The following is a 55,770-nucleotide window of genomic DNA, read 5'->3' as shown; positions in this document are numbered from 1 at the left end:
GTCGCTGCGCCGTACGCCCGTGCTGATCAGCGCCGCCGCCTGGGGCGGCGGCGACTCCTTCCTCGCGCCCGGCGAGCCGACCGTCTCGGCCGCCGCCCTGCTGGCCCCCCGCCTGTACGGCATGGCCGGGCTCGGGCCGGGCGAGGTGGACGTGGCGATGCTCTACGACTGCTTCACCTTCTCGGTGCTGGTGCAACTGGAGGACTACGGGTTCTGCGCCAAGGGGGAGGGCGGGCCGTACGCGGCCTCGGGGGAGGGGCCGCCGGTCAACACGCACGGCGGCTTCCTGTCGGAGGGCTACGTGCACGGGATCAACCACGTCGCCGAGGCGGTCACCCAGCTCAGGGGCGAGGCGGGCCCGCGACAGGTGGAAGGGGCAGAGGTGGCGCTGTCCACCGCCCAGCCCGGCTACATCCTGCCCGCCACCTCGGCGCTGATCCTGCGGAGGGGCTGATGGACCGCGACTCGCGCGAGTGGTGGGAGCGGCTGGGCCGGCACGAGCTCCTCGTGCAGCGCTGCCTGACCTGCGGGCGGACGCGTTTCCCCGCCCGGGCCTTCTGCGCGGGCTGCCGCGGCGAGCGGTGGGAGTGGACATCGGCCGGGAGCGAAGGGGTCGTGGAGAGCTGGATCGTGGAGCGGCGGCGCGAGCCCGGCGTCACCGTCGTGCGGGTCCGGCTGGCCGGGTGCGTCTTCCACGGGCGCTGGACCGGGGAGAGCGCGCCCGAGGCGGGCGGCCCGGCGCGGCCGGTCTTCACCGGCTCGGCGGAGGGGACCCGGCTCGACTGGGGGCCGTGACCTCAGGGGCTCTCGCCCGTTCCGCCGGCGGGCGGAAAACGCGTCCTGGCGGGCGTGGGGGACCCGCCAGGACGCGCCTCCTTCTCCGTGCACGTACGGTGCCAGGACTCCGGCGAGGGTTGGAGTCCTAGCCCGTGTGCTCGTGCACAGAGCCGGTGGGGGAGTGATCCTCCGCTGGGCGATGGTTCGGGTGCCGGTGACGGTCCGCGATGCGCTGCGCGGCGCCGACGGGGTCGTCGATGGGGTGGGTGACGGTCGAGCCGTCGTCGCTCCACACGAACGATCCGTCCTTGCACCACACAGTCAACTCGGTGAGCACGGATAACACGGACATGCCGCTCCCATTGCTCTGGTAGGTGTGGGTGAACCCCTGGCGATGCAACGCGTAACGCAGTAGACGTGTTGCCTCGCGGGGGTCGTGCCAGGGCAGGTACGGCGTAACCGGCAGCACCGGCTCTCACCCCCTTACCGGCCTTTCGATGGATTTGTACCAACGATTGGATGATGCGGCTGTCAAGGCCGTTCGGTCAAGGGGTTCTGGCCTGCTAGAACCAGATCGTCTAAATTGTTGGAACAAAAGGGGTGAAAGTGGCAGCGTCCCCGCTTTACCGACAGGTGGCTGCGATCCTGCGGCAAGCCATCTACTCCGGCGTCTACCGCCCAGGGGACGTGCTGCCCACGGAAGAGAAGCTCCAGGAGCAGTACGGCGTCAGCCGCAACACCGCGCGCAACGCGCTCACCATGCTCCTCAACGAGGGCCTCATCACCCGCACGCCCCGCATCGGCTCCGTCGTCAGGGAACGCCGGGCGCTGCTCATCCACCCGCAACGCGAACTCGAACCCCAGCCGGAAGGAGAGATCAGGGAGGCGTTCGCGACCGCCGTCCAGGCCGAGGGCCGCGGGTTCAGCCAGGACATCACCATCCAGATCCTGCGCCCGGAGGACGAGATCGCCAGCCGGCTCGAACTCGGCGACGAGGAGTTCGCCGTGGTGCGCCGGCGGCTGCGGTTCGTGGACGGCCAGCCGTACAACACCAACGACTCCTACTTCCCCGAGCGGATCGTGGCCGGGTCGGAGATCGCCCGGCCCGGCGACATCCGCCGGGGCGCCAACCGGGTCCTGGAGGAGCTGGGCCACAAGCAGGTCCGGGTGGTGGACGACATCCAGGGCAGGATGCCCACGCACCTGGAGTCCGAACAGCTCAAGCTCGACGTGGGCACGCCGGTGCTGGTGTACACGCGCGTCGGGTTCGACGCCGGCGACACGCCGGTCCGCGTAGCCGTGTCGGTCTTTCCCGCCGACAAGCACTTGATCAGATACGAGCTCGGCCTCTCCTGACCAGCTTGAAGGCAGGGCTCGCTTGGGGGTGATCGCGCCGCCCGGTGCCTCGCGAGCCATTTCGGACTTGCCGCACCGGCGTCGGGAGTAGGGCATACTCCCGAAACTTCGATTTATCCATATATATCCGGTTATGTGCCGTGCGCGATGAATCGAGCACACTCCGTGTTCACGCGCACACCCATCGCAACGAAGGGTTGAATCATGCACTCGCACACCCATGCCCCCTCGTCCACCCTCCGGCCTCCGCTGACCCTGCGGCGAGCCGAACCCGGCGACCTGTCAGGCGTGCTCACCCTCCTCGCCGACACCGCGGAATGGCTGCACTCCCAGGGCGTACGGCAGTGGCCGCGCGGCGGCTTCGGCCCCGAGCGCATCGAACCGCTCATCGGCGAACGGGTCCTGCACGTGCTCGACGCCGATCTCGGCGGCCTGACCGCGGGCCCGGTCGCCTGCATCGCCCTCGACGGGCACGCCGACCCCGAGTTCTGGACGCCAGCCGACCGGCCCGCCGACGCGCGCTACGTGCACAAGCTGGCCGTCTCCCGCGCGTGGTCCGGCATGGGGCTCGGCGACGCCCTGCTCGACTGGGCCGGCGCGACCGTGGGGGACGCCGGGCTGGGCTGGCTCCGCCTCGACTGCGCCAAGGACAACGCCGGGCTCCAGCGTTACTACCGGCGGCGCGGATTCACCCACCTGCGCACCGTGGACCTGCCCCACCGGGCCTCCGGCGCGCTCTTCCAGCGGCGGGCCGGCGGCGGTGACCTGTTCCGCCAACTCGGCGTCCGCGAGCTCGTCGACGCCTGACCTTCCGGCTCCCTGACTCTCATTGACAGGGTCCGTCAAATGCCCCCTTCCATCCCGGAAGGGGGCAGAACAGGCGATAGCCTTTGCCGCGTGAGTCGAAACAGCGGTGAGGGGTCATGACGGGATCGTTGCTGGAGGTCATCGCCCTGGACGTGCGCGACGCCATCGCCGCCGAGCGGGGTGGCGCCGACCGTCTCGAGGTCGTCGCCGACATGGCCGCCGACGGGCTCACCCCCGCGCCCGAGACCGTCGCCGCCATCGCCCACGCCTGCGCGCTGCCGCAGATGGTCATGATCCGCGCGCACGCCGGCTTCACCCTCGGCGAGGGCGAACTCGACGAGCTCCGCCACACGGTCAAGGAACTCGCCTCCGCCGGGGCCGCCGGGTTCGTCTTCGGCTTCCACGACGCCGCCGGGGCCGTCGACCTGGCCGCCACCGAGGCGCTCATCCACGCCGCCTCGCCGCTGCCCTGGACCTTCCACCGGGCCGTCGACCACGCCGCCGACGTCCACGCCGCCTGGCGGGCCGTCCGGCTGCTGCCCAACCTCGCCACCGTCCTCACCTCCGGCGCGCCCAGCGGGGTCTCCGACGGGCTGCCCATCCTCAAGGCCCGGGCCGAGGCCGGCGACGCCTCCCTCATCCTCGCCGGCGGCGGCCTCCAGCGGCCCCACGTCCCCACCCTCCTGTCGTACGGCGTGCGTGCCTTCCACGTCGGCAGCGCCGTCCGGCCCTCCTGGCACGAACCCGTCGACCCGGCCCTCGTCGCCCAATGGCGCACTCTCATCGACCGCGACTAGCCGGTTCTTTTCATCTGGCGTTTCCCCCTCCCTCCGCCCAGGATCACGCCCCACCGCCCGGCTACTCGCCGCATAGAAGACCGGGGTCGGCGGAGGCGTGACCTAACCCGCCGCACCAGGGGACTGACAGCCGCGCCGGGGACTTGAACGGCCGTACCGGAGGACTGGCGGCCGGGGGCTCGAACGGCCGGCAGGGGACTGGGCGGCCAGCAGGGGACTGGGCGGCCGGCAGGGACTGAGCGGTCTGCCGGGGACTGAGTGGGCCGCGCCGGGCGCCGAACGGCCGTGGCGGGTTTCCTAAAGGGCCGTGGCGGCTTGCCTGAACGGCCGCGCGGCCCTCCCCGCCGGGCCTTCCCCCACCTAACTGATGCGGCGAGCGACCCCCGCGGTGGTGCGTGATCCTGTGCGGCGGCCCGTTCACCGATGCGGCGAGCGACCCCCGCGGTGGTGGGTGATCCTGTGCGGCGGTGCGCTGGGGTCGGCGAGGGGGTGAAGGGGAGTTGGGAAGCGGGGGAAGGAAGGTCGGGGCTCTCGGACGGCGGTTCGGCTACCGCCTTGGCCGCCCTCCGACGGCGGGGGTCGCGGTGAGCCGGGCCGCGTCGCTGGACCGGGTTCGGGGGTGGGCCGCGGAACCATGGGGGGTGCCCCTGCGGCGGTCGGCCTCGGTTCTGCAAGGCCGTACCCCGAGTTGACCTAGCATCTGCCAAGGATAAGGTGACCCCGTGACCACGTTCGGCATCAGCGAAGCAGCCGCCCTCCTAGGCGTGAGCGCCGACACCGTCCGCCGCTGGGTCGACTCCGGCCGTCTGCCGGCAAGTCGCGACGAGCACGGGCATCGCCGCGTGAGCGGCCCCGACCTGGCCGCGTTCGCCCGCGCCCAGGTGGGGCCGGACAGCGAGGCCGGCCACTCCTCGGCCCGCAACCGCTTCCGCGGGATCGTCACCGAAGTGCTCCGCGACGCGGTCATGGCCCAGGTGGAGATCGCGGCGGGGCCGTTCCGGGTGGTGTCCCTGATGAGCCGCCAGGCCGCCGACGAGCTGGGCCTGGAGCCCGGCGTGGTCGCCGTCGCGGTGATCAAGTCCACGAACGTCGTCGTCGAGATCCCCGGCCACGCGCGCGTGGCGAGCCCCTGAGGAGACGCCTTGCCGGCGAAACGCTCGATCGTCGTGATGTTGTTGGGTGCGCTGACCCTGCTGGCCGGTGGGTGCGGTTCCGGAGCCGAGGCGGGGAAGGGCACTGTGACGGTGTTCGCCGCGGCCTCGCTGACCGGGGCCTTCACCGAGCTCGGCCAGGCGTACGAGCGGGCGCGTCCCGGGACGAGGGTGCGGTTCAACTTCGGCTCCAGCGCGACGCTGGCGCAGCAGCTCGTCCAGGGGGCGCCGGCTGACGTGTTCGCCGCGGCCAGCCCGGCGACCATGAAGACGGTCACCGACGCCGGCCTGGCCGGGCCGGCCGCGGTCTTCGCGCGGAACAAGCTGCGGATCGCGGTGCCCAAGGACAACCCGGCGGGGGTGGACTCGCTGGCCGATCTGGCCGATCCCAAGGTCAAGGTGGCGCTGTGCGCGGAGCAGGTGCCATGCGGGGCCGCTGCGGTCAAGGCGCTGGCCGCGGCGGGGCTCAAGGTCAAGCCGGTCACCTTGGAGCAGGATGTGAAGGCGACGCTGGCGAAGGTCGAGCTGGGGGAGGTGGACGCCGCGCTGGTGTACCAGACCGATGTGCTGGCCTCCGGGGGCAAGGTGGCCGGGCTGTCGTTCCCTGAGGCGGATCAGGCGGTCAACGACTATCCGATCGTGGTCCTGACCAGGGCTCCCGACGCCGAGGGGGCGCGGGGGTTCGTCGAGCTGGTCCGGTCGGCGCAGGGGCAGGCCGTGCTGGCGAAGGCGGGATTCCAGACCTCATGACCGGGCGTGGTGACGGGCCGGAGGGGGAGCCCCAAGGGCCGGCGGAGGGGGAGCCTGCTCGGGCGGCGCACGTGCCCGGGGAGAGGGAACCCAACCGGGCGGTCAGGGTGAGCGGGCGGTCGGTGAAGGTCAGCGGGCGGGCGCCGTGGGTGTTGGTGGTGCCGGCGGTGGCTGGGCTGGTGTTCCTGGTGTTGCCGCTGGTCGGGCTGGTGGTGCGCGCGCCGTGGTCCACGTTGCCGAGCCGGCTGGCCGAGCCGCACGTGCTGGAGGCGCTGCGGCTGTCGCTGGTGACGGCGACCGCCGCCACGGTGATCTGCCTGCTGCTGGGGGTGCCGCTGGCGTGGTTGCTGGCGCGGGCCGAGTTCCCCGGGCGCAGGATCGCGCGGGCGCTGGTGACCGTCCCGCTCGTGCTCCCGCCTGTGGTCGGCGGGGTGGCACTGCTGCTGGTGCTCGGGCGGCGGGGGCTGGTGGGGCAGTGGCTGGAGTCCACGTTCGGGGTGTCGCTCCCGTTCACCACGGCCGGGGTGATCGTCGCCGAGGCGTTCGTGGCGATGCCCTTTCTGGTGATCAGCGTCGAGGGGGCGTTGCGGGCGGCTGACCGGCGTTACGAGGAGGCTGCCGCCACTCTCGGGGCCTCGCGGTGGACGGCCTTCCGTCGGGTGACGCTGCCGCTGGTGATGCCGGGTGTGCTGGCCGGGGCGGTGTTGTGCTGGGCGCGGGCGCTGGGGGAGTTCGGGGCCACGATCACGTTCGCCGGGAATTTTCCCGGCACCACGAGGACCATGCCGCTGGCGGTCTACCTCGCGCTGGAGACCGAGCCGGAGGCGGCCATCGTGCTCAGCCTCGTCCTGCTCGCCGTGTCGGTGCTCATCCTCGCCAGCCTGCGCGACCGCTGGACCGGGGCGGCGACGGGATGAGCCTGCATGCCCGGCTGGTCGTCGAACGGCCCGCCTTCCGCCTCGACCTGGAGCTGGACGTCGCCCCAGGCGAGATCGTCGCGCTGCTCGGCCCGAACGGCGCGGGTAAGACGACCGCGCTGCGCGCCCTGGCCGGGCTGGCCCCGCTGGCCGCGGACGGGTTCATCGAGCTCGACGGCCAGGCGGTCCACCGCCGCCCGGCCGAACAGCGGCCGGTCGGCATGGTCTTCCAGGACTACCTGCTCTTCCCGCACCTGTCGGCCCTGGACAACGTCGCCTTCGGCCCCCGCTGCCGGGGGAGCGGCAAGGCCGAGGCCCGCCGGCTCGCCGCCGAGCTGCTCGCCCGGGTCGGGCTGGCCGACCTGGCGAAGGTACGGCCCGGCGAGCTCTCCGGCGGTCAGGCGCAACGCGTCGCCCTGGCCCGGGCGCTTGCCGTACAGCCGAGGTTGCTGCTCCTGGACGAGCCCCTGGCGGCCCTGGACGCGCACACCCGCCTGGAGGTGCGGTCGGGCCTGCGGCGGCACCTGGAGGGGTTCGACGGCGCGACGGTGCTGGTCACGCACGACCCGCTGGACGCCATGGTGCTGGCCGACCGCCTGGTGGTGATCGAGCGGGGCCGCGTCGTCCAGGAGGGCCCGCCCGCCGAGGTGGCCGCCCGGCCCCGCACCGACTACGTGGCCAGGCTGGTGGGACTCAACCTCTACCGTGGCACCGCCGCGGCGGGCCGGGTGAAGGTGGGCGAGCTGCTCTTCAGCACCAGCGAGCCGCTCGACGGCCCGGCGTTCGTGGCCTTCTCCCCGGCCGCGGTCGCCCTGTACCGCAGCCGGCCCGACGGCAGCCCGCGCAACCTGTGGCAGGCGCGCATCGAGGGGGTCGAGCGGCACGGCGACAACGTCCGGGTGCACCTGACCGGCCCGGTGACCGCGTTCGCCGACGTCACCCCGGCGGCGGTGGCCGAGCTCGACCTCACCACCGGGCGGGAGGTCTGGGTCTCGGTGAAGGCCGCCGAGACGCACGCCTATCCGGCGTGACCCAGCGCGGAGTCGGCGCGGCGGAGGGCGGCGGCCAGGCTCTTGATCGTCGCCGGTTCGTCCAGGACGCCGCCGACCTGCCGCTGCTCCTCCCAGGCCCGCACCCGCGCCGCGTACTCGTCGTAGCGCGCCAGGTGGAAGGCGTAGACGGTGGCGAAGCGGCTGACCAGGTGCGAGGGGTGCATGTCCCAGCCCTGGTAGAAGCCGTTGCCCAGGGAGTGCCGGACGAGCTGCGCGTGCCGGGCCCAGAGGGCGTGCACGTCCGCCGTCGCCTCGGAGGCGGGCGCGGCGGCCAGGGAGCCGTCCGACAGCTCGACCGGCGTGGTCGCGAAGGCGGTCTGCATGAGGTGCCGCGCGTGGTCGCAGGCCGGGTGGTCGAGCCGCTGCTCGTGCGGGGGCAGGCCGAGCGCGGCGGTGTAGTCGAAGACGCCGAAATGCGCGCCGGTCAGCCGCTCGTGCAGGCCGGGACGCAGGAACGGCAGCGTGCGCGGGTCCTCGACCTGGAGCTCGAAGCCGGCACCGGCCGGGAGCCGCTCGGCGAAGCGGTGCACGGCCGGCTCCTCCAGCACCTTCGGGAAGGTGACCGTGCAGCCGGGCAGCACGCCGGTCCGCTCCAGGAACAGGGCGAGCGTGCGCAGCGAGCGCTCCTCGTCGTCGGCGAACGACTTCACCCGCAGCCCCCAGCGCCGCGGCAGCCCGCCGGTCCGGTGCAGCTCCAGCACCGCCTCGGCGGCGGCCTCGGCGTGCCCGTCCTCCTCGGCGGGACGCGTGCCGTACCCGTCCTCGAAGTCGATGCGCACGTCCTCGATCGGATCCGTGGCGAGCTTGGCCGCCACCCTGGGGTGTACGGCACGCGCCAGGCCGAGCGGGACGCCGAAGACCTCGGCGAGTTCCTCCGGCCCGGCTAGGTGCTCCTCCAGCAGCGCGCGGGCCTGTTCGCCCCACTCGCGCACGGTCCTGACGGACCAGCGGTGGGCGGGCACGTAGACCGTGTGGACGGGTTGCCAGTGGAAAGACCCTGTGAGCACGCGGCATAGCCTAATGTCCACCGCATGCGGCACTTCGGCGCGGACAACCCGCTGTTCACCCTGGCCCGTTCCGGGCGGCGCACCACCCACCCTCTGCTGGCGATCGCGATCGCCCTGGGCGCCCTGCTGTTCGGCTCGGCGGCGGGCGAGGTCCTGCTGAGCCTGATCGCGGTGCCCGCCGATCCGGCGGTGCGGCTGCTGGTTCTGCTGGTGCTCGGGTTCGCGCCGACGGCGGCGCTCGTGTGGCTGTGGGTGCGCGGCTTCGAGGGGCGCGGCTGGAGCACTCTCGGCTTCACCCGGGATCGCGCCGGCTGGAAGAGCCTGCGCGGCTTCCTCACCGGCCTGCTGGCCTTCGGCCTGGTCACCGGACTGCTGGTGGCCCTGGGGTACGCGGCGCGGGAGAACGTCCCCGAGGCGTTCGTGCCCGCGCTGGTGGTGCTGGCCGGGTGGATCGTGCAGAGCTCGACCGAGGAGGTCCTCGTGCGGGGCTTCCTCATGCCGGTGGTGGGCGCCCGCTGGGGAGCCGTCGCCGGGGTGGGCGTCTCGGCGTTGCTCTTCGCGCTGCTGCACGGGCTGAACCCGGGCGTCACCCCGCTCAGCGTCGTCAACCTCGTGCTGGTCGGGGTGCTGCTCGGCCTCTACGCCCTCTACGAGGGGGCGCTGTGGGGCGTGTGCCTGTGGCACGCCGCCTGGAACTGGGCGCAGGGCAGCGTCTTCGGTTTCGAGGTCAGCGGGCAGACCACCGGCGTGCTCTCCGTCGTCGACCTGCGCGAGCAGGGGCCCGACGTGGTGACCGGCGGCGCCTTCGGCCCGGAGGGCGGGCTCGCCTCGACGCTGGTGCTGCTGCTCGGCGTCGCCGTCGTGGTGCTGGCGGCCCGCCGGACCGGAGGGATCAGCCCCGGCCGCAGGCGGCCAGCATCGCCTCCAGACCGGTCAGCTTGACCTTGTCGCCCCGGCCCAGCGAGCGGGCCAGCTCGCCCTCGGCCGCCTCGATGCGCAGCCAGTCGTCGTAGGTGACCGGCGTGAGGCCCTTGGCGGCGAGCAGGTCGTCGAGCCCGGCCCGCTCGACGGGATCCCGATCCGAGAGGTCGGCGAGGAGGGTGCGGACCGTCTCGGCGGCGTCGGACTTGTTGGTGCCGATGACCCCGGTGGGCCCGCGCTTGAGCCACCCCGCGACGTACTCCCGATCCCGCACCCGGCCGGCGACGTTGGGCACGGTCATGGTGCCGGTGTCGAACGGCACCCCCGGCAGCGGCACGCTCTGGTAGCCGACCGAGCGCAGCACCATGCCCACCGGAAGGGTCTCGAACTCGCCGGTGCCGACGACGCGGCCCTCCTCCGACAGCCGGGTGCGCTCCAGACGCAGGCCCTCGACCCGCTCCGCACCCAGGATCTCGACCGGGCGCAGCCAGAACCGCACGTCGAGGCGGCGGGGACGGCCCTCGGGCGGCCGGGCCGCCCACGACTGCAGCACGTCGATGTTGCCGCGGACCTGCCGGGGGAAGTCGCCGCCGAGCACCACGGCCTCCTCCGGCCGCACGCAGACGTCGGCGTTGCCCACCTCGCCGAGCTCGCGCAGCTCCTTGAGGGTGAACTTGGCGTGCTCGGGGCCGCGGCGGCCGATCATGTGGATCGCCTTGACCTGGGAGGCGTCCAGGTTGCCCAGCACCTCGTGCGGGATGTCGGTGCCTTCGAGGTCGGCGGCGGTCTTGGCGAGGATGCGCACCACGTCCACCGCCACGTTGCCGACGCCGATGACGGCGATCTCCGGGCTGTCGAGGGTGAAGCGGTCGGGGGAGACGTCGGGATGCCCGCAGTACCAGTTGACGAAGTCGGTCGCGGCGACGCTGCCGGGCAGGTCCTCGCCGGGGATGCCCAGCCGCCGGTCGACCATCGCGCCGGTGCAGTAGACGACCGCGTCGTAGTGGCTCAGCAGCTCCTCGACGGTCAGGTCGGCGCCCAGGGTGAGGCCGCCGAGGAAGCGGATCTGGGGGAGTTCGAGCACGCGCCGCAGGTAGTTGGCGATCGACTTGATCGAGGTGTGGTCGGGGGCGACGCCGTACCTCACCAGGCCGTACGGCGCGGGCAGCCGCTCCAGCACGTCCACCCGCACCGGGCCGGGGGACTGCTTGACGAGTGCCTCTGCGGTGTAGATCCCGGCCGGGCCCGAGCCCACGACTGCGACCGTCAGCGTCACCGTGCCGCCTCCTCAACTCACCGGGCCGCTGGGGAGGGTGCGTCCCGCCAGACGCAGGCGGCCGGTGTGGTCGATATATCCCCGATCCCCGGTGCGGATGAACCCGTCTCGGGCGAACACCGAACGATCACGAGATCTCTCCAGGTAGCCGGTCATGACGGCCGGGGAGCGCAGCAGCACCTCGCCCTCCTCGCCCTCTTCGACCGGTCGTCCGGCGGCGTCGCGGATCGCCACGTCCACCCCGGCCCGCGGCCGGCCCACCGACTCCTCGGCGTCCTCCGGCGGGTCGTCCGGCCGGGTGCCCAGGCCGAGCCCGGCCTCGGTGCAGAGGTAGCGGTTGCAGACCGGCACGCCGTACCGCTCGCGCAGCGCCCGGATCAGGCCCGGCGGGGCTGGCGCGCCGCCGCTCAGCACCAGGGTCAGGTCGGGCAGCTCGGCTCCGGTGGCGAGCAGCTCGGCGAGCTGGCGAGGGCTGCCCTGCAGCACCCGGATCCGGTGCCGGCGCAGGACCTCCACCGCCGCGCCGGCCTCCCAGCAGGGCAGGAGGTGGCTGGTGCGGCCGGTCTGCAGGAAGATCGGCAGCCGGGTGGCGAACGACAGGTGCCCGAGCGGCTGCGTCACCAGCCGCGCGTCGCCGGTGCCCCAGCGGGTCCCCGCGCCGTGCGCGCGGATGGCGGCCAGCTGCCGGTCGCCGAAGAGCGCGCCCTTGCGCGGGCCGGTCCGGCCCGAGGTGAACGCCACCACGACCGGACGCTCCGGGTCGGGCGGGAAGGGCGGTGGCGGGCGCTCGTCGCGGGCCACCCCTCTCAGGCTGTACGGCAGGCCGCGCCGCACCGGCAGCGTGATCACCTCCACCCCCGGCGGCGCGGGCGAGGGCCCCGGCTCGGTGATGACGAGGTCCGGCCTCAGCCCGTCGGGCAGCTTCCCGGGGCCGCACCCTGCGGTGAGCGCGCCGATCTTGGCCGCGGCCAGGTAGCAGAGCACGAACTCCGGCCCGTCCGGCAGCGCCAGCGCGACCAGGTCGCCGACGCGCACCCCGCGGTGCGTCAGGCCCGCCGCCACCTGGTCGGACAGGCGGTCGAGCTCGGTGAAGGACAGGGACATGGAACCGGAGACGACCGCCGCGCGCGCCCCGAACCGGCGTGCGGCCTCCCCGGCCAGCAGGCGCAACATCGCACGGCTCCCGAGGTAGGCGCGTACCGGCCTCATACCCCGCCGGGGCCCCCACGAACGCCCTCGCACCGCCCAGGTGAACCGCCCCGGGTGGTCCCTCTCCGGTCAGGAGACGGTGGGCGAGGAGCCCCCCGTGTGTCCCCCCGGTCAGGAGGCGGTGAGCCGGCGCAGGGCCTGTTTGTCCACCTTCCCCGTGGCGTTGAGCGGCAGCTCCTCGACGACGGTCAGGTGCTTGGGGACCTTGTGCGAGGACAGGTGCCTCCGCGCCCACCCGAGCACCGCGGCGGCGTCCACCTCCTGCCCGGGCCGGGGCACCGCGAAGGCCCAGCCCGCCTCACCGCTCCGCGCGTCGGGCACCCCCACCACCGCCACCTGCGCCAGCGACCCCTCCCGCAACAGCAGCGCCTCCACCTCGGCGGGCGAGACGTTGAACCCGTTGACGATGTACAACTCCTTCAGCCGGTCCACCAGCACCACGTTCCCCGACGGGTCGAGGTACCCCACGTCCCCGGTGTGCAGCCAGCCGTCGGCGTCGATCACCTCGGCGGTGCGGACCGGGTCGTCCCAGTAGCCGCGCATCACCCCGTAACCGCGTTGCAGGATCTCGCCGCGCTCGCCCGCCGGGAGTGCGTGCCCGGCCGGGTCGACGACCTTGACCTCGATGCCCGGCACCGGCCGCCCGGCCGTGCCCGCGACCACCTCCACCGGGTCCTCCGCCCGGGTCATCGAGACGACCGTGCCCTCCATCAGGCCGTAGGCGTTGATCATGCGCTCCAGACCGGTGCGGTCGAGGAGCCGCCTGACCAGCTCGGGGGGTACGACTGCCGCGCCGCAGATGGCCACGCGCAGGGAGGAGAAGTCGTGCGGGGCGCGGTCGAGCTCGTCCAGGAGGCGGTGGAAGAGGGTGGGCGGGCCGGCCAGGACGGTGATTTTCCGGGATTCGAGGAGGTCGATGATGAGCTCGGGGCGGAACACCGGGACCGGGATCATCGCCGCCCGGCGTAACAAGCACGCCAGCAGGCCCGCGTTCAGCCCGAAACCGTGCGCGAACGGCGCTATCACCGGGTAGCGGTCTTCCGCCCGCAGGCCGACGATCTCGGCCCAGTCCCAGTAGCCGCGCAGGACCTGGGCGTGGTCGAGCATGACGCCCTTGGGGGTGCCGGTCGTGCCGGAGGTGGACATGATCTCGCACAGGTCGGTGGGCTCGACCGCTCCGGCCCGCTCCAGCACGGCAGCCCGGTGGCTCCGCCGTACGGGGCGGGGGGTGCGGAGGCGGGCGGAGCCCTCGGGGGTGCGGAGGTGGGCGGAGCCGTCGGCGGTGAGCAGGTGGGGGAAGCCGTCGGGTGGGGTGAAGCCGTCGGCGGCGAGCAGGGCCTTCGCACCGGTCCGCGCCAGCACGTCGGCCGCCTCCAGCGCCTTGAACCGGGCCGACAGCGGCACGATCACCGCCCCGGCGAGCCACACCCCGACCGCACGCACGACCCAGGCGGCGTCGTTGAGCCCCCACACCGCCACCCGGTCGCCGCGCTCGATCCCGAGCGCCAGCAGATCCCCGGCCACCGCCAGCGCCCGCTCCAGCAGCCCGGCATAGGTCACCCCGTCCAGGACCGGCACGTCCGGGTGCCGCGCGGCCTGCTCCAGCACCATCCGCGGCACGGTCCCCCAGTCCGGCACCGGTTCCATCCGTGCCTCCTCAGACGAGGGCGCGGTCGCGGCCCAGGTGCTGGCCGCGGAGGTCGGTGACCACCCCGGCGCCGCGCGGGGCGACCTCGGGGTCGATCTCCACGGCGATCCTGACCGGGGTCAGCGCCTGGAGCGCCTGCTCGACGCGCGCCTTCCACATCGGGTTCCCGACCAGCCCCGCACGGGCATACCGCACGGTCAGCACCGCGACGTCGAGGGTGCCCGGACGGCTGACCGTCAGGTCCCATGCGGCGACGCCGTCGATCCTGGCCAGGGCCTTGTCCAGCCGCGGCAGGCTCAGCCACACCCCGCGCACCAGCAGGTGCTCGCCGACCGTGTGCGCCGGCGCCGCACCCGGCTGGGCGGCCACCTGCCCGGTACGGAGCACCGCGTCCTCCCGCACGAGCACGAGCTCCCCCCGCCCCTCGGCGGCGAACTCGTCCTTGGCCAGGGCGGCGTGCCGCACCAGCCCGTCACACAGCGGGGTGAGCGGCTCGGCGGCGGCCGAGCGCCACGCCAGGGCGGCCCCGGAGAAGGGGCTGGCGTAGACCTCGGTGACCGTCGCCTCGAACTCGGCGGCCAGGTGCGCGAGGGTGTGCGGGGCGGCGATCTCCCCGGTGACCACGATCTGCCGCAGTCCCAGGTCGAGCGGGTCGAGCAGGAACTCCAGGTGCAGCCGGGCGAGCAGGTCCATGGCCCCGGTCGGGGTGGTGACCAGTGTGGTGGCCCTGAGCGTGGTGAGCAGGTGCTGGAGGCGGAGCCGGCCGCGTGGTCCCACGGCGGCGGCCGCGGCGGCGACCTCGGCGGCGGCCGACGCCCACAGCGCCCCTGCCGGTTCGGCCAGAGCCACGACCACGCGGTCGGCCGGGCCGACGCCCGCCGCGGTCAGGGCGGCGGCGGTGAGCTCGTGGTCGGCGGGGGAGAGCGTGACGACGGAGCCGGCGTCGGGCGAGGCGAGCAGCAGCCCGGTCGCCGTGCCGGCCGCGGCGGCCAGGTCGTCCCGCACCAGCCACCGCCCCCCGGACCCGCCGATGGACCCGGTCACCTCATCACCTCGGTCACGAAGACGGGCCGGGTCACGTCGTCACCCCGCTCCTGAGGACGGGCTGGAGTCACCTCATCACCTCGTTCATGAAGCGCGTCATCGAGTCGCACACCAGGTCGTGCGCCAGCCCGCCGACCTGCGCCTGCAGGATCAGGTCGGTCGCCCCGGCCTCGGCGATGCGGGCCACCGCCTTGCGGGAGCCCTCGGCGTCGTCGACCACGACCATGAGGTGCTCGCGCAGCGTGGCCATCGCCTCGGCGGGCGGCATCCCGGCGGCGAGCTGGCCGAGCACCCGGTGGGTGGCGTGCCGGGCGTCGTAGTAGCCGGGCGGGGTGACCAGGTTGACCTGCCGCCGGATGTACCAGAGCACCGCGTCGGCGGCGGTGGCGGCCGCCTCGTCCCGGGTCGGGCCGACGAACCAGGGGATCATCAGCGCCACCCGCCGGCTGTCGGGGTCGAAGCCGTGCCCGGCGAGCGCCTCCCGGTAGCGGGCGATGTCCTCGGCCACGTCGTCGATGCCCTTGAGCATGGTCATCGCGAGCAGGTTGTGGCCGTGCGCGGCGGCGGACAGGAACCCCTCCAGCGAGGTCGAGGCGACCCAGACCGGGGGGTGGGGCCGCTGGACCGGCCGGGGGTAGACCGCCACGTCGGGGATCTCGAAGAACTCGTTGGACCGGCTGATCGGCTCCCCGTCGGCCGACCAGAGGGCCAGGACCGCCTCCAGCGAGTCCTCCCAGATCTGCCGGGACTTCTCGAAGGGGCGCTGGAAGGCCTGGTACTCCAGGGGCGAGGCGCCGCGGCCGGTGCCGAACTCCACCCGGCCGCCGCTCAGCACGTCGAGCGTGGCGATCCGCTCCGCCGTACGGATGGGGGACTGGAAGGGCAGCAGCACGACGCCGAGGCCGAGGTGGATGCGCTCGGTGCGCTGGGACAGGGCGGCGAGCACCAGGTCGGGGGCGGAGGAGTGGGAGAAGCCGCGGGTGAAGTGGTGCTCGACGAACCAGGCGGTGTCGTAGCCGAGGCGGTCGCCCAGCACGACCTGCTCCATCACGTTGCGGAACGCCTGTTGTTCGACCTCTCGCGTGCGCCCCCGCACCTCCAGCTCGTATCCCAAGCTGATCCGCATCAAGTGCCTCCCCACTTAACCAAGCGCTCGCTTGGGTCGAGCGTAGCAGCCGAGGGGGTTGCCGGGAAGTGCGCGGGGGATCAGAGTGGATGATCGTGAAGCGAAAGCACGCCCTGAGGCGGCCGAAAGATGGCACGCTCCCATCCATGAGGGGATTCCGTCGCGGGCGGGTCGCGGCCGACGAGGCGGCGCTCGCGAGCGCGCGCAGGTACGAGGCCTTCGGCCGGGTGATGGCGGCCCTGGCGGCGGAGGCGGAGATCATCGAGTCGTGCCGCGACCTCACCTGGTGGCGCGGCGCCGACCACGCCTGGCACCTGGAGTGGCGGGACGGCCCGTACGCGCACGAGGTGGCCGAGGCGTTGATCGCCGGCGTGCGCGACCCGGGCTTCGACGGGTCGCTCGCCGCCCTGGCCGGGCCGGGCGGTCCCGCGAGCGCGGTGCTCGACGTGATGGGCGTCCGGGTCGAGCTGCGGGCGATCGACCCGACCGGGTCGCGGGGGCGGCAGAACTTCTGGCGGCTGGCCGAGGCCCTCGACACCTCCCGCTCCACCGCGGGCCGCCGCCCGTGGGAGGAACTCCTCGGCGGCTGACCTCGCCCGAGGCGCCTCCTGGAGAGCGGCCGTCCGTAAGGCGGGCCGTCGGGAAGGCGGGCCGTCGGGAAGGCGGGCCGTCGGGAAGGCGGGCCGTCGGGAAGGGAGGCTAGAAGAGGGTGCCGGCCAGCCGGGCACGGTGCTCGCGCGGGGAGCCGAGCAGGCACGCGTCGGCGGTCGCCCGCTTGAAGTACCGGTGCGCCTCGTGCTCCCAGGTCACCCCGATCCCGCCGTGGACCTGGATGTTCTCCCCGGCCGCCAGCAGGTAGGCCGTTCCGCACACCGACCCGGCCGCCGCCGCGGGCAGCTCGCCCCGCGCCGCCGCCTCCACCGCGGCCTGGGCCGTCTCCACGGCCATGTGCACCTCGGCCAGCTTGTGCTTGATCGCCTGAAAGGCCCCGATCGGCCGCCCGAACTGCTCGCGCACCTTGGCGTAGGCGGTCGCCGCCTCCAGGCACCGCGCCGCCCCGCCGGCCTGCTCGGCCGCCAGCGCCACGATCCCCAGGTCGCGCACCCGCTCCCAGCCGCCGCCGTCGCCCAGCACCCGCGCGGGCACGCCGTCGAAGACCAGCTCGCCCAGCGGCCGGCTCGCGTCCATGGTGCGGTACGGCTCCCGCCGCGAAGGCACGGCCTCGACCAGCGCCCCTCCGGCGTAGGCCAGCACGACCTCCCCCTCCAGCACGTGCCGGGCCACGCCGTACAGCCGCCCCCCGGACAGCCGGAGCGGGCCGGGGAAGACCACGGTGGCGCTGACCGACCCCTCGGCCAGCTCGCCCAGCCGGTGGTCCGAGCCCGCCGCCCGGAGTGCCTCGACCGCCAGCACCGCGCTCTGCAGGAACGGCAGCGGCGACAGGACCCGCCCCAGCTCGGCGGCGACGACCGCGACCTCGGCCAGGTCGGGGCGGCCCGCCCCGCCGTACTCCTCGGGGACGGTGAGGCCGCCGACCCCCAGGTCGGCGGCGAAGGCGGCCCAGCCGGCGGCCGGCCGGGCGGCGAGATAGGAGCGGACGGCGGCACGGAGTTCGGGGTCGCTCACCCGCGATATCTTAACCAAGCAATTGCTCAACTGACTTAGGGTTGACCGAAATTTACTTTTTCTGTAAGACCACATATCGTTCGGTATGGCCTTTTGCGATGAACAGGTGAAACGGCCAGAATCGATCATGAAGAGCAGCACCGTCGAATATGCCGACTACGCCGAGTACGACCGGCGCCAGCGCGGCATCCTCCGCCACCTGCTGACCGCCTTCCTTGGGGGAGTGGCCGTCGGCCTGCTCGGCCTGCTCCCGTCCGGCCAACTGGCCAGCCTCTACGACCCCTACGCCTACCTCGCGCTGATCATCGCGGTGGGCGCCACCGCCAGCGGCCTGTCCTGGGCGGCCCTCGCCGTCTTCCTGGCCGCGACCTCCAGCGTCGTGGGGACCATGGGCGCGGGCGCGCTGCAGGGCGACTTCGACCTCAACTCCGTCGGCGGCGACGCCACCGGGCTCAACGTCCTGGTGGTGCTCCTGGTCGCGCTCGGCCTGCTGGGCTACGCGAGCCGGCGGGCGGACCTCTGGGGCGACCTGGCCGCGGGCGCGATCTCCGCGCTGCTGGTCAGCGACGTGATCGACCGGGCGAGCAAGGGCTTCCTCGACTACGAGCCGGGCTTCTGGCCCTGGCCGGCCGCCGGGCTCGCCGTCCTGTCCCTGTGCCTGCCGCTGGGCCTGCGCCGCACCGTCGGCGGGCGGCTGCGCGCGCTGGGGGTCGCCCTCGCGCTCTCCGGCCTGTTCGCGCTGGCCCTGCTGGGGCCGTGGGCCGGATAAGGCGCGGCGGCGGTGCCGCGGAGTCGATAGCCTGTAGGCACTCATGAACCCGTAGGCCGTCATCTTCCGGCCCGACCGAGGAGCTCACCGTGCTGCTGCGTATGTCGTCGTTGTTTCTTCGCACCCTGCGGGACGACCCGGCGGACGCGGAAGTGCCGAGCCACAAGCTCCTCGTCCGCGCCGGTTACGTCCGCCGCGTCGCCCCCGGCATCTACTCGTGGCTGCCCCTGGGCAAGATCGTCCTGGAGAACGTCGCCCGTGTCGTGCGCGAGGAGATGAACCGCATGGGCGGCCAGGAGGTGCTCTTCCCCGCGCTGCTGCCCCGCGAGTACTACGAGGCCACCGGCCGGTGGACCGAGTACGGCGACAACATCTTCCGGCTGAGGGACCGCAAGGGCGGTGACTACCTGCTCGGTCCCACGCACGAGGAGCTGTTCACCGACATGGTGAAGAGCGAGTACTCCTCCTACAAGGACTTCCCCGTCACGCTCTACCAGATCCAGACGAAGTACCGCGACGAGGCCCGCCCCCGGGCCGGCATCCTGCGCGGGCGCGAGTTCGTGATGAAGGACTCCTACTCCTTCGACCTCGACGACGACGGCCTCAAGCGCTCCTACGAGCAGCACCGCGAGGCCTACATCAAGATCTTCGACCGGCTGGGCCTGCGCTACAAGATCGTCTTCGCGACCTCCGGCGCCATGGGCGGCTCGGCCTCCGAGGAGTTCCTGGCCCCCACGCCCACCGGCGAGGACACCTTCGTCAACTGCCACACCTGCGGCTACGCCGCCAACGCCGAAGCGGTCACCACCCCCGCCCCCGCCGCCCGCGCGATCGAAGGGCTGCCCGCCCAGCAGGTGCTCGACACCCCCGGCACGCCGACCATCGAGACGCTGGTCGACTTCCTCAACACCAACAACGGCCTGGGCATCACCGCCGCCGACACCCTCAAGAACGTCGTCTTCAAGGTGACCTACCCCGGTTCCGACAAGGCCGAGCTCCTCGTCGTCGGCGTGCCCGGCGACCGCGAGGTCGACGCCAAGCGCCTGGAGGCCGCGCTGGCCCCCGGCGAGGCCGCCATCTTCGAGGAGTTCCACAAGCAGCCCGGCCTGGTCAAGGGCTACATCGGGCCCCAGGTGCTCAAGGACCTCGGCATCCGCTACCTCGTCGACCCCCGCGTCGTCACCGGCACCGCCTGGGTGACCGGCGCCAACGAGGCCGGCAAGCACGCGGTCAACGTCGTCGCCGGCCGCGACTTCCACCCCGACGGCACCATCGAGGCCGCCGAGGTGCGCGCGGGCGACACCTGCCCCCGCTGCGGCTCCGAGCTCTCCCTCGACCGCGGCATCGAGATCGGGCACATCTTCCAGCTCGGCCGCAAGTACGCCGACGCCGCCTCGCTCGACGCGCTCGGACCCGACGGCAAGCCCGTCCGCATCACCATGGGCTCCTACGGCGTCGGCGTCTCCCGCTCGGTCGCGGTGATCGCCGAGCAGTGGCACGACGAGCTCGGCCTCGTCTGGCCGCGCGAGGTGGCCCCCGCCGACGTGCACATCGTCGGCACCGGCAAGGACAACCAGATCGAGGTCGCCCTCCAGCTCGCCACCGAGCTCGAGGCCCGCGGCCTGCGCGTCCTGGTCGACGACCGGCCCAGCGTCTCGCCCGGCGTCAAGTTCAAGGACGCCGAGCTGCTCGGCCTGCCGACCATCCTGGTCATCGGCCGCGGCCTGGCCCAGGGCGTCGCCGAGCTGCGCGACCGCGTCACCGGCGAGAAGCAGGAGATCCCGATCGCCGAGGCGGTCGAGCGCATCGCCGGCCTCGTCTGACCGGTTCGTGAACCGCCGGAGGCCGGGCGCGTCGCGCCCGGCCTCTGTACGTTCGTCCGCCGCCCGTCGCCCGCCTCTTCCAGGGTGGGGCCCCGCGGTCAGGTACGGCAGGCACCCGGTACGGCGGAGCGTCAGCGGCGGGTCGTCTTACGCCAGGAGAAGTTCCCCGGAAGGTTGACCGCCACGGTCCTGCGACCGTCCGGTCCCCGGGTCACCCGGAATAACCGGTTCCCGTAACTGTGGCCGACGCCCTTGTTCGAGAGATTGATCCGGAACGGGCCTATCTTGATCGATTTTCGATAACTCAGTCCCATGGCCCGGGAACTGCCCAGAAATCGGCCTCGTAGTAGTCGGCCCCGCCGGTTCAGTAGTAGTGCCTGCGCCGGCGCCGCCCGCCGAGCGACTTGCTGAGGTGGAAACCCCCAGGCAGCCGCAGCATCAGGTGCCTGCCGCCGTCGGGGGTGGTGGTCACGTGGAACCTGCGGCCGCCGAAGCTGTGCCCGACCCCGTGCGGGGTGAGATGGAAGCGCAGCGGCCCGACTTTGATGGTCTTCCGGTAATGCCAGCCCATGCCCTGACAACGGGCGAGCGGCTCAGCCGGTTCCCGTGCTCGGGTCGGTGCCGAGGCCCGGGCTCGTGCTCGGCGCGGGCGTGACCGGCTGCTCGGGCATGCCGGGCAGGGCCTTGATCTGGCGGCGCAGGCCGTAGGAGCGGGTGACCGCCTCCTGCATCGCCGAGGCGGCGAAGCGGCGAAGCGTCAGCTCCTCGCACGCGGCCAGCTCCAGGTAGGCCGCGGTGATGCCGTCCTCCACCCGCACGGCCAGGTTGACCGCGTCGGTGGCCGAGGCGGTCACCGGGACGTCGTAGGACGCCTCGGTCTCCACCGCCTTGCCGCCGCGCGCCAGCAGCAGCGAGCGGAGCTGGTCGCGGCGGTAGCGGTGGGCGTCGAACGCCGCGCTCACCCGGCTCCGGAGCGCTCCCGTGGTGCGGGCGCCGAGCAGCCCGTAGGCGTAGACCGCCGCGTGCTCGGCGGCCAGCGCCTTCCCCAGCCGCGCGACATCGGCCGCGCCGTCGCGCGCGAGGCGGCGGCTCACAGGGACCTCGGCAGGGCGAGCGCGTGGGCGGCCTCGCAGGCGCCGATGCTGGCGATCAACTGGGCCAGCGAGGGCGAGGCGTCGGCGAGCTGGCGCAGCCGCAGGGCCGCCGCCTTGCGCTCGACGTCGCGCAGCCGGGTCAGCGTCACCTTCGGCTCGGCCGCGGGCGTGGACGGCGTGGGCGGGGTCGCGGTGGGCGCCTCGGTGGGCAGGTCGAGCGGCCGGCGCCGGCGCAGCTCGGCCAGGTGCACCTGGTGGCGGTCGAGAAAGGGCCGCAGCGCCGAGCCGCCGGAGTCCACCATCTGGGTGTAGAGCGCGATCGTCCGCTGCTTGTCCGAGATGAGCTGCCCGAGCAGCACGTCCTCCGGGTCGGGCGCCGGGGGCGGCTCGGCCTCGGGGGTGCGTGCCGAACAGCCCGCCACCGTGGCCGTCACCGTGCCCGGGACCAGCAGCGCACCACCGGCGAGCACGGCTCGTCTGGACAGTGTGTTCATAGGTCTGACCATGATACGGCCCGGGTGCGGATAGGGTGTGAACTGCCAGGGCGAGGTCCGCCCCGCAGATCGGACGAAAAAAATAGGGGAGGTCGACATGGATAGTGCCGCATCCCGCGACCACCTGATGAAGGTGCTGGAGCCCGTCGTGGCGGCGGAGGGCCTCGATCTTGAGGACGTGACGGTGGCCAGCGCGGGCAAGCGCCGCGTGCTGCGCGTGATCGTCGACCGCGACGGCGGCGTCTCGCTGGACGACGTGGCCGAGGTGAGCAACGCCGTCTCCGCGTTCCTCGACGACGACGACTCGATGGGCAGCCAGCCGTACACGCTCGAAGTCTCCTCGCCCGGCGTCGACCGGCCGCTCACCGAGCCGCGCCACTGGCGGCGCGCGGTCAAGCGGCTGGTGAAGGCCGAGCTGCGCGACGGCGGCGTGGTGGAGGGGCGCATCATGGGCGCCGACGACGGCGGCGTCGACATCGACGGCCGCAGATACGACTTTACGGACCTGACCCGTGGACGGGTGCAGGTGGAGTTCCGCAAGTTCGAAGACGAGGACGACGCTGACGACCTCGACGACTTCGACGGCGACGAAGGCTAAGGGGGAGCCTGGTGGACATCGACATGGCTGTCCTGCGCAGCCTCGAGCGGGAGAAGGACATCTCCTTCGACCTCGTGGTCAAGGCGATCGAGGACGCGCTCCTGATCGCCTACTTCCGCACCGACGGCGCGGCCCAGAAGGCGCGGGCGGAGCTCGACCGCCAGACCGGGCACGTGACGATCTACGCCGCGGAGCTCGACGACGAGGGTGAGATCGTGCGCGAGTACGAGGACACCCCGGGCAACTTCAGCCGCATCGCGGCCACGACCGCCAAGCAGGTCATCCTGCAGCAGCTGCGCGACGCCGAGGACGAGATCAACTTCGGCGAGTTCGCCAGCCGCGAGGGCGAGCTGGTCTCCGGCGTGATCCAGCAGGGCAAGGACCCGCGCACGGTCCTGGTCGACCTCGGCAAGATCGAGGCGATCCTGCCGGCCAACGAGCAGGTGCCTGGCGAGGACTACGTGCACGGCGAGCGGGTCAAGGCCTTCGTCGTGCAGGTGAAGAAGGGCCACAAGGGCCCGTCGGTCACGCTGTCGCGCACCCACCCGGGTCTGGTGAAGAAGCTCTTCGCGCTGGAGGTGCCGGAGATCCTCGACGGGACCGTCGAGATCGCCGCCATCGCGCGCGAGGCCGGGCACCGCACGAAGATCGCAGTTCGGTCACGAAAGCCGGGCGTCAACGCCAAGGGCGCGTGCATCGGGCCGATGGGTTCGCGGGTGCGCAACGTGATGACCGAGCTGCACGGCGAGAAGATCGACATCATCGACTGGTCGGACGACCCGGCGGAGTTCGTGGGGAATGCCCTGTCCCCCGCCCGTGTTTCCCACGTCGAGGTGCTTGATCTCGCGGGCCGCGTGGCTCGCGTGACGGTGCCCGACTACCAGTTGTCGCTCGCCATCGGCAAGGAGGGCCAGAACGCCCGCCTGGCGGCGAGGCTGACCGGCTGGCGCATCGACATCCGGCCGGACACCCAGGCAGAGGATGCCGCCGGTTCCGTAGATGCGTCGACACGGTAAGCTGGAATATGGTGGCCGAGTAGTGCCACCCGCATCTCCGGTAAGAACTTGCGTGGGATGCAGGGTTCGCGCTATCAAGTCAGAGCTTCTTCGCCTGGTGCTGGACGGGGATCATGTGACCCCCGACCTGCAAGGGCGGCTTCCGGGCAGGGGCGCCTCGCTGCACCCCGCCCTGAGCTGTCTCGAGCTCGCCGAGCGTAGACGAGCGTTCCCGCGCGCCTTCCGGGTGCCGGGACCGCTGGACCTTTCGCTGGTGCGGGAGCGTCTGGAGAAGGAGCAGGAAATGTCATGTAGGACGCCGGATTAAGGGGCGGAGTCAGATTGCTATGAGCGCCTGATGAGCACGCGGCGATGAAGACGTCAACGTAACGACGGCCTGGACGGCACAGCCAGCCTCCCGGGCCGAGTAAGGGAGTGCAGTGGCGAAGGTCCGGGTATACGAGCTCGCTAAGGAGTTCGGCGTCGAGAGCAAGGTCGTCATGGCCAAGCTCCAGGAGATGGGGGAGTTCGTCCGTTCGGCGTCCTCCACGATCGAGGCGCCGGTCGTCCGCAGGCTCACCGAAGCTCTTGGAGTCTCGAAGGGCTCCTCGAAGGGCGGCTCCGGCCGGGGCGGCGCACAGCCGTCCGGTCCGCGTCCGTCCACCCCCGCGCAGGCCGAGGGCCGCGCGGGCAACGGCGTCAGTGAGACGTCATCCCCTCGCCCGGCGCCCAAGCCGGGTCCGCGGCCCGGCCCTGCGCCGAGCCCCGCGGCTCAGCGCCCGCAGGCGCCGAGCCCCCAGCAGCAGCAGCAGCCCGCCGCTCCGCGCCCCGAGGCGCCGCGGTTCGAGGCTCCGCGTGCGGAGACCCCGCGTCCCGAGACCCAGCGTCCCGAGGCGCCGCAGACCCGTTTCGAGGCTCCGCGTCCCGCGGCGCCCAAGCCCGGTCCGCGTCCGGCTCCGGCCCCGCGCCCGGACAGTGGCCCCGCCGCCGGCGGCCCCGCTGCCGGTCGTCCGGGCGCCCCGGCCGGTGGAGGTGCGCCCCGTCCCGGTGGCGGGCCGAAGCCCGGCCCGCGTCCGGGGCCGCGCCCCGGCAACAACCCGTTCTCGTCCAACGCCAGCGGCATGGGCCAGCAGTCTCGCGGCCCGCGTCCCGGCGGGCGTCCGGGTGACGACCGCGGTCCTCGCCCCGGTGGCGACCGTGGCCCGCGTCCCGGCGGTCCCCGTGAGGGCGGCGCTCCCCGCGACGGCGGCATGCCGCGTCCGCAGGGCGCCCGTCCGGGCGGTCCCGCTGGTGCGGGCGGTCCGCGTCCCGGCCCCGGCGCCGGTGGTCCTCGTCCCGGCGGTGGCGCCGGTGCGGGCGGTCCCCGTCCCGGTGGTCCGCGTCCCAACCCGATGATGATGCCCCAGGGCCGTCCCGCCGGTCCCGGCGGTGGCGGTGGCGGCGGCGGCCGTCCCGGTGGTCCCGGCGGCCGTCCGGGTGGCGGTGGCGGCGGTGGCCGTCCCGGTGGTCCCGGCGGTGGCGCAGGTCGTCCCGGTGGCGGCGGCTTCGCCGCGCGTCCCGGTGGCGGCGGTGGCCGTCCCGGTGGCGCTCCCGGCGGTGGCGGCGGTTTCGGTGGCGGCGGTGGCCGTCCCGGCCCCGGCGGCCGTGGTCGTGGCGGCGGTACGGCAGGCGCCTTCGGGCGTCCCGGCGGCCGGCCGACCCGTGGTCGCAAGTCCAAGCGCCAGCGGCGTCAAGAGTTCGACAACATGTCGGCGCCGTCGATCGGCGGCGTGCAGGTTCCGCGTGGCAACGGGCAGACCCTGCGCCTGCCGCGTGGCGCCTCCCTGTCCGACTTCGCCGACCGCATCGGCGCCAACCCCGCCTCGCTGGTGCAGATCATGTTGCACCTCGGCGAGATGGTGACCGCCACCCAGGCGGTCAACGAGGAGACGCTCCAGCTTCTGGGCGCCGAGCTCGACTACGTCATCCAGGTCGTCAGCCCGGAGGAGGAGGACCGCGAGCTGCTCGGGGCCTTCGACATCGAGTTCGGCGAGGACGAGGGCGACGAGGAGGACCTCGCCGCGCGTCCGCCGGTCGTGACCGTCATGGGTCACGTCGACCACGGTAAGACGAAGCTGCTCGACGCCATCCGCAAGACCAACGTGGTGGCGCGCGAGGCGGGTGGCATCACCCAGCACATCGGCGCCTACCAGGTGTCGGCGATGCACGAGGGCGAAGAGCGGAAGATCACCTTCATCGACACCCCGGGTCACGAGGCGTTCACCGCCATGCGTGCCCGTGGTGCCAAGGCCACCGACATCGCCATTCTGGTGGTCGCGGCCGACGACGGTGTGAAGCCGCAGACCATCGAGGCGCTCAACCACGCCCAGGCGGCGGACGTGCCGATCGTGGTCGCGGTCAACAAGATCGACAAGGAGGGTGCCGACCCGAACAAGGTCCGCGCCCAGCTCACCGAGTACGGTCTGGTGGCCGAGGAGTACGGCGGCTCGACGCTGTTCGTCGACATCTCCGCTCGCGAGGGTCTCAACATCGAGAACCTCCTGGAGGCGGTCCTGCTCACGGCTGACGCCGAGCTCGACCTGCGCGCCAACCCGACGATGGACGCTCAGGGCATCGCGATCGAAGCGCACCTCGACAAGGGCCGTGGCCCCGTGGCGACCGTCCTGGTCCAGCGCGGCACGCTCCGCGTCGGCGACTCGATCGTCTGTGGCGAGGCCTTCGGCCGCGTCCGTGCGCTGCTCGACGACAACGGCAACAACGTCGAAGAGGCTCCGCCGTCCTTCCCGGTGCTGGTCATGGGTCTGACCGCGGTCCCGGGCGCCGGTGACAACTTCATCGTCGTCACCGACGACCGCATGGCCCGGCAGATCGCCCAGCAGCGGGCCGCGCGCAAGCGCAGCGCGGACATGGCGAAGTCCTCGCGGCGTCGCACCCTCGAGGAGCTCTTCAGCGACCTCGAGAAGGGCCGCGTCGACGAGCTCAAGCTCATCATCAAGGGTGACGTGTCCGGTTCGGTCGAGGCCCTGGAAGACGCGCTGCTCAAGATCGATGTCGGCGACGAGGTCAGGCTCCGTGTCCTGCACCGCGCCGTCGGTGCGATCACCGAGTACGACGTCAACCTGGCCATGGCCGACGAGAACGCGGTCATCCTGGGCTTCAACGTCCGGCCCGAGCCGCGTGCGCGCGACCTGGCCGAGCGCGAGGGTGTCGACATCCGCTACTACTCGGTCATCTACCAGGCGATCGAGGAAATCGAAGCGGCGCTCAAGGGCATGCTCAAGCCCGAGTTCGAAGAGGTTCAGCTCGGTTCCGCGGAGATCCGTGCGGTCTTCAAGGTGCCGAAGATCGGCAACATCGCCGGTTCGATCGTCCGCTCGGGCAAGATCGTCCGCAACAGCAAGGCTCGCCTCATCCGCGAGGGTGTGGTCGTGTCCGACAACCTCACCGTCAGTTCGCTCCGCAGGGAGAAGGACGACGTCACCGAGGTCCGCGAGGGCTTCGAGTGCGGTATCGGCATCGGCTACAACGACGTGCGCGAAGGGGACACCATCGAGACCTTCGAGATGCGGGAGAAGCCGCGCGACTAGCAGGTGCCCGGACGAGTCCGGCGGGATCCACCGCCGGACCCGTTCCCGGCCGGGCCCGGCGGGTTCTCCCGCTGGGCTCGTCCGTCGGACGGGTCCCGGCGGTTCTCCTGCCGGACTCGTCTCCGGAACGGGTCTTGAGGGTTGCCTCGCCGGGCTCGTTTCCGGAACGGGTTCCGAGGGTTGCCTCGCCGGGCTCGTTTCCGGGGGTTTCGGCTGCTTTTGACCCGCCAGCAGGGCGGCTCGCCGTACGAGGTGCGGGAAGCCGGAGGCCTGGCGGGCTGTTGTTCTCTGTGGGTGTGTCCGGCCACGGGTCTTTCCACCGCGGTCCCGCCGGGCACCGACGAACCAGCACAGCGGTGGTTATCCATGTACGTAGGTGCCCTGACCCTGGACCTGCTGCTCGGCGACGTCCGGTCGCTGAAGCAGAAACGGTCCGTCGTGCGTCCCATCGTCGCAGAGCTGCTGCGGCGCTACCCCGGCGTGGCCGTGGCCGAAACTGGTCACCTCGACCTGCATCGCAGGGCGGAGCTGGGGGTAGCGGTCGTCTCGGCCTCCGCAGGCAACTGCGTGGAGGTCCTGGAGGCCTGCGAGCGCCTGGTGGCCTACCGCCCCGACATAGAGTTGCTGTCTGCCAGGCAGCGGCTCTTCACCGACGAAGACTGAAGCTTTAGGGGGACTGACCATGGTTGACGCCGCTCGCGCGCGCAAGCTCGCCGACCGCATCCAGCAGATCGTCGCTGAGATGCTGGAGCGCCGGATCAAGGACCCGCGGCTGGGCTTCGTGACCGTGACCGACACGCGGATCACCGCCGACCTGCGTGAGGCGACCGTTTTCTACACCGTCTTCGGCTCCGAGGCCGAGCGGGCCGACAGCGCCGCGGCGCTGGAGAGCGCCAAGGGCATCATCCGCTCCGAGGTGGGACGGCAGACCGGGGTCCGGCACACGCCGACGATCGCGTTCAAGCACGACCCGATCCCGGAGAACGCCCGGGCGATGGAGGAGCTGTTCGCCGCGGCCAAGGCCAGGGACGCCGAGGTGGCCCTGAAGGCGCAGAGCGCGGAGTACGCCGGCGAGGCGGACCCGTACAAGAAGCCGGAGACGGAGGACTTCGATGACGAGGACTCCGACGACGTAGCGGAACACCCTGCGAAGTGACCCGCGAAGCGCGTGACCCGGCCGGCCGCACGGCGTTCCCCACGCCCGCGGCCGGCTCGGACGTGCCTCCGCCCGGCAGCCGTCCCCCGGCTGTCCCCGGGCACCTGGACGCCACCCCCGACCATCGGGGTGACGGCCGTGCCGACGGGGTGACCGGGGCGGATCTCACCAGCGGGCTCGGCGTGCCGGGCCCGGCGATCGCCGAGTACGCCTGGGAGCGGACGCTGGAGCTGATCGCCGAGGCGGGCGAGGTGGCGCTGGCCTGCCACATCTCGCCCGACGGCGACGCGCTCGGCTCGATGCTGGCCGCCGCCAGGGCGCTGCGGCAGACGGGTAAGCAGGTCGTGTGCTCCTTCGGGGACCGCAACTTCGCGGTGCCCCGGTTGCTGCGTTTCCTGCCGGACCTGGAGTGGCTGTCGCCGCCGCAGGACTACCCGCACACCCCCGAACTGATGATCACGTTCGACTCCTCGACACTGGCCCGGCTGGGCCTGCTGGCGGAGAACGCCGAGCGGGCCACCGAACTGGTGGTGATCGACCACCACCCGTCCAACCCGGGCTTCGGCACGCACAGCCTGATCGACCCCGGCGCCGCCGCGACCGCGGTGCTGGCCGAGGAGCTGATCCGGCGGCTCGGCGTGCCGCTCGACCGGGAGATGGCGACCTGCCTGTACGTCGGCCTGGTGACCGACACCGGATCCTTCCGCTACGCCTCCACCACGCCCGCGGTGCACGAGCTGGCCGCGCGGCTGCTGGCGACCGGGCTCGACCCGGAGGAGATCGCGCGCACGCTGTGGGACCGCGCGCCGTTCGGCTACCTGCGGGTGCTGGCGGCGGCGCTGGGCCGGGTGGCGCTGGAGGACGACCTGGTGTGGACGTACGTCACCAGCGACGACCGGGCGGCCTTCGGCCTGCCGTACGACGAGGTGGAAGGGATCATCGACGTCGTGCGCCGGGCCGAGGAGGCCGAGGTAGCGCTGGTGATGAAGCAGGACGACGAGGGCGCGTGGCAGGTGTCGACCAGGTCCAAGGGGGCTGTGGACGTCGGCGCGATCTGCACCGCGCTGGGCGGCGGCGGGCACGCCCGCGCCGCCGGCTACACCTCGCACCTGCCGGTCGAGGAGACCATGGCCCGATTCCGAGAGCTGTTGGGAAAGAGCAGATGACCGAGAGCGGCCTGATCGTGGTGGACAAGCCGGCCGGGTGGACGTCGCACGACGTCGTCGGCAAGTTGCGGCGCATCGCGGGCACCAGGCGGGTGGGGCACGCCGGCACCCTCGACCCGATGGCGACCGGCGTGCTGGTCGTCGGCGTGGAGAAGGCCACCAGGCTGCTCGGGCATCTGGCGCTGACCGAGAAGGTGTACGAGGCGGTCATCCGGCTCGGCGTGACGACCAACACCGACGACGCCGAGGGCGAGGTGCTGTCGAGGCGGCCGGTCGAGGTGGCAGAGGAGCGAGTCCACGCCGGGATCGCCACGCTGACCGGCGAGATCATGCAGGTCCCGCCGCAGGTGAGCGCGATCAAGGTGGACGGCGAGCGGGCTTACAAGCGGGCGCGCGCCGGCGAGGAGGTCGAGCTCAAGGCCCGGCCGGTGACCATCCACGAGTTCGAGGTCACCAAGCTCGACGGCGAGGACGTGCACGCCACCATCCGCTGCTCCAGCGGCACCTACATCCGCTCGCTCGCACGCGACCTGGGCGAGTTCCTCGGCACCGGCGGCCACCTCACCGCGCTGCGCCGCACCCGCGTGGGCCCGTACGACCTGTCGCTGGCGCGCGGCATCGAGCAACTGGCCGAGGACTGCGTCATCCTGCCGATCGGGGAGGCCGTCACGGCCGCCTTCCCGCGCCGGGACGTGACCGAGGACGAGGCCCGGGTGGTACGGCACGGCGGCCGGCTCCCGTCGGCGGGGCTGGGCAAGGGGCCGATCGGCGTGTTCGGGCCGGAGGGGGAGCTGCTGGCGCTGGTCGAGGAGCAGGGCCGGCTGGCCAAGCCCCTCGCCGTCTTCGCCTGAGCCCCTGACCCGAGGGGCTTGGCCGGATCAGGCGGGCTTGCGGGCGACCATGAGGTCGCGCACGATCGCCTGATCCACCCAGTGCTCGAAGCCGGGCAGCTCCAGCACCTGCAGCCCCTGCCCGCCGAGGATCGAGGCCAGTTCGTCCCGGTTGCCGCCGTAGGTGTTCCAGGAGATCCCGATCGCCCCGCCGGGCCGCAGCAGCTCGGCCCATCCGGGCACGGCCTTGGCGATGAGCTCCAGCGGGCTGCGGGAGAGCCCGCCGCCGCCACCCCGGCTGCCGTGCTGCACGCCGTACGGGGCGTCGGTGACGATCAGGTCGAACGAGCGCGGCTTGAAGAAGTCGCGCGAGCGCAGGGTGTCGGCGTTGACCACGTCGACGTGCTGCACGTCCCCGGCCTTCTGCGCCTCCTTGGACAGGGCGAAGCTCGCGTTGAACCGCTTGCCGGCCAGCGCGCGCTCGCGCCGGACCGGCACGGTCTCGGCGGTGTGCTTGAGCCGCTTGTCCTTGAGCCAGCGCCGCAGGAACAGGCCGTAGGCCTCGAAGTCCTTGGTGTCGACGTCCAGGCCGTAGGCGTCGTAGCCGTACATGAGGGCCTGGTTCAGCGTGGTGCCTCGCCCACACATCGGGTCGAATACTGACAAATGCCTTTCAAAAGTGAAATCGGAGGCAAGAACTGTCACGTTCAGCAGTAGCTTGGTGAAGTGCTCGTTCGTCTTCCCGGCGTACTTCTGGATCGTGAGCAGGTCGCTGCTCAGCCGGTCGAGCGGCTCCATCCGCAGGGGCCGCAGCAGCTCCCCCTCCATCCCGAACAGCGCGTAGACCGAGGAGAGGTTCGACAGCAGCGCGATGTCGCGCTCGCCGAGCTCCGCACCGGTCTCGAAGGTCACGTACGGCACGCCGCCGATCGAGCTCTCCTCGACGGCGGAGATCGGCGCCTCCAGCGCCCGGTCGCCGAAGACTCCCAGCTCACTGCGGGTCAGTCGGATGGCGCTCTCGCCGTAGACCCGGTTGAAGGCCGGAAGGATCAGCAAAGCGTAACGAGGCATGCAGCGGATGCTACCGGTTGAGCCTTTATGGTTTGCTATGCAGACCATTTGATCTGAGGAGTCGCCTCGTGGACGTGTCCTTCTCCCCGCTCCAGCCCGTCCAAGTCCCGGCCGACCTGCTGGTGCTGCCCGTCTCGCGCGCCCGCGAACTCGGTCTGGGCGCGGCGCTGGACAGCGTGCGGTTCGGTGGCGAGGCGCTGCTGCCCCGGCGGGAGGGCGACCCGTTCGAGGCGCGGGCCCTGCTGGTGGTCGGCGACCCGGGTGACGAGCACGAGGTGCGCCGGCTGATGGGGCGGCTCGCGCCGCGGCTCAAGGACTTCGCCCGGGTGGCGGTCGGCCTGCCGTACGCGGAGGAGGTCATCGAGGGGGTGCGGCTGGGCGGTTACCTGTTCGACGGCTACAAGAGCCGGCCGGACGGGCGCGCGATCAAGGAACTGGTGGTGTTCGGCGAGGGCGACGCGCAGCGGGCCGGGATCATCGCCGACGCCGTGTTGTTCGCGCGCGACCTGGTCAACACGCCGGGCGGCGACCTCACCCCGATGCTGCTGGCCGAACGCGCCAAGGCGACCGGCCTGGAGGTCAGCGTGCTGGGCACCGACGACCTGGAGCGGGGCGGCTTCGGCGGCATCCTGGGCGTCGGCGCGGGCAGCGCGAACCCGCCCTGCCTGATCGAGGTCACCTACCGCGGCGGCGACCGGCACATCGGCCTGGCCGGCAAGGGCATCACCTTCGACTCCGGCGGCCTGGACATCAAGAGCCTCAAGGCGATGGCCGACATGAAGAGCGACATGGCCGGCGGCGCGACCATGCTCGCGGTGACGCAGGCCGCGGCGCGGCTCGGGCTGCCGGTGACGGTGAGCACGGTGATCCCGGCGGCCGAGAACATGGTCGGCGGGCACGCCACCCGGCCGGGCGACGTGCTGCGGCACCGCAACGGCCGCACGACCGAGGTGACCGACACCGACTGCGAGGGCCGCCTGGTGCTGGCCGACGCGCTGGCCTACCTGAGCGAGAAGCGCCCCGAGGTCATGATCGACGCCGCGACGCTGACCTACTCGGTGATGCACGCGCTGGGCGAGGAGCTCACCGGCGTGCTGGGCAGCTCACCCGAACTGGTCAGGAGCCTGATCGAGGTGGGCGCGGCCAACGACGAGCCGCTGTGGGAGCTGCCGTTGTGGCGGCCGTACACCAGGAAGCTGCGGTCGGACGTGGCCGACGCGCGCAACGACGGCGGCGAGCACGCCGACGCGATCATCGCCGGCCTGTTCCTGGAGCCGTTCACCGCGGGAATCCCGTGGGCCCATCTCGACTTCGCCACCACCGCCTACCTGAACCGGCCCACCGACCTGGGCCCGGCCGGGGCGACCGGCACGATGGTCCGCACGCTGATCAGCTACCTGCAGCGAGGCTCCGTTCGAGCATGGTCCGCATGACGTCCGAGGTCAGCGTGAAGTGCCGCTCGGCGAGAGCCCGGGCCCGCCCCGGCTCGCGGCCGGCGATGGCGGCGTACAGCTCGCGATGCTCGGCCAGCGCCCGGGCGTGGCCCTCGCGGTCGTCGTCGCCGTAGGGCTCGACCGGGAAGCCGAGGCTGACCCGGGTCAGCACCTCCTGGCTGAGCGCGCGGATCTTCGGGTTCTGGGTCGCGGCGACCACGGCGGCGTGAAAGGCCCGGTCGGCCCGCTGCTCGTCGCGCAGCGTGGGAGCACGCGCGTACGCCTCCAGCGCGCTCGCCATGGCGTCGAGGTCGGCGTCGGTGCGCCGCTCCGCCGCGGTGGCCGCGACCATGCCCTCGACCAGCGCGTACAGGTCGAAGAGCTGCTCCAGCTCGGCCCAGCGCGGCACAAGCGTGCGGCGGACGGCCGAGGCCGTGGCCTCGGTCCAGGAGGCGCGCACGTAGGCGCCGCCGGTGCGGCCGCGCCGGATCTCGACCATGCCCGCCGCCTGCAGCCGCCCGATCGCCTCGCGCACGGTGGCGCGGCTGACGCCGAGGAGGACGGCCAGCTCCCGCTCGCCGGGCAGGCGCTCGCCCGGCAGGTACTCGCCGACGGCCACCGCGGTCATCAGCCGGTCGGCCACCTCGGTGGCCACGGACTGCACCTTCACCGGGCCCAGCGGCGTGGCCGGGTCGCCGCCGTCCAGCAGCTGGCCGAGCATGCGCGACACGTCATCCTGCACACCATCCTGCACACCGCGCACGTTACACAATGCCGGACTCCCGGGCGGCCGCCCTCGATTGCGGGGAATGCGGGAGCGCGTGGCAGGCTTGACCTGACGGAACCGCGGCCGAGGGTGAATGGGGTCGAACGTGCAGGATTCTGGCAGATCGGTGGTCACGGTCGGCGTCTTCGACGGCGTGCACCGCGGGCACCGGGCCGTGGTCGAGCGCGCCGTCGAGCTGGCTCGCGAGCGCGGCCTGCGCAGCGTGGCGCTGACCTTCGAGCCGCATCCCGACGAGGTGGTGCGTCCCGGCTCGCACCCCGCCCGGCTCACCACGCCCGCGCACCGCGCCGAGCTGCTGGCCGGGCTGGGCGTCGACGAGGTGATCGTGCTGCCCTTCACCCTCGACCTGTCGCGCACCGCGCCCGAGGAGTTCGTGGAGACGGTGCTGGTCGACCGGCTGCGGGCGGCCGCGGTCGTGGTGGGGGAGGGCTTCCGCTTCGGCCACGGGGCGGCCGGCGACCTGGCCGTGCTGCGCACGCTCGGCGACAAGCACGACTTCGCGGCGGTAGCCGTACCGGCGGTGGCGGAGGTCTCCTCCACCGCGGTGCGGGAGGCCCTGGTGGCCGGCGACATCGAGGCCGCGACCGCCGCGCTCGGCCGGCCGCACCGGGTGGAGGGCGTGGTCGTGCGCGGCTACCAGCGCGGCCGCCAGCTCGGCTTCCCGACCGCCAACGTCGAGACGCCCCCGCACACCGCCATCCCCGCCGACGGCGTCTACGCCGGCTGGCTGCGCTGCATCCCGGTCGGCAACCTGCCCGCCGCCTACGACGGGGTGCGCTGGCCCGCGGCGATCTCCGTCGGCACCAACCCGACCTTCGAGGGCGTGCCCCGCACCGTCGAGGCCTACGCCCTCGACCGCGACGACCTGGAGCTGTACGGCACGCACGTCGCCGTCGAGTTCGCCGCCCGGCTGCGCGGCAACACCCGGTTCGACTCCATCGAGGCCCTGGTCGCGCAGATCAACGCCGACGTGGACGAGGCGCGGCGGATCACCGCCGGGTGAACGATGTGCGACCGCCCGAACCGGGATGGTAACCTTGCATGTCGGCTCTGTAACGGCTGCGCTCAGCGCTGCCCTCAGGTCCTACACGCGGCGACTGTAGGCACGCACGGTCGTTCGCCATCGATCGCGCGTGCCCGTTGATTCAAGGAGAGTCGTGTCCCTCGACACCACTGCCAAGAAGACCATCATCGCTGAGTACGCCAAGGGCGACAGCGACACTGGTTCGCCCGAGGTGCAGATCGCGCTGCTCAGCAAGCGCATCAGCGAGCTGACCGAGCACCTGAAGTCCCACAAGCACGACCACCACAGCCGTCGTGGTCTGCTGCTGCTGGTCGGCCGCCGTCGCCGGCTGCTGAAGTACCTGCAGAACAAGGACATCGAGCGCTACCGTTCGCTCATCGAGCGGCTCGGCCTGCGCCGATAGCTAGTATGAGAAGGGAGCGGCGCTTCGCCGCTCCCTTCTCGTATCAGCCTCTGACAACTGAAGACAAGAGACACTAAAGCCCCCGCGTCCGCACAAGCACCATGCGACCCGCGACGCCTGCGGGCCGGTCCTCGGTAGTGGCTTCCGGTCAAGACGTGACCGGGCGCTTCGATCGAAGACCGGTGCTGCACCTACCAGACGGGTGCCGGTGTAAAGAGGGCGCGGGAGACCGACCGACCAAGGAGGTCCCCCGTGGAGGGTGTCCACACCGCTGAAGCCGTCATCGACAACGGCGCATTCGGCACGCGCACGATCCGGTTCGAGACCGGCCGGCTCGCGCGTCAGGCGGCGGGTTCCGCCGTCGCCTATCTCGACAACGAGACGATGGTCCTCAGTGCGACCACCGCCTCGAAGAACCCCAAGGAAAGCCTCGACTTCTTCCCCCTGACGGTGGACGTCGAGGAGCGCATGTACGCCGCAGGCCGCATCCCCGGCTCCTTCTTCCGCCGCGAGGGCCGTCCCTCCGAGGACGCCATCCTCACCTGCCGGCTGATCGACCGCCCGCTGCGCCCGTCCTTCGTCAAGGGCCTGCGCAACGAGGTCCAGGTCGTCGCCACGATCATGGCGCTGCACCCCGACCACCTGTACGACGTGGTCGCGATCAACGCCGCCTCGCTGTCCACCCAGCTCGCCGGGCTGCCCTTCTCGGGCCCGATCGGCGGCGTGCGCGTCGCGCTGATCGACGGCCAGTGGGTCGCCTTCCCGACCCACCCCGAGCTGGAGCGCGCCACCTTCGACATGGTGGTCGCCGGCCGCGTCCTGGCCGACGGCGACGTCGCGATCATGATGGTCGAGGCCGAGTCCACCCGCGACACCCTCAAGCTGGTCGCCGGCGGCGCGGTGGCGCCGACCGAGGAGACCGTCGCCCAGGGTCTCGAGGCCGCCAAGCCCTTCATCAAGGTGCTGTGCGAGGCCCAGAACAAGGTGGCCAAGGTCGCCGCCAAGGAGACCGCCGAGTTCCCGATCTTCCTGGACTACCAGGAGGACGCCTTCAACGCCGTCGAGCAGGCCGTCAAGGGCGAGCTCGCCCAGGCGCTGACCATCGCCGGCAAGCAGGAGCGCGAGGGCGAGCTCGACCGGGTCAAGGGCCTGCTCGCCGAGAAGGTGCTGCCCGACTTCGAGGGCCGCGAGAAGGAGGTCTCGGCCGCCTTCCGCAGCCTGACCAAGAAGCTCATGCGCGAGCGGGTCATCAGCGACGGCGTCCGCATCGACGGCCGTGGCCCGAAGGACATCCGCGCGCTCAGCGCCGAGGTCCACGTGATCCCGCGCGTGCACGGCTCGGCCCTGTTCGAGCGTGGCGAGACCCAGATCCTGGGCGTCACCACCCTCAACATGCTGCGCATGGAGCAGATGGTCGACACGCTCAACCCCGAGCGGACCAAGCGCTACATGCACAACTACAACTTCCCGCCCTACTCCACCGGTGAGACCGGCCGCGTGGGCTCGCCCAAGCGCCGCGAGATCGGCCACGGCGCGCTGGCCGAGCGGGCGCTGATCCCGGTCCTGCCGGCCCGCGAGGAGTTCCCCTACGCGATCCGCCAGGTCTCCGAGGCGCTCGGCTCCAACGGCTCGACCTCGATGGGCTCGGTCTGCGCCTCCACGATGTCGCTGCTCGACGCGGGCGTGCCGCTCAAGGAGATGGTGGCCGGCATCGCCATGGGCCTCATCGGCGACGGCGACACCTACATCACCCTGACCGACATCCTCGGCGCCGAGGACGCGATGGGCGACATGGACTTCAAGGTCGCCGGCACCAAGGACGTCATCACCGCGCTCCAGCTCGACACCAAGCTCGACGGCATCCCCGCCTCGGTCCTGGCCGCCGCGCTGAAGCAGGCCAAGGGCGCCCGCCTGGCGATCCTCGACGTGATGCAGGAGGCGATCGACTCCCCGGCGGAGATGAACGCCACCGCGCCGCGGATCATCACCATCAAGGTCCCGGTCGACAAGATCGGCGAGGTCATCGGGCCGAAGGGCAAGATGATCAACCAGATCCAGGACGACACCGGCGCCGAGATCACCATCGAGGACGACGGCACCATCTACATCGGCGCCACCGACGGCCCGTCGGCCGAGGCCGCGCGGAGCGCGATCAACGCGATCGCCAACCCGCACATGCCCGAGGTCGGCGAGCGCTACCTGGGCACCGTGGTGAAGATCGCCTCCTTCGGCGCCTTCGTCTCGCTCATGCCCGGCAAGGACGGCCTGCTGCACGTCTCCCAGATCCGCAAGCTCCACGGGGGCAAGCGCATCGAGAACGTGGAAGACGTCATGAACGTCGGCGAGAAGGTCCAGGTGGAGATCGCCGAGATCGACTCGCGTGGCAAGCTCTCCCTGGTCCCGGTCGAGGTCATCGAGAAGGAAGCGGCCGAGAAGGAGGCCCGGGGCGACGACGCCGCGGCGGCTCCGGCCGAGTCCGCAGCCGACGACTCCGGCGCTCCCGCCGACGACGACAAGCCGCGTCGCAGCCGCACCCGCGTGCGCTCGCGCCGGCCCGCCGACGACGGGGACGACCGCAACTCCTGACCAAGCACCGCACGCGCGGGATCGCCCCTCCGGGCGGTCCCGCGCGGCCCCCTGATGCGGTGCCGGGCGCGCGATGCACGGAGACCCCTCGCAACGTGCCGCTTGACTCCGAGCACGGGGCCGACCATCGAGGAGGACGCTCCGTGATCGAAACCATGCTCCACCCGGGCCGGGAAGGCGCCGGCGTGGTGAAGCGCACCGTCCTACCGGGCGGGCTGCGCGTGGTGACCGAGTCCATGCCCGCGGTCCGCAGTGTGGCCGTCGGCATGTGGGTCGGCATCGGTTCGCGCGACGAGGCGCCCGAGCACATGGGCGCCACCCACTTCCTGGAGCACCTGCTCTTCAAGGGCACCCCCACCCGGGACGCCATGGAGATCTCCGCCTCCATCGAAGGCATCGGCGGCGAGATCAACGCCTTCACCGCCAAGGAGTACACCTGCTACTACGCCCGCGTCCTCGACGAGGACCTGCGGGTGGCGGTGGACGTGCTGGCCGACGTGGTCACCAGCTCGCTGATCGACCCGGACGACGTCGAGTCCGAGCGTGGCGTGATCCTGGAGGAGATCGCCATGCACGACGACGATCCCTCCGACGTCGTGCACGAGCAGTTCTCCGCGCAGCTCTACGGCGACTCGCCGATCGGGCGGCCCATCCTGGGCACCGTCGAGTCGATCAACGAGCTGGGGCGCGAGCGCATCCTGGAGTACTACCGCCAGTACTACCTGCCCAGCCGTACCGTCGTCTCCGTGGCCGGCAACGTCCGGCACGAAGAGGTCGTCGAGCTGGTCATGCGGGCCTACGAGCGGGCCGGCACCCTCACCGGTCCCGCCGAGTTCGTCGCCCCCCGCACCAGCGGTCCGGGCGCGCCGGCCCGGTCCGGCGTGCGGGTGCTCGACCGGCCGACCGAGCAGGCCAACCTGGTCCTCGGCACCACCGCGATGCCCCGCACCGACGACCGCCGCTTCGCGCTCGGCGTGCTCAACGCCGCGCTCGGCGGCGGGATGTCCTCGCGGCTGTTCCAGGAGATCCGGGAGAAGCGCGGCCTGGCCTACTCCACCTACAGTTACACCTCGGCCTACGCCGACACCGGGCAGTTCGGGATCTACGCCGGCTGCCTCCCGTCCAAGATCGACGAAGTGCTCAAGATCTGCCGTGACGAGGTCGCCCGCGTGGTCGACCAGGGTCTCGACGCCGACGAGGTGGCTCGCGGCAAGGGCCAGATGCGCGGCGGGCTGGTGCTCGGGCTGGAGGACACCGGCTCGCGCATGTCCAGGATCGGGAAGAACGAGCTCGTCTACGACGAACTGCTCTCGGTGGACGAGGTCCTGGCCCGCATCGAGGCGGTGACCCCCGACGAGATCTCCGAGGTGGCCCGCGACGTGCTCAGCCGGCCGCTCGCCCTGGCTGTCATCGGGCCCTACGGCGACAAGGACTTCTCCTCGGCCATCGCCTAGGCGAGCCGGGCGGTGCGGGTCCCCGCGGAATCCGGGGACCCGCACCGGTAAGACCGGACGGGCCGGACCCGGCCGGTCACAGTAGGCTGGCCCTGTGATCAGGGTTGGAGTGCTCGGCGCCCGAGGGCGCGTTGGTTCCGAGGTGTGCAAGGCCGTCGAGGCGGCTCCGGACATGGAGCTGGTGGCCGCGATCGACAAGGACGATCCCATCGAGGATCTGCGCGGCGCGGAGGTCGTGGTCGACTTCACGCACCCCGACGTCGTCATGGGCAACCTGGAGTGGATGATCTCCAACGGCATCCACCCGGTGGTCGGCACCACCGGCTTCGACGCCGGGCGGCTGGAGCGGGTGCGCGGCTGGCTGGCCGCCAACCCGGGGGTCAACGCGCTGATCGCGCCCAACTTCGGCATCGCCGCCGTGCTGATGATGCACTTCGCCCAGCAGGCGGCCAAGTACTTCGAGTCGGCCGAGATCGTCGAGCTGCACCACCCGAACAAGGCCGACGCGCCCTCCGGGACCGCTCGCCGTACCGCGGAGCTGGTGGCCGAGGCCCGTGCCAAGGCCGGCCTGGACGCGATGCCCGACGCGACCAGCTCCGAGCTCGACGGCGCCCGCGGCGCCGACGTGCAGGGCGTGCGGGTGCACGCGGTACGGCTGGCCGGGCTGATCGCCCACCAGGAGGTCATCCTCGGCGGTGACGGCGAGATCCTCACCATCCGGCACGACACGATGAACCGCGCCAGCTTCACCCCGGGCGTGCTGCTCGGCGTGCGGCGGGTCGGCGGGCTGAACGGCCTGACGGTGGGGCTGGAGCCCCTCCTCGACCTCTGAGCAGACTTGTGCCCACGGCGATCACGCCGTGGGCACAGGTCCTCGAAGGGGGTTGCCCGGCCCCGCACGGCCAGGCTCACGTTGATCAGAGTACAGCCCGCGAGGCCGAGCAAGGGAAACATGAGGCCGTGTCGAAAGTGTCGAACGTGCGTTGGGCGGAGGCGGGCGAGCTGCCCGCCCTCGTCGCGATAGAGCAGGCGGCGGACGGGCTGTTCGCCGAGGTGGGCATCGTCTTCCCGGAGGGGACGACGATGGTGGAGGAGGCCGACGACCCGGCCCGCGTGCTGGTGGCGGGCGAGCCGCCGGCGGGCTTCGCGATGATCGGCTGGGTGGACGGGCACGTGCACCTCGACCAGCTCGCGGTGCATCCCGGCCACATGCGGCAGGGGCACGGAGGCGCGCTGGTGCGAGCGGTCCTCGACCACGCCGCGGCCCTCGGCGCGCCCGGCGTCACGCTGACCACCTTCCGCGACGTGCCGTGGAACGCCCCCTGGTACGAACGGTTCGGATTCGCCGTGCTGCCCGAGGCCGCGTGGGGGCCCGAGCTGCGCGCGCTGGTCGAGCACGAACGCGAGCTGGGCCTGGAGCTGGCGCCCCGGGTCGTGATGAGGGCATAGCATCTGCACGTGATTCGTGCGGAGTTGTGGCGGGCGATCGACGGGGTCTACCAGGAGATCCTCGCGCACCCCTTCCTGACCGGGCTGACCGACGGCTCGCTGCCCCGGCAGGCCTTCCGCCACTACGTGGTGCAGGAGGCGCATTTCCTGCCCGACTACGCCCGCGCGCTGGCCGCCACCGCCGCGCGCTCGCCCGACCCGGCCGGGGTGCACCGCTTCGCCGGTGACGCGGCCCGCACGGTCGAGATGGAGCACAGCCTGGTCGTCGAGCTTCTGGCCGCCTTCGGGCTCGACGAGGCCGGCGCCCGCGAGCACGGCGCCGGTCCCACGACCGTCGGCTACACCTCCCACCTGGTGCGCACCTGCTCGCTCGGCACCTTCCCCGAGGCGCTCGGCGCGATCGTGCCGTGCTACTGGATCTACGCGCGGGTGGGGGAGTCGCTGCTGGCCAAGTCCTCGCCCGACCCGCTGTACGCCTGGTGGATCGAGACCTACGGCGGCGAGGAGTACCAGGACACCGTGGCCGGGGTGCTCGGCCTGCTCGACTCGCTCACCCTCAGCCCCGCCGAGCGCGAACGGCTCCTGGAGCGCGCCCTGACCACGGCCCGCTTCGAGTGGATGTACTGGGACGCCGCCTGGCGCCAGGAGAGCTGGCCATGCGGCTGAGAGACCTCGTCCAGGCCGACCACCTCGCGCTCAAGGTGCTGACCGGGCACGACCTGCTCGACCGGCCGGTGCGCGGGGTGTCGACCACCGACCTGATCGAGCCCGGCCGCTTCGTCAAACCCGGCGAGCTGGTGCTGACCGAGCTGACCTGGCACACCGGGCCCGACTCGGCGCGCGCCTTCGTGGCCGGGCTCGGCGACGTCGCCGCCCTGGTCTCCGGCACCGCGCTCAAAGGCGTGCCCCTCGACCTGGTCGAGGCCTGCGCCGAAGCCGGGCTGCCGCTGCTCACCCTCCCTGTCGACGTGCCCTTCAGCCAGGTCACCGAGCACGTCCTGCGCGCCCTGATCGCCGAGCTCGGCGCCCCGCCCGCCCGCCGGTACGGCTCCCGCCGCCGCCTGGCCAGCACGCTGGTCGACGGCGGCAGCCTCACCAAGCTGGTCACCGCCGTCGCCGACGAGCTCGACCTGGGCTGCTGGGTGCTCTCGCCGACCGGCCGCGTCATCGTCGGCTCCCGCCCGCTGGCCCCCGAGGCCGGGGTACGGCTGGCCGGCACCTTCCTGACCTCGCGCTTCCTGCCCAGCATGGCCGAGGGCTGGTCGGTCTTCCCGATCGGCAAGGGCGCCCCGCACCGCATCGCCACCTGGTTCCTGGCCTACGAGGGCTCACCGGGCGAGCACGAGGACCTCCTGGTGGAGCTCGCCGCCCTGGTGGCGCTGGAGCGCTCGCGGCTGGAGGCCGCCCACCGCATTGAGCGGCGCATCCTCGACCAGCTCCTGGACATGCTGGAGTCGGGCGACGCCTCCCTGCCCAGCGTCGTCTCCCGGCTGCACACCCTGCACGTGGAGACCGGCGACGGGCTGCTGGCCGTCGCGCTCACCGCCGGGCCGCCCGAGGTGGGCGTCGCCGTACTGGACGAGCTGCTGCGCCCGCTCGCGCCCGGCGTGGTCACCGCCTCCGGCGGGCAGGCGATCGCGCTGGTGCCGCTGGCCGGCAACAGCGCCGAAGACCTGGCCGAGCACCTGCTGCGCGGCGCGCGGGTGCTGGAGGCGGGGCTCGGCGAGGAACGCATCACGCTCGGCCTCAGCAGCGTCGCCAAGGGCCCGGCCGCGCTCAGCGGCATGATCGAGGAGGCCCGCCAGGCCCGCTCCCTGGCCGAACTCGGCGGCGACCGGGTCAGCCTGGTCTCCGGCGACGAGGTCGCCTCCCACCGCGCGCTGGTCGCGGCCATCCCGCCCGACCTGCGCCGCTCCTTCCGCGCCCGGCTGCTCGGGCCCCTGGAGGACTACGACGCCGCCCAGCACACCGACCTCGTGGAGACCCTGGAGGCCTACCTGGAGGAGTCGGGGAACTGGGCGGCGATGGCCGAACGGCTGCACGTGCACGTCAACACGCTGCGCTACCGGATCAAGCGCGTCGAGGAGCTCACCGGGCGGTCGCTGAGCTCCTGGGACGAACGCGTCGACTTCGTGCTGGCGCTCAGGATGCGCTGAGCGCGTACGCCTCCACCTCGGCGAGGTAGGCGTCCTTCACGTGGCGGGGCAGCCAAGTGATCTCGAAGGCGTTCCGGACGACCTGCACCAGCTCCTCGCGGGTGAAGTCCATGGCCGCGAGGTTCTCGGCCACGTAACCCGGGAAGTAGGCCGGGTCGTCGGAGTTGATCGTCACCCGCACACCCCGGGCGAGCAACTGCTTGATCTCCACGGCCTTGGTCGAGCGGGTCACGATGCCGTTGGAGATCGGGCAGCAGGTCAGCCCGATGCCCTTGGCGACGATCTCCTCGACCAGCTTCGGGTCCTCCAGGATGTTCACGCCGTGGTCGATCCGGTTGACCTGGATGTCCTGGATGACCTGGCGGATGTGCTCGACCGAGTTCTCCTGGTCCACGTCGCAGTGCATGGTCAGCAGGTAGCCCTCCTGCCGCGCCCGCTCGTAGACCGCGGCGAACTTCGCCGGCGGGTTGCCCTTCTCGTCGGAGTCGAGGCCGACGCCGACGATCCACTCCTTGTACGGCAGGCTCTCCAGCAGCGTCGCCATCGCGTACTCGGCCTGGAAGTCCCGCAGGAAGCACATGATGAGCTGCGCCCGGATCCCGAGCTGCTGCTCGGCGTCGAGGATCGCCCGCCGCAACCCGCGGATCACCACGTCGAACGGCACCCCGCGCGAGGTGTGCGCCTGCGGGTCGAAGAAGATCTCCGCGTACCGCACGTTCTGCGAGGCCGCCTTGCGCAGGTAGGCCAGGGCCAGGTCGTAGAAGTCCGGCTCGGTGCGCAGCACGCCCATGCCCTCGTAGTAGACCTTGAGGAAGCTCGGCAGGTCGTCGAAGTCGTACGCCTTGCGCAGCTCGTCGATCGTCTCGTACGGCAGGGCGATCCCGTTGCGCCGGGCCAGCTCGAACTTGAGCTCCGGCTCCAGGGTGCCCTCGATGTGCAGATGCAGCTCGGCCTTCGGCAGGCCGGCGATGAAGTCGTTCACTGGATGACCTCCACAACGTCCAGGTTCACACAGTCCACCAGACCGAGGTCGGTGACGGCGTAGTCGGGAATGGCGGTGATGGACAGGAAGAACAGGTACATCAGCGGCGCGGGCAGCGGGCAGCCGAGCTCGCGGGCCAGGTCGTCGAGGCGGGTCTCGGCGGCGGCCATGTCGGCGGCCGGCAGGTCGGCGACGATGCCGCCGATGGGCAGCGGCAGAGCGGCGCGGACCTCGCCGTCGACGACGATGACCTGGCCGCCGCCCAGGCGGATGACCTCGTTGACGGCGACGGCCATGTCGGCGCGGGAGGCGCCGACGCAGATGATGTTGTTGTCGTCCGGGGCGGCGCTGGTGGCGATGGCGCCCTGGCGCAGGCCCATGCCGCTGACCACGGCGACCGGCTTGTTGGTCGTCTTGCCGTACCGCTCGACGACGGTGACCAGGAGGGCGTCCTGCTCGACGCTGGGCTCGACGACGCCGTCCACGACCGGCAGGCGCACGTCCCGGCGCTTGCGGACGAAGACCTGCTCGGTGAAGCCGATGGCCAGCACGTCGACCTCGGCGGCGTCGCTGCGCAGCGCGAAGTCGTCGGCGGCGACCGGCGCGACCGGGAAGGGCACGACCTCGCCGCGCGCGGGCGGGGCGGTGGGGGTGAGCATCCGGCCGTCGCGGGCGACGAGCTCGCCGCCGGCGACGACCTCGCGGACGCGGAAGTCCTCCAGGGAGTCGACGATCAGCACGTCGGCCAGGCGGCCGGGGGCGATGCTGCCGACCAGGTGGTCGATCCGGTACATCTCCGCGCAGTTGACCGTGGCCATCTGGATCGCGGTCACCGGGTCCACGCCGGCCTTGATCGCCATCCGGACCATCTTGTCCAGGTGGCCGCCGGCCAGCACGTCGGCGGCGTGCACGTCGTCGGTGCAGAAGGCGATGCGGCGCGCGCCCACCTTCAGCGCGGCCTTGATGTTCTCCTCCAGGAAGAAGGCGACCGACGACTCGCGGATGATGCCGAAGATGCCCTGGCGGAGCTTCTCCAGCATTTCCTCGTGGTCGTAGGACTCGTGGTCGAGGCGGATGCCCGCCGCGGCCAGGCCGCCGATGCGGCGCGCGTCGCTCAGCGGGGCGCAGCCGAAGACCGGCAGGCGGTTCCGCCGCGCCAGCTCCAGCGCCTGGTGCACGGCGGGGTCGTCGTGCTCGACCATCTCCTGGACGGTCTCCCAGATGCCCACGCACTCGGGCCAGGTGTGCGCCTCGCGGTGCTCGTCGGGGCCGAAGGTGTGGCCGACGTTCGACTGCGGCACGGTGTAGGGGGCCTTGGCGGGGGCGCCCCACCAGATGCGCATGCCGGTGTTCTTCGACTCGTCGAGGAAGCGGCGGACGCCGGGCAGGCCCTCGACGACGAGGATCTGGTCGAGGCCGGAGACGACGCTGGTGGTGCCCATCGGCACGACCAGGTCGGCGAAGCTGGTGACGCTGAGCTTGCTGCACTCGATGTGCAGGTGGCCGTCGATCAGGCCGGGGACCAGGTAGCCGCCCCGGGCGTCGATGACCTTGGTCTCGGGGCCGTGCTCGCGGGGCTCGCCGACGTAGGCGATCCGGTCGCCGGCGATGCCGATCTCGGCGGCGTAGAGCTCGCCGGTCAGGACGTTGACCAGAGTGCCGTTCGTGATGACGGTGTCGGCGGGACGCCTGCCGTACGCAGTGTCGAGAAGGGTCATACGGCCACCTCCAGGGCCGGGACGGGACGGCGGTCGAGGGCGGCGTAGACGCCCGCGGCGACCAGGAAGCCCGCGAAGATGCTGAAGTCGGTGCCGCCGGTGGCCTGGGAGACCCAGCCCACGAAGGCGGTGGAGTTGATCCAGAGCGCGGCCGCGGCCATGCCCACGACCTGCGCGATCAGCGCGGGCCAGCGGTACGGCTCGCGGTCGGAGAACATGCCCTCGACGTCGTAGCGGCCCTTGCGGCGCAGCCAGTCGGTCACGTACACGCCCGCCCACGGCGCCAGCCAGATGATCAGCAGGCCGAGGAAGGTGTTGAGCATGGTGTTGAACGAGTCCGACATCACCGCCACATACGTGATGATGACGCAGATCACCAGGTCTGCCACCACCGCCACCCAGCGCTTGACGTTGATCCCGGCGGCCTGCAGGTTGAGGCCGGAGGAGTACAGGTCGGTGGTGTTGACCGCGAAGAGCGTGACGATGATCAGCAGCAGGTACGGCACGACGAACCAGCCCGGCAACGCGCCGGTCAGCCCGGCGATCGGGTCGCCCGCCTCGGCCACCACGGTCGCCGCGGCGGCGCCGAGCGTCATGAGCAGCACGTAGGGCAGGAAGCCGCCCAGGAAGGCGAAGCCGAAGACCGCCTTCTTGGAGGAGTTCGCCGGCAGGTAGCGCGAGTAGTCGCCGCCGAGCGGACCCCAGCTCAGGCCGCCCGCGGACATGACCATCGCGACGGCCATGGTGAAGGTGGCGAAGTCGGCGCCCTCACCGCCGCCGCCCAGCGAGACCTTGGGCGTGATCAGCACGGCCATGAGGCCGAAGAGCAGGACGAAGATCCAGGTGAAGTACTTCTGCGCCTTCATGACCGCGGAGTGGCCGATCAGCGGCAGGACGAGCTGGATCAGGGCGGCGACGAGGATCACCACGACCTTGACCCCGGTGGAGGACTCCACCCCCGCCCGCTCCAGCAGGTTCAGCGCGGCGAAGGTGATGAGCACCATGCCGCCGGCCTCGAAGCCGACCATGTTGAGCCAGCCGAAGAAGCTGAGCCCGCGGGCGCCCTTCGGGCCGTAGGCGGCCCGGGAGACCGCCATGGTGGCGGTGCCGGTGGCCGGGCCCTGCAGGCTGGTCAGCCCGACCAGCGGGAAGGCCAGCAGGTTGCCGATGACGATGGCCGCGAGGGCCTGGGGGAAGGTGAGCCCGAAGGCGATGATGACCGTGCCGTAGACCAGGGTGAAGATGCCCATGGTCGTGCCGGTCCAGAGGAAGAACAGGTCTCGCGGCCTGCCGTACCTCTCTTCGGCCGGTACCGGCTCGATTCCGCGCTGTTCCATGCGCACAGTGAACCAGGCGTCACGCACCGGACCTGTTATCCGGACATACGAGCCTGACTCGGGCGTTTGTATCCGGCTACAAGGTGATCGCCAGCCCGGCGGTGAACAACGCGCCGAACAGGAGCTGGATCTTGCCGGTCTGCTGGAGCACGGCGATGAGCGCCGGGCCCTTGGCGCCGTGCAGCACGGTGTGCATGGCCGGGATGGCCAGCGGCAGCGCGGCGACGGTCAGCAGCGACAGCGGGCGGACGAAGCCGAGGCCGAGCGCCACCAGGAAGGCGCCCGCCATGCAGCCGGTGTAGAGGATGCGGGTGCGCCAGTCGCCCAGCAGCACGGCGAGCGTGCGCTTGCCGCTGGCGGTGTCGGTCGGGATGTCGCGCAGGTTGTTGACCACGAGCATCGCGCACGACAGCAGGCCGACCGGGATCGAGGCCAGCAACGCCAGCCACGACAATCGCTCGGTCTGCACGAAGGCCGTGCCCAGCACCGGGACGACGCCGAAGAAGAGGAAGACCGCCACCTCGCCGAAGCCGCGGTAGCCGTACGGGCGCTTGCCTCCGGTGTAGAACCACGCGGCGGCGATGCAGGCGGCGCCGACCAGCAGCACCCACCACGCCTGAGTGGCCACGACCAGGGAGAGCCCGGCGAGCGCGGCGGCCAGGAAGCAGCCGAGGGCGGCGGCGAGCACCTGGCGCGGCGCGGCGACCTTGGAGCCGACCAGGCGCATGGGCCCGACCCGCTCGTCGTCGGTGCCGCGTACGCCGTCGCTGTAGTCGTTGGCGTAGTTGACCCCGACCTGCAGCAGCAACGCGACCAGGAGCGCGACGATCGCGCGCCACCAGACCGCGCCGCCCTCGGAGAAGGCGACGCCGGTGCCGACGACGACGGGGACGACGGCGCTGGGGAGAGTACGTGGGCGCGCGCCGGCGACCCACTGGCTGAGCGTGGCCATCAACTGATGTCGGTCGTGAGCCTGACCATGCGGACCGGGCGGCCCATGTCGAGCACGCGCTCGGCCATGTCCTCGCCCCAGCCGGCCGACTCCAGGAAACCCAGCACCGCGTAGTTCTCGGCGAACACCCAGGTCACGATCTGCTGGTAGCCGTCCTCGCGAAGGTAGTCGACCGTCGCGTTGAGCAGCCGGCTGCCGTGGCCGCGCCGGATGAAGTCGGGGTCGACCAGGAGCGTCAGCATCTCGGCCACGTACGTCGGGTCGAGGTCGGGGTCTTCGGCCGGCGAGTGCGACGCCAGGCCCACCACCTTCTCGCCGCCGCGCGGGGTGGCGGGCGCCTGCGCGCCGCCCAGTCCGAGCGCCGGGAAACCCTCGGTGTCCAGGATGGTCTCGACCGCGACCAGCACCCGGTGCCGGGAACTGGGGGGCGAGGCGATCGCGTCGTCCCACTGCCGCAGCCACATCTTCTCCGCGGCCGGACCGGTCATCTGCTCCAAGGGACCCTCGGGCAGGAACTCCCGGTAGCCGTATCGCCAGGCGCGAATCTGGGTGTTCGCCACCTGGAGCACATCTTCGCGCCGGGCCGCCCGAACGCCTACGTCTGCCATCTCGGCCCGCTCCTTCGCCTGCTGTCGTGCGTGCGACCGGAGGATCTCGCGCGCACGTGTTACACCGTATCGGTCCTTGGGCCCTCCCGTTGACGCGAACCGGCCTTGCTCGCCCGGTAGGCGGGGGTTTCGGCCCACTTGCACCGTTGATCAGAGCGAGGCCAGGGCGCCGGCGAGCCGGCGGACGCCCTCGGTGAGTTCGGCCGCGTGCGTGGCCTGGTTGTGGCTCAGCCGCAACCGCGGGCCCGGCGGCTCGGCCGGGTAGTAGATGCGGCCGGGGCTCACCAGCACGCCCTCCCGCTGCGCCGCCTCGACCAGGGCCTGCTCGTCGGTCTCCGGCGGCAGCCGTACCCACAGGTGGTGGCCGCCGATCGGCAGCAGGTGCAGTTCGGCGGCGGGCAGCCCGGCGGCGACGGCCGCGGCCAGGGCGTCGCGCCGCCCGATCAGGTCGGCGTGCAGGGCGGTGAGGTGGCGCCGCCAGGCGGGCGAGGTCACGAACTCCAGCGCGGTCTCCTGCAGCACCCGCGCCACGAAGAACGACTCCACGAGCTGCGCCGCCCGCAGCCGCGCCGCCGCCGGGCCCCGCGCCACGACGGCCGCGATCCGGAGGCTCGGCGACAACACCTTGGTCAGCGAGTTGATCGAGACGACCGTGCCGTGCCGGTCCATGGCGACCATCGAGGTCGGCGGGGCCGGGGTGAGATAGCGGGCGAAGTCGTCCTCGATGATGAACGCGCCGTTGGCGCGCGCGATGTCCAGTACCTGCCGCCGCCGCTCCGCCGGCAGCGTCGCGCCCGTCGGGTTGTGCAGGGTGGGCTGGCAGTAGAACACCCGCGCGCCGCTCACCGCGAACGCCTCGGCCAGCAGCTCCGGCCGTACGCCCTGGGTGTCGGTCGGCACCGCCGTGGCGCGCAGCCCGGCCGCCTTGGCCGCGGCCAGCGCGCCGGGGTAGGTGGGCGTCTCCACCAGGATCGGCGTGCCGGGCGCGGCGAGCGCCTTGAAGGCGTGGGTCAGCGCCGCCTGCCCGCCGCTGACGATCAGCGCGTCCGCCGCCGTGACGTCGCCACCCGCCTGCGTGGCGAACCACCGGCGCAGCTCCGCCAGCCCGGCCAGCGGCGGCATCTCCCACGAACCCGCCCTGCGTACGGCACGCGCCGCCGCCTGGGAGAGCTGGCGGTCGGGGCGGATCTGGGCGTTGAGGTAGCCGCCGGTGAGCGGGATGACGCCGTCGGCCGGGGGAGTGAGCAGGGCGGCTACGCCCGAGTCGTCCACCACGCGGTCGCCCAGGGCGACCGTCTGCCACGACAGGTCGGCGCTCTCGCCCGCCGGCTCGGGGCGGTGCGTCACGAAGGCGCCGCTGCCCGGCTTGGTGATCACCCGGCCTTCGGCGGTGAGCTGGCCCAGGGCGCGGGAGACGGTCACGGGGCTGACGTTGTGGCGGCGCATGATCTCGCGGCTGGAGGGGAGGCGGTCGCCCGGCTTGAGGCGATCGGCCTCCTTGCGCAGTATCGCGGCTAGCTGGGCGATACTGCTATCGTCGTTCATGAGGGATGAGAATAGCGCTATCGGCCGTGACGGAGTAGCGGTTCCCGGCCGGAAGGGCCTTTTCGGGTCGCCGGCCTCCGTGCCGGTCGCTCGGGCTTCTGGTCGGGGCGGAGCCTCGGTTCCGGTGGCCATCCGGAGTGACGAGCTGCCGCCGCTGCGCCTGGACGCCCGCCGGGGCACTTTGCTGGCCTTCCTCGGCGTGGTCTCCTTCTCCGGCTCCTTCCCCGGCACCGTCTTCGCCCTGCAGGGCTTCGACCCGTGGCTGGTCGCCATCGGCCGGGCCCTGCTCGCCGGCGTCGTCGCCCTCGCCTGCCTGAAGGTCGCCAGACTGCCGATCCTCCCGCCCCGCCGGCTGTGGGGCTCCTACGCCCTCATCTCCGGCGGCGTCGTCTTCGGCTTCCCCGTCTTCAGCAGCCTCGCCCTGCACCTCGGCGCGAGCACCTCGCACGCCGCCGTCGTGGTCGGCCTGCTCCCGGCCGCCACCGCCTGCTGCGCCGTACTGCGAGCCGGCGAGCGACCCCGGCCCCTGTTCTGGATCGCCAGCGCCGCCGGCGCCCTGTCCATCACCGTCTTCACCTTCAGCCAGGGCGGCGGCGCGCTCACCTGGCCCGACCTGCTCCTGCTCGCCGCCTTGCTGTCCGCGGCACTCGGCTACACCGAGGGCGCACGCCTGACCCGGGACGAGGCCGGCTGGCGCGTCATCTCCTACGCGCTCGTCATCTCCCTCCCCACCACCGCCCCCGTCACCGCCGTCCTGGCCGCGGTGACCGAGATCAACCTCTCCTGGGCAGCGGTCGGCGGCTTCGCCTACGTCGGACTCATCTCCATGTTCCTGGGCTTCGTGCCCTGGTACGCCGGACTCGCCATGGGCGGCATCGCCCGCGCCGGACAGACCCAGCTCACCCAGCCGCTCCTCACCCTCGTCTGGGCGTGGCTGCTCCTGGACGAGCGCTTCGGCTGGGCCACCGTCCTGGGCGCGCTCGCCGTCCTGACCTGCGTCGCCGTGACCCAGCGCAGCCGAAGTTGACGGGTGATCTGCGTACTCCTGTGGTGATATGCAACCCTTGGGGGTCGCCTTCCCCCTGGGCCCGGTGATACGGCTGTGCAACCGGACTGCAAGTCAGGTGTGGATGGATAAGGCGATATTCCGCACGAATATGGAGTCCCTCAATGACTTTTCGTCCCGCGCGCCTGGCCGCCCTGACCGGCGTCGCCGCCCTCGCGCTCGCCGGCCTCACCCCGCTGTCCGCGTCGGCGGCACCCGTGGTCAAGACCGCCCCGGCCTCGGCCGTGCAGGCGGCCCCGGTGCTCACCGCGAAGACCACCGGGCTCGCCGCCGGCCCCCTCACCACCGCCTCGAAGCTCGACACCGCCCGAGCCAAGGTGAGCTACCCCAAGGGCAGCCGGGCCTACGCGCCCATCACCTACACCTGGACCGTGTGGCGTTCCTACGTCTTCGAGGGCGAGGCGCTGGTCCTGTACACCGACATCCACCGGTCGAACGTCTCCAAGATCCGCTTCACCCGTAAGGCGCCCAACGCCACCTGCGGCGTGCGCCGCGAGTCGACGGACTACAACGTCTACTGCATCGTGACGCGGCCGGAGAAGTGGAAGCGGTTCTCCATGCAGTTCAAGGTGTGGCCCAAGCGCGTCTCCAGCGTCATCGCCGACCACTACTGGGGCGGCGCCGAGTTCGGCGGCAGCGCTGCGGACTACATCTCCCAGGTGGGCGACCGCCTCGGCCGCACCAAGACCCGCCTGTACTACTGACCCGCTCGCCTGCGGGCTTCGACGGGGCGCTCCCTTCCACGGGAGCGCCCCGTTCCCTTCCCCGGACCGCGCTGGCCCGTCCCACCTCCGCGGTATGGCAGGCCACCCACTTCCTCCACTCCTGTACGGCAGGCCGTCCGCCTTCTCCACTGCTGTACGGCAGGCCGTCCGCCTTCTCCACTGCTGTACGGCAGGCCGCTCGCCTCCCCCGCTTTGCCACAGGTCCCTGTGCGGCGGGTGCCCCCTCGTCGGCGAGTGCCACCCCAGGGCCTGCCAAGGACGAACCGTTCAGGCCGGACGCCGAGCCACCAGAGCGAACCGATGCGCATGCACCTCAAGCGGCATCCGCACCCCCCGCAACCGCTCCCGATACCCCTCAACCGAGAACCCCGGGACCTGCCACTCAGTGATCCGCAGAAACAACACCAACGCCCCCACATCCAGGAACCGCCCCGGAACCCGAGCCTCCTCCGACCACTCGACCTCCAGCCCGGCCCCCGACACCTCTGTCACAGCTTCGGCCAAGTCCCACCCCCGGTAGGCGTGCTCCGGCCCACCGAGCGCCGCGTTGACCTCCTCGACATCCCACCCACCGACCTGCTGCGTGACGAACACCCCACCAGGCTTGAGCACCCGCCCCACCTCACCCGGATCGAACGACTCATGCCGATTGATCACCAGGTCGAACACCGAGTCGGGAAACTTCAGCACATCGTCCTCTCCGACCTCGACCACCTCCACCCCCAGCGGCGCCAGCCGAGCCCGAGCCACCGGCACGTTCGGCGCATACCCCTCGGTCGCCACCGTCCACTCCGGCAACGCCCCCAGCGAGGCCAGGAACTCCCCACCCCCCGTCCCCATGTCCAGCATCGCCCCCGCCGACGCCATCCGCTCCCGGACGATCGCCGCATAACTCCACGGCTCGTCCCCCTCCTGGTACCGCCCCTCGAACACCCCGAAGTCCCACCCCTCGAACGGCGTGCTCAGCCCCTCGGCCACCAACCGGTCGAACTCTTCACTCACGACAACGTCTCCCACTGCGCCCGGCGGCGCTTCCTGGCCTTCAGAGCCGCCGCCAACCGAGCGCGTACCGGGTCTGGCGGCTCAGCCGGCGTCTCTTGATCCGATCCTGGCCGCTCGTGAACTCCGCCGTCCACGCAAATACCAGCCACCCTCGGCACCCCAGCCGCACCGCTCCTCGCGCCCTGCGGTGCACTCCGTCCCTCAGCAGAGTGCACCCGTGCGTCGGCAGAGTGCATCCGCCCGTCGCCAGACTGCATCCCTCCCTCGGCCGTGTGGATCCGCCCGTCGGCCGTGTGGATCCGCCCGTCGGCCGTGTGGATCCGCCCGTCGGCCGTGTGGATCCGCCCGTCGGCCGTGTGGATCCGTCCGTCGGCCGTGTTGCTCCGTGCGGCGGTAGAGCCGTGCTGGGCGCCACCCGCCTGGTCCCCGCCTTCGCCCGCACCCTGCCTGTCCACCGCAGGAACGTTCCAGACCTCCCGCTCTCGCCCCGCCCCGGCGAGGCCGTGGCTGGCCGCCGCCGAATCGCGCAGTGCCTCGACCCGACGGCCGGTCCACGCGTCGCACGCAAGGTCCAGTTCCACATCAGGGGGCCAGAAGGCACTCGGGGCGACGTAACTGCCGCGCGCGGCCACCGTGTAGATCCACCCACTCCCACGAAGCACAGCCATCGCTCGCCGTACCGTCTCGCGGGCCGTGCCGTACTGGCGGGTCAGCGCGCTTTCGCTGGGGATAGGACGGCGCGGCGGGAGCGCACCGGCCCTGATCTGGTCGGCGATGTCGGCGGCGATGCGCTGGTAGAGAAGGACCCGGCGGTGCTGCAGCGGGGCCTGACCGGGATGCCCGGCGAACGCCCCCTTGCCCCGGACCGTGTGGACCAACCCTTCGGCGCGCAGGACGTGGATCGCCTTGCGGGCGGTCGCGCGCGCCACGCCGAACTCGCGCCGAATCTCCGCCTCACTGGCGACAGGGCAGCCGGGTGCCAGCTCGCGGACCCGCTCACGCAGCTCCGCGACGATCTGCAGGTACAGGTGAACGTCACCCTCGCGATCGACCATGACCCAAGGGTATACGGGCAATGGGACAAGGCAAGAGGTTCAACTAGACCCTTACCCCTTCGGCCACTTCCCGGGATCGGCGACGTAGGTGCCGCGGTAGGGGACCGTGTAGGCCCAGCCGAGCTCGCGCAGATAGGCCACCGCCTGCCGTACGGTCACCTTGGCCACGCCGAACTCCTGCATCATCGCCTTCTCGCCGGGGATGCGGCGGTGCGGCGGGAAGTCGCCTCGCTCGATGCGTCCCGCGATCTCCTCGGCGATGCGGCGGTAGGTCGGGGTCTTTCGCCTGGTCCGGGGGACGCCGGGCTGGCCCACGAAGGTGCCTTCGCCCTGGATGGTGTAGGCCGAGCCCTGTTCCCGTAGCTCCTGAGCGGCCCGTCGCGCGGTGGTGCGTGCGATCTGGAACTCGGCCTCGAGTTGGGCCTCGCTGGGCACCGGGTCCCCTGGCTGGAGCTCGCCTCGCTCGATGCGGCCGAGGATCACCTCGGCGACCTGCTTGTAGATAGGTACGGGTCCGTCTCGGTCAAGCATGCTCGAATTGTAGACCGAAAAGGACATGTGGCTACAAAGCAGACACTCACTTGATCGTATGGATACGAGTGCTAGACCTATGGATACGCCTGACCTATAGTTGAAGCGTGGATAGCGCGGGCAAGGAAGAGGCCGCAGGTCTCGACATCGAGTGGGATGACCCCCCTCCTCGCGCGGAGCGTATCCGGGTCCGTGCGTTCACAAATGGCCCTGGAGACGTCTGGTACGAGCTCTGTGCCGCAGGCGGACTCATGTTCGTCCGCCGGTTCATCCGGCGCGGTGACCGGACGATCGTGCACGAGTCAACGTGGACTCAGACACGGGAGGCGCAGGAGCTCTGGCAGCTCATTCTGGACGGGGCCCAAGATCGAGGCGCGGATCACCCTCCGTCCGCGCCTCCCCCTTCGGGAGGAGGAGCCTAGCCTTCCGAACCGTCCGGTCACGCCATGGCCGGACACCTCACGCCCTTCAGGGACCTCTAGCCGCATGGCACTCTGAAGGGCGGTCCACCCGCAGAGCCCTTGCCCCCTTGCACTCACGGGCTCTGCACCGCCCGGCAGGCCTCATCCGACCCCGCCTGCCGGGCGCCGGCCCCTACCTGGAGCGCGATGCTCGGTGGGGGCACTGCGCGAGCCCCGTGACCCGGCTCGCCCAAGCGCTCGTTCCCGGCAAGGTCGGCCATTGGGCCGCTTGTCGTGCGGTGCTGGTCCTGCTGGCGGTGCGATCGGTGCTGGTGATGGTGGTGTTGATCCCGCTGGCCGCCGCCGGTTGGAGTTGACGTCTCGCTTGTGGTGCTGGAGGAGGTCGAGCTCCACCTCGGGTACGGCGTGGGTCACTGCTCCTTTTCCCAGGCCACGCGGCGCCAGCCGGTGTCGGTGACGATCAAGTGGTCGAGGAAGTGCAGGCCGACGGTTTCGGCTGCGGTGACCAGGCGGAGGGTGGCGGTGAGGTCGGCGGGGCTGGGGGTGAGGGAGCCGCCGGGGTGGTTGTGGGCGATGCCGAAGGAGGAGCCGCCCGAGCGCAGGACGGTGGTGACGAGTTCGCGGACCGGGACGAGGGTGTGGTCGGAGGCGCCCTCGGTGAGGGTGGTACGGCGCAGCACGGCGCCACGGGGGTCGCAGACGACGAGGGCCAGGCGCTCACGGGTGTGGCCACGGAGCAAGGGGGCGGCGACGGCGGCGAGGTCGGAGGTGGACCGGATGCGGGTGCGTTCGGGCTCGGCGGCGGCTCGCCGTACCAGGGTGAAGGCGGCGGCGACCCGGGCGGCCTTGGCGGGGCCGATGCCGGGGACGGCGAGCAGGTGGTGGGGGTCGGTACGGGAGAGCGAGGTGAGGTCGCCGCAGTGGGCGATGACCTGGGCGGCGAGGTCGACCGCGCTGGTGCCGCGGAATCCGGAGCCGATGAGGACGGCGAGGAGCTCGCGGTCGGCGAGGGCGGTGGGGCCGTGGGAGAGGAGTCGTTCGCGAGGGCGTTCGCCGGTGGGCAGGTCTTTGACTCGCATGCGCTTGTTGGTATCAGGCGTGACTGACAAGTCCGGGCGAGAACTTCGGCTGGCAACTTCGATCTACGACTGTGGCTGACGACTCCGGGGTGAGCCCTCGTTCTTGCCGGTCATCTGCGATGCGGGGGATGGTGACGGGCGCGGCCCTTAGGGGCTCCCGCGTCTCTAGGCGGGCACCTCTGGGACGACGGTCCGGCTGGGCGGCGGCGGGTGGGTGCCGGGCCACTTCCGGACCGCTTCCGGGCACCCACGGGGGTCCAGCGGGTCTCGGAGGGTGGGCTCCCCAGGGGCTGGAGGGAGGGGGTCCGGCGGGCGGGAGGGTGAGCTTCCGCCCGCCGGACTGGACGGCCCGAGAGGGTGAGCTCTTGGACCGCTGCGGGGCGGCCCGAGAGGGTGAGCTCTCGGGCCG

The 55,770-nt window shown here is 72.0% G+C and carries 57 protein-coding genes (1 of these 57 only partly in view); 33 read left to right on the top strand and 24 right to left on the bottom strand.

What is annotated here, in order from left to right; translation table 11 throughout:
* Together AB0I67_RS35065 and AB0I67_RS35060 are read left to right on the top strand one after the other, a co-directional pair.
* Positions 1-454, top strand: partial view of an acetyl-CoA acetyltransferase gene (locus AB0I67_RS35065; RefSeq protein WP_357932743.1) — the final stretch only. Its footprint begins 686 nt before the window's first position; only the last 454 of its 1,140 coding nucleotides appear in the window; its start codon lies off the left edge, out of view; its stop codon occupies positions 452-454.
* Positions 454-795, top strand: coding sequence for a zinc ribbon domain-containing protein (locus AB0I67_RS35060; RefSeq protein ID WP_357932740.1), 342 nt, complete (start codon positions 454-456; stop codon positions 793-795). Before AB0I67_RS35065 ends, AB0I67_RS35060 begins: the two co-directional genes overlap by 1 nt.
* Positions 796-922: 127 nt before the next feature.
* On the opposite strand, the gene AB0I67_RS35055 is transcribed toward AB0I67_RS35060, so the two are convergent.
* The gene (locus tag AB0I67_RS35055) at positions 923-1,129 is read right to left on the bottom strand and encodes a hypothetical protein (RefSeq protein ID WP_357932737.1); all 207 of its coding nucleotides are present in this window, start codon (positions 1,127-1,129) and stop codon (positions 923-925) included.
* Positions 1,130-1,410: 281 nt separating this feature from the next.
* Here AB0I67_RS35055 and AB0I67_RS35050 point away from each other — a divergent pair, with 281 nt between their 5' ends.
* The 7 genes from AB0I67_RS35050 to AB0I67_RS35020 all read left to right on the top strand — a co-directional run bounded on the left by AB0I67_RS35050 (position 1,411) and on the right by AB0I67_RS35020 (position 7,586).
* Positions 1,411-2,133, top strand: a complete 723-nt coding sequence (locus tag AB0I67_RS35050; protein ID WP_357932734.1) for a GntR family transcriptional regulator — start codon at positions 1,411-1,413, stop codon at positions 2,131-2,133.
* A 204-nt stretch (positions 2,134-2,337) separates the two neighbouring features.
* Positions 2,338-2,940, top strand: coding sequence for a GNAT family N-acetyltransferase (locus AB0I67_RS35045; protein WP_357932731.1), 603 nt, complete (start codon positions 2,338-2,340; stop codon positions 2,938-2,940).
* 116 nt (positions 2,941-3,056) lie between these two features.
* Entirely contained in the window at positions 3,057-3,737 is a 681-nt protein-coding gene (locus tag AB0I67_RS35040; RefSeq protein WP_357932728.1) for a copper homeostasis protein CutC, read from the top strand.
* A 722-nt stretch (positions 3,738-4,459) separates the two neighbouring features.
* Positions 4,460-4,870, top strand: a complete 411-nt coding sequence (locus tag AB0I67_RS35035; protein WP_357932725.1) for a helix-turn-helix transcriptional regulator — start codon at positions 4,460-4,462, stop codon at positions 4,868-4,870.
* A gap of 9 nt (positions 4,871-4,879) precedes the next feature.
* Positions 4,880-5,638: a molybdate ABC transporter substrate-binding protein gene (modA, locus tag AB0I67_RS35030; RefSeq protein WP_357932723.1), complete on the top strand. Its 759-nt coding sequence runs from the start codon at positions 4,880-4,882 to the stop codon at positions 5,636-5,638.
* Between the two features lie 107 nt (positions 5,639-5,745).
* Positions 5,746-6,555: an ABC transporter permease gene (locus AB0I67_RS35025; RefSeq protein WP_357932720.1), complete on the top strand. Its 810-nt coding sequence runs from the start codon at positions 5,746-5,748 to the stop codon at positions 6,553-6,555.
* Positions 6,552-7,586: an ABC transporter ATP-binding protein gene (locus AB0I67_RS35020; protein ID WP_357932717.1), complete on the top strand. Its 1,035-nt coding sequence runs from the start codon at positions 6,552-6,554 to the stop codon at positions 7,584-7,586. The genes AB0I67_RS35025 and AB0I67_RS35020 overlap by 4 nt, the downstream gene beginning before the upstream one ends.
* On the opposite strand, the gene AB0I67_RS35015 is transcribed toward AB0I67_RS35020, so the two are convergent.
* Positions 7,574-8,614 (bottom strand): aldolase, encoded by a 1,041-nt coding sequence (locus AB0I67_RS35015; RefSeq protein ID WP_357932714.1) that lies wholly within the window; start codon positions 8,612-8,614, stop codon positions 7,574-7,576. The two genes, AB0I67_RS35020 and AB0I67_RS35015, sit on opposite strands and share 13 nt — an antisense overlap.
* Positions 8,615-8,638: 24 nt before the next feature.
* Between AB0I67_RS35015 and AB0I67_RS35010 the strand changes: the two genes are divergently transcribed.
* On the top strand, positions 8,639-9,556 hold the full coding sequence (locus tag AB0I67_RS35010; RefSeq protein WP_357932711.1) for a type II CAAX endopeptidase family protein: 918 nt from the start codon (positions 8,639-8,641) through the stop codon (positions 9,554-9,556).
* Here the strand turns inward: AB0I67_RS35010 and AB0I67_RS35005 are convergent.
* The 5 genes from AB0I67_RS35005 to AB0I67_RS34985 all read right to left on the bottom strand — a co-directional run bounded on the left by AB0I67_RS35005 (position 9,507) and on the right by AB0I67_RS34985 (position 15,838).
* A complete protein-coding gene (locus AB0I67_RS35005) occupies positions 9,507-10,811 on the bottom strand; it encodes an FAD-dependent oxidoreductase (RefSeq protein WP_357932709.1) in 1,305 nt (434 codons plus the stop codon). The genes AB0I67_RS35010 and AB0I67_RS35005 overlap by 50 nt on opposite strands.
* A 12-nt stretch (positions 10,812-10,823) precedes the next feature.
* Entirely contained in the window at positions 10,824-11,984 is a 1,161-nt protein-coding gene (locus AB0I67_RS35000; protein ID WP_357932706.1) for an AMP-binding protein, read from the bottom strand.
* A 147-nt stretch (positions 11,985-12,131) separates the two neighbouring features.
* Entirely contained in the window at positions 12,132-13,667 is a 1,536-nt protein-coding gene (locus AB0I67_RS34995) for an AMP-binding protein (RefSeq protein ID WP_357932703.1), read from the bottom strand.
* Positions 13,668-13,677: 10 nt separating this feature from the next.
* Positions 13,678-14,712 carry a hypothetical protein gene (locus tag AB0I67_RS34990; RefSeq protein WP_357932700.1) on the bottom strand — a complete coding sequence of 345 codons (1,035 nt, stop codon included), beginning with the start codon at positions 14,710-14,712 and terminating at the stop codon, positions 13,678-13,680.
* A gap of 67 nt (positions 14,713-14,779) precedes the next feature.
* On the bottom strand, positions 14,780-15,838 hold the full coding sequence (locus tag AB0I67_RS34985) for an LLM class flavin-dependent oxidoreductase (protein ID WP_357932698.1): 1,059 nt from the start codon (positions 15,836-15,838) through the stop codon (positions 14,780-14,782).
* Between the two features lie 146 nt (positions 15,839-15,984).
* Between AB0I67_RS34985 and AB0I67_RS34980 the strand changes: the two genes are divergently transcribed.
* Positions 15,985-16,428 carry a hypothetical protein gene (locus AB0I67_RS34980; RefSeq protein WP_357932695.1) on the top strand — a complete coding sequence of 148 codons (444 nt, stop codon included), beginning with the start codon at positions 15,985-15,987 and terminating at the stop codon, positions 16,426-16,428.
* Positions 16,429-16,537: 109 nt separating this feature from the next.
* On the opposite strand, the gene AB0I67_RS34975 is transcribed toward AB0I67_RS34980, so the two are convergent.
* The gene (locus tag AB0I67_RS34975) at positions 16,538-17,464 is read right to left on the bottom strand and encodes an acyl-CoA dehydrogenase family protein (RefSeq protein WP_357932693.1); all 927 of its coding nucleotides are present in this window, start codon (positions 17,462-17,464) and stop codon (positions 16,538-16,540) included.
* A 127-nt stretch (positions 17,465-17,591) separates the two neighbouring features.
* Here AB0I67_RS34975 and AB0I67_RS34970 point away from each other — a divergent pair, with 127 nt between their 5' ends.
* Complete coding sequence (locus AB0I67_RS34970; protein WP_357932690.1) at positions 17,592-18,233, top strand: hypothetical protein; 642 nt, start codon at positions 17,592-17,594, stop codon at positions 18,231-18,233.
* Between the two features lie 89 nt (positions 18,234-18,322).
* Complete coding sequence (locus AB0I67_RS34965; protein WP_357932688.1) at positions 18,323-20,056, top strand: proline--tRNA ligase; 1,734 nt, start codon at positions 18,323-18,325, stop codon at positions 20,054-20,056.
* 131 nt (positions 20,057-20,187) lie between these two features.
* Here the strand turns inward: AB0I67_RS34965 and AB0I67_RS34960 are convergent, their stop codons facing one another.
* Genes AB0I67_RS34960 through AB0I67_RS34945 form a run of 4 tightly spaced genes read right to left on the bottom strand, consistent with a single transcriptional unit; the run spans position 20,188 to position 21,644 of the window.
* Positions 20,188-20,370 carry a DUF4236 domain-containing protein gene (locus tag AB0I67_RS34960; protein WP_357932685.1) on the bottom strand — a complete coding sequence of 61 codons (183 nt, stop codon included), beginning with the start codon at positions 20,368-20,370 and terminating at the stop codon, positions 20,188-20,190.
* Between the two features lie 50 nt (positions 20,371-20,420).
* Positions 20,421-20,627, bottom strand: coding sequence for a DUF4236 domain-containing protein (locus AB0I67_RS34955; RefSeq protein WP_357932682.1), 207 nt, complete (start codon positions 20,625-20,627; stop codon positions 20,421-20,423).
* Between the two features lie 22 nt (positions 20,628-20,649).
* Positions 20,650-21,150: a ferritin-like domain-containing protein gene (locus AB0I67_RS34950; protein WP_357932679.1), complete on the bottom strand. Its 501-nt coding sequence runs from the start codon at positions 21,148-21,150 to the stop codon at positions 20,650-20,652.
* The gene (locus AB0I67_RS34945) at positions 21,147-21,644 is read right to left on the bottom strand and encodes a hypothetical protein (RefSeq protein WP_357932676.1); all 498 of its coding nucleotides are present in this window, start codon (positions 21,642-21,644) and stop codon (positions 21,147-21,149) included. The genes AB0I67_RS34950 and AB0I67_RS34945 overlap by 4 nt, the downstream gene beginning before the upstream one ends.
* 97 nt (positions 21,645-21,741) lie before the next feature.
* Here AB0I67_RS34945 and rimP point away from each other — a divergent pair, with 97 nt between their 5' ends.
* The 8 genes from rimP (at position 21,742) to truB (ending at position 29,997) form a co-directional block, all read left to right on the top strand.
* Complete coding sequence (gene rimP, locus AB0I67_RS34940; protein WP_357932673.1) at positions 21,742-22,242, top strand: ribosome maturation factor RimP; 501 nt, start codon at positions 21,742-21,744, stop codon at positions 22,240-22,242.
* An 11-nt stretch (positions 22,243-22,253) separates the two neighbouring features.
* Complete coding sequence (nusA, locus tag AB0I67_RS34935; RefSeq protein ID WP_357932670.1) at positions 22,254-23,258, top strand: transcription termination factor NusA; 1,005 nt, start codon at positions 22,254-22,256, stop codon at positions 23,256-23,258.
* Positions 23,242-23,565, top strand: a complete 324-nt coding sequence (locus AB0I67_RS34930; RefSeq protein WP_357932667.1) for a YlxR family protein — start codon at positions 23,242-23,244, stop codon at positions 23,563-23,565. The genes nusA and AB0I67_RS34930 overlap by 17 nt, the downstream gene beginning before the upstream one ends.
* A 112-nt stretch (positions 23,566-23,677) precedes the next feature.
* Positions 23,678-26,824, top strand: coding sequence for a translation initiation factor IF-2 (gene infB / locus AB0I67_RS34925; protein ID WP_357932664.1), 3,147 nt, complete (start codon positions 23,678-23,680; stop codon positions 26,822-26,824).
* A gap of 366 nt (positions 26,825-27,190) precedes the next feature.
* Positions 27,191-27,487 carry a DUF503 domain-containing protein gene (locus AB0I67_RS34920; RefSeq protein WP_357932661.1) on the top strand — a complete coding sequence of 99 codons (297 nt, stop codon included), beginning with the start codon at positions 27,191-27,193 and terminating at the stop codon, positions 27,485-27,487.
* 19 nt (positions 27,488-27,506) lie between these two features.
* Complete coding sequence (gene rbfA, locus AB0I67_RS34915) at positions 27,507-27,980, top strand: 30S ribosome-binding factor RbfA (protein WP_357932658.1); 474 nt, start codon at positions 27,507-27,509, stop codon at positions 27,978-27,980.
* Entirely contained in the window at positions 27,977-29,146 is a 1,170-nt protein-coding gene (locus tag AB0I67_RS34910) for a bifunctional oligoribonuclease/PAP phosphatase NrnA (RefSeq protein ID WP_357932655.1), read from the top strand. The genes rbfA and AB0I67_RS34910 overlap by 4 nt, the downstream gene beginning before the upstream one ends.
* Positions 29,143-29,997: a tRNA pseudouridine(55) synthase TruB gene (truB, locus tag AB0I67_RS34905; protein WP_357932652.1), complete on the top strand. Its 855-nt coding sequence runs from the start codon at positions 29,143-29,145 to the stop codon at positions 29,995-29,997. Before AB0I67_RS34910 ends, truB begins: the two co-directional genes overlap by 4 nt.
* 27 nt (positions 29,998-30,024) lie before the next feature.
* Here truB and AB0I67_RS34900 read toward each other — a convergent pair whose 3' ends face one another.
* The gene (locus AB0I67_RS34900; RefSeq protein WP_357932649.1) at positions 30,025-31,047 is read right to left on the bottom strand and encodes an SAM-dependent methyltransferase; all 1,023 of its coding nucleotides are present in this window, start codon (positions 31,045-31,047) and stop codon (positions 30,025-30,027) included.
* A 68-nt stretch (positions 31,048-31,115) separates the two neighbouring features.
* Here AB0I67_RS34900 and AB0I67_RS34895 point away from each other — a divergent pair, with 68 nt between their 5' ends.
* Entirely contained in the window at positions 31,116-32,480 is a 1,365-nt protein-coding gene (locus tag AB0I67_RS34895; protein WP_357932646.1) for a leucyl aminopeptidase, read from the top strand.
* Here the strand turns inward: AB0I67_RS34895 and AB0I67_RS34890 are convergent.
* Complete coding sequence (locus AB0I67_RS34890) at positions 32,437-33,234, bottom strand: FCD domain-containing protein (RefSeq protein ID WP_357932643.1); 798 nt, start codon at positions 33,232-33,234, stop codon at positions 32,437-32,439. The two genes, AB0I67_RS34895 and AB0I67_RS34890, sit on opposite strands and share 44 nt — an antisense overlap.
* Before the next feature lie 106 nt (positions 33,235-33,340).
* On the opposite strand from AB0I67_RS34890, the gene AB0I67_RS34885 reads away from it, so the two are divergent.
* The 8 genes from AB0I67_RS34885 (at position 33,341) to AB0I67_RS34850 (ending at position 42,339) form a co-directional block, all read left to right on the top strand.
* A complete protein-coding gene (locus AB0I67_RS34885; RefSeq protein WP_357932641.1) occupies positions 33,341-34,270 on the top strand; it encodes a bifunctional riboflavin kinase/FAD synthetase in 930 nt (309 codons plus the stop codon).
* A gap of 154 nt (positions 34,271-34,424) precedes the next feature.
* Complete coding sequence (gene rpsO, locus AB0I67_RS34880; protein WP_357932638.1) at positions 34,425-34,694, top strand: 30S ribosomal protein S15; 270 nt, start codon at positions 34,425-34,427, stop codon at positions 34,692-34,694.
* 252 nt (positions 34,695-34,946) lie between these two features.
* Positions 34,947-37,280: a polyribonucleotide nucleotidyltransferase gene (locus AB0I67_RS34875; protein ID WP_357932635.1), complete on the top strand. Its 2,334-nt coding sequence runs from the start codon at positions 34,947-34,949 to the stop codon at positions 37,278-37,280.
* Between the two features lie 146 nt (positions 37,281-37,426).
* Positions 37,427-38,734: a pitrilysin family protein gene (locus AB0I67_RS34870; RefSeq protein WP_357932971.1), complete on the top strand. Its 1,308-nt coding sequence runs from the start codon at positions 37,427-37,429 to the stop codon at positions 38,732-38,734.
* Between the two features lie 94 nt (positions 38,735-38,828).
* Positions 38,829-39,566 (top strand): 4-hydroxy-tetrahydrodipicolinate reductase, encoded by a 738-nt coding sequence (gene dapB, locus AB0I67_RS34865; RefSeq protein WP_357932632.1) that lies wholly within the window; start codon positions 38,829-38,831, stop codon positions 39,564-39,566.
* A 146-nt stretch (positions 39,567-39,712) separates the two neighbouring features.
* On the top strand, positions 39,713-40,183 hold the full coding sequence (locus AB0I67_RS34860) for a GNAT family N-acetyltransferase (protein ID WP_357932629.1): 471 nt from the start codon (positions 39,713-39,715) through the stop codon (positions 40,181-40,183).
* A gap of 9 nt (positions 40,184-40,192) precedes the next feature.
* Entirely contained in the window at positions 40,193-40,849 is a 657-nt protein-coding gene (locus AB0I67_RS34855) for a TenA family protein (RefSeq protein WP_357932627.1), read from the top strand.
* Complete coding sequence (locus AB0I67_RS34850; RefSeq protein WP_357932624.1) at positions 40,840-42,339, top strand: helix-turn-helix domain-containing protein; 1,500 nt, start codon at positions 40,840-40,842, stop codon at positions 42,337-42,339. Before AB0I67_RS34855 ends, AB0I67_RS34850 begins: the two co-directional genes overlap by 10 nt.
* Here the strand turns inward: AB0I67_RS34850 and AB0I67_RS34845 are convergent.
* The 6 genes from AB0I67_RS34845 to AB0I67_RS34820 form a co-directional block, all read right to left on the bottom strand.
* Positions 42,326-43,321, bottom strand: coding sequence for an adenosine deaminase (locus tag AB0I67_RS34845; protein ID WP_357932621.1), 996 nt, complete (start codon positions 43,319-43,321; stop codon positions 42,326-42,328). The two genes, AB0I67_RS34850 and AB0I67_RS34845, sit on opposite strands and share 14 nt — an antisense overlap.
* A complete protein-coding gene (locus tag AB0I67_RS34840; RefSeq protein WP_357932619.1) occupies positions 43,318-45,039 on the bottom strand; it encodes an adenine deaminase C-terminal domain-containing protein in 1,722 nt (573 codons plus the stop codon). Before AB0I67_RS34840 ends, AB0I67_RS34845 begins: the two co-directional genes overlap by 4 nt.
* Entirely contained in the window at positions 45,036-46,376 is a 1,341-nt protein-coding gene (locus AB0I67_RS34835) for a cytosine permease (RefSeq protein WP_357932617.1), read from the bottom strand. The genes AB0I67_RS34840 and AB0I67_RS34835 overlap by 4 nt, the downstream gene beginning before the upstream one ends.
* 76 nt (positions 46,377-46,452) lie before the next feature.
* Complete coding sequence (locus AB0I67_RS34830) at positions 46,453-47,328, bottom strand: 1,4-dihydroxy-2-naphthoate polyprenyltransferase (protein ID WP_357932614.1); 876 nt, start codon at positions 47,326-47,328, stop codon at positions 46,453-46,455.
* Positions 47,328-47,936: a GNAT family N-acetyltransferase gene (locus AB0I67_RS34825; protein WP_357932611.1), complete on the bottom strand. Its 609-nt coding sequence runs from the start codon at positions 47,934-47,936 to the stop codon at positions 47,328-47,330. The genes AB0I67_RS34830 and AB0I67_RS34825 overlap by 1 nt, the downstream gene beginning before the upstream one ends.
* Positions 47,937-48,086: 150 nt before the next feature.
* The gene (locus tag AB0I67_RS34820; protein ID WP_357932608.1) at positions 48,087-49,481 is read right to left on the bottom strand and encodes a PLP-dependent aminotransferase family protein; all 1,395 of its coding nucleotides are present in this window, start codon (positions 49,479-49,481) and stop codon (positions 48,087-48,089) included.
* A gap of 124 nt (positions 49,482-49,605) precedes the next feature.
* On the opposite strand from AB0I67_RS34820, the gene AB0I67_RS34815 reads away from it, so the two are divergent.
* Together AB0I67_RS34815 and AB0I67_RS34810 are read left to right on the top strand one after the other, a co-directional pair.
* Entirely contained in the window at positions 49,606-50,508 is a 903-nt protein-coding gene (locus AB0I67_RS34815) for a DMT family transporter (RefSeq protein WP_357932606.1), read from the top strand.
* A 143-nt stretch (positions 50,509-50,651) separates the two neighbouring features.
* A complete protein-coding gene (locus AB0I67_RS34810) occupies positions 50,652-51,251 on the top strand; it encodes a hypothetical protein (protein ID WP_357932603.1) in 600 nt (199 codons plus the stop codon).
* Positions 51,252-51,539: 288 nt separating this feature from the next.
* Here the strand turns inward: AB0I67_RS34810 and AB0I67_RS34805 are convergent, their stop codons facing one another.
* Genes AB0I67_RS34805 through AB0I67_RS34795 form a run of 3 tightly spaced genes read right to left on the bottom strand, consistent with a single transcriptional unit; the run spans position 51,540 to position 53,860 of the window.
* On the bottom strand, positions 51,540-52,274 hold the full coding sequence (locus tag AB0I67_RS34805) for a methyltransferase domain-containing protein (RefSeq protein WP_357932601.1): 735 nt from the start codon (positions 52,272-52,274) through the stop codon (positions 51,540-51,542).
* Entirely contained in the window at positions 52,271-53,329 is a 1,059-nt protein-coding gene (locus tag AB0I67_RS34800) for a GntR family transcriptional regulator (protein WP_357932598.1), read from the bottom strand. The genes AB0I67_RS34805 and AB0I67_RS34800 overlap by 4 nt, the downstream gene beginning before the upstream one ends.
* Positions 53,330-53,380: 51 nt before the next feature.
* Complete coding sequence (locus tag AB0I67_RS34795; protein ID WP_357932595.1) at positions 53,381-53,860, bottom strand: GntR family transcriptional regulator; 480 nt, start codon at positions 53,858-53,860, stop codon at positions 53,381-53,383.
* Between the two features lie 637 nt (positions 53,861-54,497).
* Between AB0I67_RS34795 and AB0I67_RS34790 the strand changes: the two genes are divergently transcribed.
* Positions 54,498-54,638, top strand: coding sequence for a hypothetical protein (locus AB0I67_RS34790; protein WP_357932592.1), 141 nt, complete (start codon positions 54,498-54,500; stop codon positions 54,636-54,638).
* Positions 54,639-54,692: 54 nt separating this feature from the next.
* Here AB0I67_RS34790 and radC read toward each other — a convergent pair whose 3' ends face one another.
* Positions 54,693-55,361, bottom strand: coding sequence for a DNA repair protein RadC (gene radC, locus AB0I67_RS34785; RefSeq protein ID WP_357932589.1), 669 nt, complete (start codon positions 55,359-55,361; stop codon positions 54,693-54,695).
* Positions 55,362-55,770 lie beyond the last annotated feature (409 nt).

Origin of the sequence: Nonomuraea sp. NPDC050310 (genome assembly GCF_040655795.1) — a bacterium.
Lineage (GTDB): Bacteria > Actinomycetota > Actinomycetes > Streptosporangiales > Streptosporangiaceae > Nonomuraea.
The sequence above is the reverse complement of the archived record's forward strand: the minus strand, read 5'-3'. Positions and strand labels throughout refer to the sequence as shown.

Bases quoted from the DNA above. Each gene is read 5' to 3' on its own strand.
- AB0I67_RS34930 (WP_357932667.1), top strand. From the start codon at position 23,242: ATGCGTCGACACGGTAAGCTGGAATATGGTGGCCGAGTAGTGCCACCC.
- AB0I67_RS35060 (WP_357932740.1), top strand. From the start codon at position 454: ATGGACCGCGACTCGCGCGAGTGGTGGGAGCGGCTGGGCCGGCACGAG.
- rimP (WP_357932673.1), top strand. From the start codon at position 21,742: ATGGATAGTGCCGCATCCCGCGACCACCTGATGAAGGTGCTGGAGCCC.
- AB0I67_RS34900 (WP_357932649.1), bottom strand. From the start codon at position 31,047: ATGCCTCGTTACGCTTTGCTGATCCTTCCGGCCTTCAACCGGGTCTAC.
- AB0I67_RS34800 (WP_357932598.1), bottom strand. From the start codon at position 53,329: ATGGTCGATCGCGAGGGTGACGTTCACCTGTACCTGCAGATCGTCGCG.
- AB0I67_RS34840 (WP_357932619.1), bottom strand. From the start codon at position 45,039: ATGACCCTTCTCGACACTGCGTACGGCAGGCGTCCCGCCGACACCGTC.
- AB0I67_RS34830 (WP_357932614.1), bottom strand. From the start codon at position 47,328: ATGGCCACGCTCAGCCAGTGGGTCGCCGGCGCGCGCCCACGTACTCTC.
- AB0I67_RS34820 (WP_357932608.1), bottom strand. From the start codon at position 49,481: ATGAACGACGATAGCAGTATCGCCCAGCTAGCCGCGATACTGCGCAAG.
- radC (WP_357932589.1), bottom strand. From the start codon at position 55,361: ATGCGAGTCAAAGACCTGCCCACCGGCGAACGCCCTCGCGAACGACTC.
- rbfA (WP_357932658.1), top strand. From the start codon at position 27,507: ATGGTTGACGCCGCTCGCGCGCGCAAGCTCGCCGACCGCATCCAGCAG.
- AB0I67_RS34980 (WP_357932695.1), top strand. From the start codon at position 15,985: ATGAGGGGATTCCGTCGCGGGCGGGTCGCGGCCGACGAGGCGGCGCTC.
- AB0I67_RS34825 (WP_357932611.1), bottom strand. From the start codon at position 47,936: ATGGCAGACGTAGGCGTTCGGGCGGCCCGGCGCGAAGATGTGCTCCAG.
- AB0I67_RS34850 (WP_357932624.1), top strand. From the start codon at position 40,840: ATGCGGCTGAGAGACCTCGTCCAGGCCGACCACCTCGCGCTCAAGGTG.
- AB0I67_RS34835 (WP_357932617.1), bottom strand. From the start codon at position 46,376: ATGGAACAGCGCGGAATCGAGCCGGTACCGGCCGAAGAGAGGTACGGC.
- AB0I67_RS34995 (WP_357932703.1), bottom strand. From the start codon at position 13,667: ATGGAACCGGTGCCGGACTGGGGGACCGTGCCGCGGATGGTGCTGGAG.
- AB0I67_RS34920 (WP_357932661.1), top strand. From the start codon at position 27,191: ATGTACGTAGGTGCCCTGACCCTGGACCTGCTGCTCGGCGACGTCCGG.
- AB0I67_RS34795 (WP_357932595.1), bottom strand. From the start codon at position 53,860: ATGCTTGACCGAGACGGACCCGTACCTATCTACAAGCAGGTCGCCGAG.
- AB0I67_RS35045 (WP_357932731.1), top strand. From the start codon at position 2,338: ATGCACTCGCACACCCATGCCCCCTCGTCCACCCTCCGGCCTCCGCTG.
- AB0I67_RS34985 (WP_357932698.1), bottom strand. From the start codon at position 15,838: ATGCGGATCAGCTTGGGATACGAGCTGGAGGTGCGGGGGCGCACGCGA.
- AB0I67_RS35040 (WP_357932728.1), top strand. From the start codon at position 3,057: ATGACGGGATCGTTGCTGGAGGTCATCGCCCTGGACGTGCGCGACGCC.
- AB0I67_RS34810 (WP_357932603.1), top strand. From the start codon at position 50,652: ATGACTTTTCGTCCCGCGCGCCTGGCCGCCCTGACCGGCGTCGCCGCC.
- AB0I67_RS35010 (WP_357932711.1), top strand. From the start codon at position 8,639: ATGCGGCACTTCGGCGCGGACAACCCGCTGTTCACCCTGGCCCGTTCC.
- AB0I67_RS34885 (WP_357932641.1), top strand. From the start codon at position 33,341: ATGGGGTCGAACGTGCAGGATTCTGGCAGATCGGTGGTCACGGTCGGC.
- AB0I67_RS34955 (WP_357932682.1), bottom strand. From the start codon at position 20,627: ATGGGCTGGCATTACCGGAAGACCATCAAAGTCGGGCCGCTGCGCTTC.
- AB0I67_RS34945 (WP_357932676.1), bottom strand. From the start codon at position 21,644: ATGAACACACTGTCCAGACGAGCCGTGCTCGCCGGTGGTGCGCTGCTG.
- AB0I67_RS35020 (WP_357932717.1), top strand. From the start codon at position 6,552: ATGAGCCTGCATGCCCGGCTGGTCGTCGAACGGCCCGCCTTCCGCCTC.
- AB0I67_RS35000 (WP_357932706.1), bottom strand. From the start codon at position 11,984: ATGTTGCGCCTGCTGGCCGGGGAGGCCGCACGCCGGTTCGGGGCGCGC.
- truB (WP_357932652.1), top strand. From the start codon at position 29,143: ATGACCGAGAGCGGCCTGATCGTGGTGGACAAGCCGGCCGGGTGGACG.
- AB0I67_RS34970 (WP_357932690.1), top strand. From the start codon at position 17,592: ATGAAGAGCAGCACCGTCGAATATGCCGACTACGCCGAGTACGACCGG.
- AB0I67_RS35055 (WP_357932737.1), bottom strand. From the start codon at position 1,129: ATGTCCGTGTTATCCGTGCTCACCGAGTTGACTGTGTGGTGCAAGGAC.
- AB0I67_RS34960 (WP_357932685.1), bottom strand. From the start codon at position 20,370: ATGGGACTGAGTTATCGAAAATCGATCAAGATAGGCCCGTTCCGGATC.